The 56,499-nt window shown below is 68.6% G+C and carries 54 protein-coding genes (1 of these 54 cut by a window edge); 37 read left to right on the top strand and 17 right to left on the bottom strand.

The window, feature by feature from the left end; translation table 11 throughout:
* The 3 genes from Ssi02_RS25915 to Ssi02_RS25905 form a co-directional block, all read left to right on the top strand.
* On the top strand, nucleotides 1–671 hold a 671-nt coding region (locus Ssi02_RS25915; protein ID WP_204030164.1), incomplete at its 5' end, for a M16 family metallopeptidase.
* Between the two features lie 100 nt (nucleotides 672–771).
* Nucleotides 772–993 (top strand): sensor histidine kinase, encoded by a 222-nt coding sequence (locus Ssi02_RS25910; protein WP_239129698.1) that lies wholly within the window; start codon nucleotides 772–774, stop codon nucleotides 991–993.
* 225 nt (nucleotides 994–1,218) lie between these two features.
* Nucleotides 1,219–1,431, top strand: a complete 213-nt coding sequence (locus Ssi02_RS25905; RefSeq protein WP_239129687.1) for a PadR family transcriptional regulator — start codon at nucleotides 1,219–1,221, stop codon at nucleotides 1,429–1,431.
* A 1-nt stretch (nucleotide 1,432) separates the two neighbouring features.
* Here Ssi02_RS25905 and Ssi02_RS25900 read toward each other — a convergent pair whose 3' ends face one another.
* Complete coding sequence (locus Ssi02_RS25900) at nucleotides 1,433–1,864, bottom strand: DUF2000 domain-containing protein (protein ID WP_204030162.1); 432 nt, start codon at nucleotides 1,862–1,864, stop codon at nucleotides 1,433–1,435.
* A gap of 49 nt (nucleotides 1,865–1,913) precedes the next feature.
* Between Ssi02_RS25900 and Ssi02_RS25895 the strand changes: the two genes are divergently transcribed.
* On the top strand, nucleotides 1,914–2,846 hold the full coding sequence (locus tag Ssi02_RS25895) for a helix-turn-helix transcriptional regulator (RefSeq protein ID WP_204030161.1): 933 nt from the start codon (nucleotides 1,914–1,916) through the stop codon (nucleotides 2,844–2,846).
* Between the two features lie 316 nt (nucleotides 2,847–3,162).
* A complete protein-coding gene (locus Ssi02_RS25890; RefSeq protein WP_239129683.1) occupies nucleotides 3,163–4,179 on the top strand; it encodes an STM4015 family protein in 1,017 nt (338 codons plus the stop codon).
* Between the two features lie 50 nt (nucleotides 4,180–4,229).
* Here Ssi02_RS25890 and Ssi02_RS25885 read toward each other — a convergent pair whose 3' ends face one another.
* The 6 genes from Ssi02_RS25885 to Ssi02_RS25860 all read right to left on the bottom strand — a co-directional run bounded on the left by Ssi02_RS25885 (nucleotide 4,230) and on the right by Ssi02_RS25860 (nucleotide 10,974).
* A complete protein-coding gene (locus Ssi02_RS25885; RefSeq protein ID WP_204030160.1) occupies nucleotides 4,230–5,105 on the bottom strand; it encodes a hypothetical protein in 876 nt (291 codons plus the stop codon).
* Between the two features lie 395 nt (nucleotides 5,106–5,500).
* On the bottom strand, nucleotides 5,501–5,839 hold the full coding sequence (locus Ssi02_RS25880; RefSeq protein ID WP_204030159.1) for a hypothetical protein: 339 nt from the start codon (nucleotides 5,837–5,839) through the stop codon (nucleotides 5,501–5,503).
* 316 nt (nucleotides 5,840–6,155) lie between these two features.
* The gene (locus Ssi02_RS25875; protein WP_204030157.1) at nucleotides 6,156–7,820 is read right to left on the bottom strand and encodes an FAD-dependent monooxygenase; all 1,665 of its coding nucleotides are present in this window, start codon (nucleotides 7,818–7,820) and stop codon (nucleotides 6,156–6,158) included.
* Nucleotides 7,821–7,835: 15 nt separating this feature from the next.
* Nucleotides 7,836–9,671: an AfsR/SARP family transcriptional regulator gene (locus Ssi02_RS25870; protein WP_204030155.1), complete on the bottom strand. Its 1,836-nt coding sequence runs from the start codon at nucleotides 9,669–9,671 to the stop codon at nucleotides 7,836–7,838.
* 107 nt (nucleotides 9,672–9,778) lie between these two features.
* Entirely contained in the window at nucleotides 9,779–10,186 is a 408-nt protein-coding gene (locus Ssi02_RS25865; RefSeq protein WP_204030153.1) for a SchA/CurD-like domain-containing protein, read from the bottom strand.
* A gap of 50 nt (nucleotides 10,187–10,236) precedes the next feature.
* Nucleotides 10,237–10,974: an SDR family NAD(P)-dependent oxidoreductase gene (locus Ssi02_RS25860; protein WP_204030151.1), complete on the bottom strand. Its 738-nt coding sequence runs from the start codon at nucleotides 10,972–10,974 to the stop codon at nucleotides 10,237–10,239.
* Nucleotides 10,975–11,260: 286 nt separating this feature from the next.
* On the opposite strand from Ssi02_RS25860, the gene Ssi02_RS25855 reads away from it, so the two are divergent.
* From Ssi02_RS25855 to Ssi02_RS25835, 5 genes are read left to right on the top strand one after another with little or no spacing between them, the layout of a single operon-like run.
* On the top strand, nucleotides 11,261–12,412 hold the full coding sequence (locus Ssi02_RS25855) for a cytochrome P450 (protein ID WP_239129682.1): 1,152 nt from the start codon (nucleotides 11,261–11,263) through the stop codon (nucleotides 12,410–12,412).
* Nucleotides 12,396–13,397: a beta-ketoacyl-ACP synthase 3 gene (locus tag Ssi02_RS25850; RefSeq protein WP_204030147.1), complete on the top strand. Its 1,002-nt coding sequence runs from the start codon at nucleotides 12,396–12,398 to the stop codon at nucleotides 13,395–13,397. The genes Ssi02_RS25855 and Ssi02_RS25850 overlap by 17 nt, the downstream gene beginning before the upstream one ends.
* The gene (locus tag Ssi02_RS25845; RefSeq protein ID WP_204030145.1) at nucleotides 13,394–14,596 is read left to right on the top strand and encodes a cytochrome P450; all 1,203 of its coding nucleotides are present in this window, start codon (nucleotides 13,394–13,396) and stop codon (nucleotides 14,594–14,596) included. Before Ssi02_RS25850 ends, Ssi02_RS25845 begins: the two co-directional genes overlap by 4 nt.
* Nucleotides 14,593–16,062, top strand: coding sequence for a peptide MFS transporter (locus Ssi02_RS25840; RefSeq protein WP_204030143.1), 1,470 nt, complete (start codon nucleotides 14,593–14,595; stop codon nucleotides 16,060–16,062). Before Ssi02_RS25845 ends, Ssi02_RS25840 begins: the two co-directional genes overlap by 4 nt.
* A gap of 17 nt (nucleotides 16,063–16,079) precedes the next feature.
* Entirely contained in the window at nucleotides 16,080–17,357 is a 1,278-nt protein-coding gene (locus Ssi02_RS25835) for a bifunctional glycosyltransferase family 2/GtrA family protein (protein WP_204030141.1), read from the top strand.
* Here the strand turns inward: Ssi02_RS25835 and Ssi02_RS25830 are convergent.
* On the bottom strand, nucleotides 17,348–18,034 hold the full coding sequence (locus Ssi02_RS25830; protein WP_204030139.1) for an N-acyl homoserine lactonase family protein: 687 nt from the start codon (nucleotides 18,032–18,034) through the stop codon (nucleotides 17,348–17,350). The two genes, Ssi02_RS25835 and Ssi02_RS25830, sit on opposite strands and share 10 nt — an antisense overlap.
* Nucleotides 18,035–18,042: 8 nt before the next feature.
* The gene (locus tag Ssi02_RS25825) at nucleotides 18,043–19,197 is read right to left on the bottom strand and encodes an FAD-dependent oxidoreductase (RefSeq protein WP_204030137.1); all 1,155 of its coding nucleotides are present in this window, start codon (nucleotides 19,195–19,197) and stop codon (nucleotides 18,043–18,045) included.
* A gap of 161 nt (nucleotides 19,198–19,358) precedes the next feature.
* Between Ssi02_RS25825 and Ssi02_RS25820 the strand changes: the two genes are divergently transcribed.
* From Ssi02_RS25820 to Ssi02_RS25785, 8 genes are all read left to right on the top strand, one after another.
* Nucleotides 19,359–19,679 carry a TcmI family type II polyketide cyclase gene (locus Ssi02_RS25820; protein WP_204030135.1) on the top strand — a complete coding sequence of 107 codons (321 nt, stop codon included), beginning with the start codon at nucleotides 19,359–19,361 and terminating at the stop codon, nucleotides 19,677–19,679.
* Between the two features lie 12 nt (nucleotides 19,680–19,691).
* Nucleotides 19,692–20,135 (top strand): cupin domain-containing protein, encoded by a 444-nt coding sequence (locus tag Ssi02_RS25815; protein ID WP_204030133.1) that lies wholly within the window; start codon nucleotides 19,692–19,694, stop codon nucleotides 20,133–20,135.
* Nucleotides 20,132–21,412, top strand: coding sequence for a beta-ketoacyl-[acyl-carrier-protein] synthase family protein (locus tag Ssi02_RS25810; RefSeq protein WP_204030131.1), 1,281 nt, complete (start codon nucleotides 20,132–20,134; stop codon nucleotides 21,410–21,412). The genes Ssi02_RS25815 and Ssi02_RS25810 overlap by 4 nt, the downstream gene beginning before the upstream one ends.
* Nucleotides 21,409–22,617: a ketosynthase chain-length factor gene (locus Ssi02_RS25805; protein ID WP_204030129.1), complete on the top strand. Its 1,209-nt coding sequence runs from the start codon at nucleotides 21,409–21,411 to the stop codon at nucleotides 22,615–22,617. Before Ssi02_RS25810 ends, Ssi02_RS25805 begins: the two co-directional genes overlap by 4 nt.
* Before the next feature lie 64 nt (nucleotides 22,618–22,681).
* Complete coding sequence (locus Ssi02_RS25800) at nucleotides 22,682–22,936, top strand: acyl carrier protein (protein WP_204030127.1); 255 nt, start codon at nucleotides 22,682–22,684, stop codon at nucleotides 22,934–22,936.
* The gene (locus Ssi02_RS25795; protein WP_204030125.1) at nucleotides 22,937–23,383 is read left to right on the top strand and encodes an SRPBCC family protein; all 447 of its coding nucleotides are present in this window, start codon (nucleotides 22,937–22,939) and stop codon (nucleotides 23,381–23,383) included.
* Between the two features lie 69 nt (nucleotides 23,384–23,452).
* Nucleotides 23,453–23,905 (top strand): anthrone oxygenase family protein, encoded by a 453-nt coding sequence (locus tag Ssi02_RS25790; RefSeq protein WP_239129701.1) that lies wholly within the window; start codon nucleotides 23,453–23,455, stop codon nucleotides 23,903–23,905.
* Nucleotides 23,906–23,922: 17 nt separating this feature from the next.
* A complete protein-coding gene (locus Ssi02_RS25785) occupies nucleotides 23,923–24,135 on the top strand; it encodes a hypothetical protein (protein ID WP_204030122.1) in 213 nt (70 codons plus the stop codon).
* A 68-nt stretch (nucleotides 24,136–24,203) separates the two neighbouring features.
* Here Ssi02_RS25785 and Ssi02_RS25780 read toward each other — a convergent pair whose 3' ends face one another.
* A complete protein-coding gene (locus Ssi02_RS25780; RefSeq protein WP_204030120.1) occupies nucleotides 24,204–24,581 on the bottom strand; it encodes an SCP2 sterol-binding domain-containing protein in 378 nt (125 codons plus the stop codon).
* A 244-nt stretch (nucleotides 24,582–24,825) separates the two neighbouring features.
* On the opposite strand from Ssi02_RS25780, the gene Ssi02_RS25775 reads away from it, so the two are divergent.
* The 15 genes from Ssi02_RS25775 to Ssi02_RS25705 all read left to right on the top strand — a co-directional run bounded on the left by Ssi02_RS25775 (nucleotide 24,826) and on the right by Ssi02_RS25705 (nucleotide 41,661).
* Nucleotides 24,826–26,796: an ArnT family glycosyltransferase gene (locus Ssi02_RS25775; protein ID WP_204030118.1), complete on the top strand. Its 1,971-nt coding sequence runs from the start codon at nucleotides 24,826–24,828 to the stop codon at nucleotides 26,794–26,796.
* Nucleotides 26,780–28,741: an ArnT family glycosyltransferase gene (locus Ssi02_RS25770; protein WP_204030116.1), complete on the top strand. Its 1,962-nt coding sequence runs from the start codon at nucleotides 26,780–26,782 to the stop codon at nucleotides 28,739–28,741. Before Ssi02_RS25775 ends, Ssi02_RS25770 begins: the two co-directional genes overlap by 17 nt.
* Nucleotides 28,742–28,871: 130 nt before the next feature.
* Nucleotides 28,872–30,065, top strand: a complete 1,194-nt coding sequence (locus Ssi02_RS25765) for a sensor histidine kinase (protein ID WP_204030114.1) — start codon at nucleotides 28,872–28,874, stop codon at nucleotides 30,063–30,065.
* On the top strand, nucleotides 30,062–30,730 hold the full coding sequence (locus Ssi02_RS25760) for a response regulator (RefSeq protein WP_204030112.1): 669 nt from the start codon (nucleotides 30,062–30,064) through the stop codon (nucleotides 30,728–30,730). The genes Ssi02_RS25765 and Ssi02_RS25760 overlap by 4 nt, the downstream gene beginning before the upstream one ends.
* An 85-nt stretch (nucleotides 30,731–30,815) precedes the next feature.
* Nucleotides 30,816–32,117 (top strand): cytochrome ubiquinol oxidase subunit I, encoded by a 1,302-nt coding sequence (locus Ssi02_RS25755; RefSeq protein ID WP_239129675.1) that lies wholly within the window; start codon nucleotides 30,816–30,818, stop codon nucleotides 32,115–32,117.
* On the top strand, nucleotides 32,114–33,064 hold the full coding sequence (locus tag Ssi02_RS25750) for a cytochrome d ubiquinol oxidase subunit II (protein ID WP_204030110.1): 951 nt from the start codon (nucleotides 32,114–32,116) through the stop codon (nucleotides 33,062–33,064). Before Ssi02_RS25755 ends, Ssi02_RS25750 begins: the two co-directional genes overlap by 4 nt.
* A gap of 51 nt (nucleotides 33,065–33,115) precedes the next feature.
* Nucleotides 33,116–34,285, top strand: coding sequence for a 5-aminolevulinate synthase (gene hemA, locus Ssi02_RS25745; protein ID WP_204030109.1), 1,170 nt, complete (start codon nucleotides 33,116–33,118; stop codon nucleotides 34,283–34,285).
* Nucleotides 34,286–34,345: 60 nt separating this feature from the next.
* A complete protein-coding gene (asnB, locus tag Ssi02_RS25740) occupies nucleotides 34,346–36,199 on the top strand; it encodes an asparagine synthase (glutamine-hydrolyzing) (RefSeq protein WP_204030108.1) in 1,854 nt (617 codons plus the stop codon).
* 1 nt (nucleotide 36,200) lies between these two features.
* Nucleotides 36,201–37,628 (top strand): MFS transporter, encoded by a 1,428-nt coding sequence (locus tag Ssi02_RS25735; protein WP_204030107.1) that lies wholly within the window; start codon nucleotides 36,201–36,203, stop codon nucleotides 37,626–37,628.
* A 61-nt stretch (nucleotides 37,629–37,689) separates the two neighbouring features.
* Nucleotides 37,690–38,760 carry a methyltransferase gene (locus tag Ssi02_RS25730; RefSeq protein WP_204030106.1) on the top strand — a complete coding sequence of 357 codons (1,071 nt, stop codon included), beginning with the start codon at nucleotides 37,690–37,692 and terminating at the stop codon, nucleotides 38,758–38,760.
* Nucleotides 38,761–38,781: 21 nt separating this feature from the next.
* Nucleotides 38,782–39,534, top strand: a complete 753-nt coding sequence (locus Ssi02_RS25725) for an SDR family NAD(P)-dependent oxidoreductase (protein WP_204030105.1) — start codon at nucleotides 38,782–38,784, stop codon at nucleotides 39,532–39,534.
* Nucleotides 39,534–39,860 (top strand): antibiotic biosynthesis monooxygenase family protein, encoded by a 327-nt coding sequence (locus Ssi02_RS25720; RefSeq protein WP_204030104.1) that lies wholly within the window; start codon nucleotides 39,534–39,536, stop codon nucleotides 39,858–39,860. Before Ssi02_RS25725 ends, Ssi02_RS25720 begins: the two co-directional genes overlap by 1 nt.
* Nucleotides 39,857–40,174: an antibiotic biosynthesis monooxygenase family protein gene (locus tag Ssi02_RS25715; RefSeq protein WP_204030103.1), complete on the top strand. Its 318-nt coding sequence runs from the start codon at nucleotides 39,857–39,859 to the stop codon at nucleotides 40,172–40,174. The genes Ssi02_RS25720 and Ssi02_RS25715 overlap by 4 nt, the downstream gene beginning before the upstream one ends.
* 100 nt (nucleotides 40,175–40,274) lie before the next feature.
* Nucleotides 40,275–40,730 (top strand): anthrone oxygenase family protein, encoded by a 456-nt coding sequence (locus Ssi02_RS25710; RefSeq protein ID WP_204030102.1) that lies wholly within the window; start codon nucleotides 40,275–40,277, stop codon nucleotides 40,728–40,730.
* A gap of 28 nt (nucleotides 40,731–40,758) precedes the next feature.
* Nucleotides 40,759–41,661: a hypothetical protein gene (locus Ssi02_RS25705; RefSeq protein ID WP_204030100.1), complete on the top strand. Its 903-nt coding sequence runs from the start codon at nucleotides 40,759–40,761 to the stop codon at nucleotides 41,659–41,661.
* A gap of 270 nt (nucleotides 41,662–41,931) precedes the next feature.
* Here Ssi02_RS25705 and Ssi02_RS25700 read toward each other — a convergent pair whose 3' ends face one another.
* Complete coding sequence (locus Ssi02_RS25700; protein WP_204030099.1) at nucleotides 41,932–42,090, bottom strand: hypothetical protein; 159 nt, start codon at nucleotides 42,088–42,090, stop codon at nucleotides 41,932–41,934.
* 322 nt (nucleotides 42,091–42,412) lie between these two features.
* Here Ssi02_RS25700 and Ssi02_RS25695 point away from each other — a divergent pair, with 322 nt between their 5' ends.
* The 3 genes from Ssi02_RS25695 to Ssi02_RS25685 all read left to right on the top strand — a co-directional run bounded on the left by Ssi02_RS25695 (nucleotide 42,413) and on the right by Ssi02_RS25685 (nucleotide 44,696).
* Nucleotides 42,413–43,561, top strand: a complete 1,149-nt coding sequence (locus Ssi02_RS25695; protein WP_204030098.1) for an AAA family ATPase — start codon at nucleotides 42,413–42,415, stop codon at nucleotides 43,559–43,561.
* Between the two features lie 405 nt (nucleotides 43,562–43,966).
* Nucleotides 43,967–44,161: a hypothetical protein gene (locus tag Ssi02_RS25690; RefSeq protein WP_204030097.1), complete on the top strand. Its 195-nt coding sequence runs from the start codon at nucleotides 43,967–43,969 to the stop codon at nucleotides 44,159–44,161.
* A 229-nt stretch (nucleotides 44,162–44,390) separates the two neighbouring features.
* Nucleotides 44,391–44,696 carry a YchJ family protein gene (locus tag Ssi02_RS25685; protein WP_307825786.1) on the top strand — a complete coding sequence of 102 codons (306 nt, stop codon included), beginning with the start codon at nucleotides 44,391–44,393 and terminating at the stop codon, nucleotides 44,694–44,696.
* A 5-nt stretch (nucleotides 44,697–44,701) separates the two neighbouring features.
* Here Ssi02_RS25685 and Ssi02_RS25680 read toward each other — a convergent pair whose 3' ends face one another.
* The 4 genes from Ssi02_RS25680 to Ssi02_RS25665 form a co-directional block, all read right to left on the bottom strand.
* Nucleotides 44,702–46,501 carry a vWA domain-containing protein gene (locus Ssi02_RS25680; RefSeq protein WP_239129671.1) on the bottom strand — a complete coding sequence of 600 codons (1,800 nt, stop codon included), beginning with the start codon at nucleotides 46,499–46,501 and terminating at the stop codon, nucleotides 44,702–44,704.
* A 5-nt stretch (nucleotides 46,502–46,506) separates the two neighbouring features.
* Complete coding sequence (locus Ssi02_RS25675; protein ID WP_204030175.1) at nucleotides 46,507–47,580, bottom strand: AAA family ATPase; 1,074 nt, start codon at nucleotides 47,578–47,580, stop codon at nucleotides 46,507–46,509.
* A gap of 105 nt (nucleotides 47,581–47,685) precedes the next feature.
* Nucleotides 47,686–51,207, bottom strand: a complete 3,522-nt coding sequence (locus tag Ssi02_RS25670) for a carboxypeptidase regulatory-like domain-containing protein (RefSeq protein ID WP_204030096.1) — start codon at nucleotides 51,205–51,207, stop codon at nucleotides 47,686–47,688.
* A gap of 86 nt (nucleotides 51,208–51,293) precedes the next feature.
* Complete coding sequence (locus Ssi02_RS25665; RefSeq protein WP_204030095.1) at nucleotides 51,294–54,863, bottom strand: carboxypeptidase regulatory-like domain-containing protein; 3,570 nt, start codon at nucleotides 54,861–54,863, stop codon at nucleotides 51,294–51,296.
* A 196-nt stretch (nucleotides 54,864–55,059) separates the two neighbouring features.
* On the opposite strand from Ssi02_RS25665, the gene Ssi02_RS25660 reads away from it, so the two are divergent.
* The gene (locus tag Ssi02_RS25660) at nucleotides 55,060–55,344 is read left to right on the top strand and encodes a helical backbone metal receptor (RefSeq protein ID WP_204030094.1); all 285 of its coding nucleotides are present in this window, start codon (nucleotides 55,060–55,062) and stop codon (nucleotides 55,342–55,344) included.
* On the opposite strand, the gene Ssi02_RS25655 is transcribed toward Ssi02_RS25660, so the two are convergent.
* The gene (locus Ssi02_RS25655; RefSeq protein WP_204030093.1) at nucleotides 55,293–55,748 is read right to left on the bottom strand and encodes a hypothetical protein; all 456 of its coding nucleotides are present in this window, start codon (nucleotides 55,746–55,748) and stop codon (nucleotides 55,293–55,295) included. The genes Ssi02_RS25660 and Ssi02_RS25655 overlap by 52 nt on opposite strands.
* A gap of 43 nt (nucleotides 55,749–55,791) precedes the next feature.
* On the bottom strand, nucleotides 55,792–56,499 hold the 3' portion of the coding sequence (locus Ssi02_RS25650) for an NAD(P)H-binding protein (protein ID WP_204030091.1). 138 nt of this gene lie beyond the right edge of the window; 708 of the gene's 846 nt are visible here — the last part of the coding sequence; its start codon lies beyond the right edge, outside the window — the gene reads right to left on this strand; it ends in the stop codon at nucleotides 55,792–55,794.

Below are 56,499 nucleotides of genomic sequence, written 5' to 3'. Positions count from 1 at the left end.
TCCCGAACCTCCGGCTGCCGGGGGTGGGCGCGGCCGTGTCCGTGCCGGGGTTCGCTGGCGGGCCGCGGCTCGTGCTCGTGCACCGGGAGGGGGCCGCCCAGACGCATCTGGCCGCTGGATTCGGCGTGGCGCACCGGACCGGGGCCGCGTGGGCGGCGCTCACCGTGGCCTGGCAGGTGCTCGGGGGTGGCCTGTCGTCCCGGCTCAACGCCGTGTTGCGGGAGGACAGGGGCTATACCTACGGTTTCCTGACCGAGCCGGTGCCGGTGGGGGGCGCCGGTCTGCTGGTGGCCGAGGGGGCGGTGCACGCCGAGGTGACCGGCGAGTCGCTCGGCCTCCTGCTGGCCGAGGTGCGGCGCCTGGCCGGCGGGGGGATCACGGCGGACGAGTGTGCTTCCGCCGTACAGGCCCTGACCTTTGGGGCGGCGGCCAGATATGAGACCGCGCAGGCCGTCGCCGACGCCCTGGCGTCGGCCGTCGGCGACGGCCTGCCCGTCGATCATGTCGACGATCTATTTCGTGTTCTCCGTGAACTGGACGCCGGCACTGTCTCCGCGGCGGTCAGCCGCCACATGGCCTCGGCGGCGCCGGTCGTCGTCGCAGTCGGCGACGCACGGGTCGTGCGGGGGACGCTTGAGTCGCTCGGGTTTCCGCTGACCGTGGTCGGCTGAGGACTACCTCCTGCCGTCGGCCGGGGCCCGTCTGCGGACCCGGCCCCAGCTTCACGCGCAGGTGGTCTGCGCCTTTTCCAGTGTCGCCGGGTCCACTTCCGTGACCTCATGGGTGGCGAGCTCGGACGTGCCGCCGGACGCCGTCGAGCGGCTCTACCAGCCGTTCCAGCGCCTCGGCACCGCACGCACCGGGGAGGGCCTGGGGCTGGGGTTGTCCATCGTGCAAGCCGTCGCCGCCGCACACGACGCCACTCTCACCACCGTCCCCGCCCCCTGCGGCGGTCTGACCGTCACCGTCGCCTTCCCAGCAGTTGATCTATAGAAGTTCTAGAAGCAGAGTTCCGCTGCCGGGTTCTTCTAGAACTTCTTTTGACGGGTGGTCAGCCATGCGCAACAAAGAGATCCCTTAAACCGGGCAACCCGCCGCGACCCGGGGCCCTCGCGCCCGTGCTCCCGGGCGCGGAGCCCGCCCTCCCCCCTGGACCTCGCTCAACCTGCCCTCCCCATGGCCATCCGTGCGCCCGGACCTCCCGCCGGGATCATGGCGATGCGTGCGCACAAGCCCAGCCGCGGAGACATCCGTAGGGCGCCCCTGGCCGTGCTGAGTGAGGAGGAGCAGTGGAACGGGCACCAAGTCGTGCAGCGCATCGCCGACCGCAGCCAGGGCTCCTGGCGGCCGAGCCCCGGTGCCGTCTACCCCGCGTTGCAGCACCTGGAGAACGGGGCGGGCGAGGGTGTGCCACGGGGGCCAAACCCTTAAGTCACGGATGAATCCGGGCGCCTTTGAGGATCTTGTCGACACTGTTGCGCGGTCCGTGTATGGCCATGCCGACCAGGTCGAGGTCATCTCGGCCGATCTTGCGTACGGCGGCGCGGTTGTCGGCCTCGTTGCCGGTGGCGAACAGGTCCGACGTGAAGACCGCGAGTGGCACTCTCCGGACGAGGGCCCGCGTGTGGGCGGCCTTCATTGCCTCCTTGGTGCCCTCAAAAACCAGCACCGGCTGCCGAAACATCGGCATATATCGGTTTTCGTCGGCGTCGAAGTAAGGCTCTCCGACTATCCCGGGCTCCTCCGTTCCCAGCCCGCTGACCAGAAAAGCGGTGACGTTCACCCGCTGCCACGTCTGCAAATCCTCACGCAGCAGAACAGCGATCTTCGTGCTGAAACGAACAGGAGTTCCTTCGCTTGTCATGCACTTGAGCATGCTCCGCGGCCGGGAACCCGTCTTGTACGATCCTTGCATGGTTGCCCGCCGCGACGTCGCCGTCTGGCGGCCCCAAGTGGCAGGCGTGACAGAGGTGTTCCACGCCTACTTCACCGACCACGTCTATCCAATGCACTCCCACGAGACGTGGACACTTCTCCTCATCGAGGACGGCGTAGTCCGCTACAACCTCGACCGCCACGAACACAGCGCGCTCAACGACCGTGTGACGCTGCTTCCGCCCCACGTGGCCCACAACGGCACCCCGGTGACCTCCCGAGGTTTCCGCAAACGTGTCATCTACCTGGACTCCGCCCTCCTGGGCGAACAGCACATCGGGACTGCGGTGGACCGCCCCGATATCCAGGACCCTCTACTGCGCCTGCGCATCCGCGAACTCCACAACGTCCTGACCGTCCGCGGCGAGGAACTCGAGAGCGAAAGCCGCCTCACCCTCGTCTGCGACCGCCTCCACCACCACTTGGGGCACCACACGTCCGGCCTCACCCGCCGCGACCAAAGCCGCCTGGCCCACCGCCTCCGCGCCCTCCTGCACGCCCGCCTCCCAGGCGCGCTCTCCCTCCAGCAGGCCGCCGCCACCCTCCACGCCCACCCCGCCCACCTGATCCGCGCCTTCACCAGGGAGTTCGACATCGCTCCCCATCAATATGTGACGGCCTGCCGCATAGACCGCGCCCGCCGCCTCCTCTTGGAAGGCCACCCGCCGTCCGAGGTCGCCACTCTCACCGGCTTCTACGACCAGCCCCACCTCACCCGCAACTTCACAAGAATCCTCGGCGTAGCACCCGGCCGCTACGCCCAATCCATCCACGGTGGGCGGTCCGTGGTCCGCGAAGCAGCCGCGCACCTGCCCTTGGCGTCGATGGAACGCGAACGGAAAAGCCCCGGCGACCTTTCCCTGAAGCGGGCACCTGATGCGAGAAGTCGCCGAACGCCTCACATGAGGTGATGACAAGCCGCCCGATCCGCCCGTGGGTAACCAAAGCGAACGGGCCGCCCCAGTCGTTCACGCCGAGGGCGACGTCATGCAGGACAAGCGCTTCGAGAACTCCGCGACCAGTCCGGCGTTCTCGAGAATGGGCAGATCGGTCCTTTCCCGCATGGGGGTACGGTGACCGCCAAGCGGCAGCGTGGGCACCACTACTTGGAAATCCGGTCTTGCAGGAATCTGTCTGACTTGGATCGGCTGTTTCGCCGCGCATCGTTTCTGTCGTAGGTGCTTGGTAGGACAGGAGTCCCGCAAGCCCGAGGCGAGGATGCTTCCCGTGACTCTCCACGAAGACGACGACCTTGAGACGCCGGCCGACCTGCGTGATCCGGGTGAGATGTTCCTGTCCGGCAACGCGGTCTATCACTGGAGCGCGTCAGACGCGCATTACGAGCGCTTCGCCGGGTTGCCCATCGCCTACCCGTGGGTGCTCGTCGAGCATCCGTCCCCCGACCCCGCGGCTTTCGCCTGGCCGCTCTACGACGTGGACGCCCTTGAGGAGGACGACGGCGGCGCGACGATCGCCCGTGAGCTGGAGGAGCTGCTCGGCCAGGTCGACGGCTCCCGGATCGAGGCGATCGTGGTCGCGGGGACCAACACCTGCAACGTTCCCGCCGCGCTGGCCGCCAACGCCCACCGGCTGCCGCGCCTGCGCTCGTTGTTCCTCGGGCTCGTCGAGCAGGAGGCCTGTGAGATCTCCTGGATCCGGCAGGGCGACATCACCCCGCTCCTCGAGGCCTTCCCGCGCTTAGAAAGACTTGACGTGCGCGGGAGCGACGGCCTCACCCTCCGTCCCGTGCGCCATGAGGCCCTCAAGGTCCTGCGCTTCGAGTGCGGCGGCCTGCCCGGCGGGGTGGTCCGCGCGGTCGGCGGGAGCGAGCTGCCCGCGCTGGAGCACCTGGAGCTGTGGCTCGGCGTCGAGAATTACGGCGGCGACACCACCGTGGGCGACCTCGGCGGCATCCTGTCGGGCGCCGGCCTCCCCGCGCTGCGGCGGCTGGGCCTGCGCAACAGCGAGATCCAGGACGAGGTGGCAGCCGCGATCGCCGCGGCCCCCGTCGTCGCCCGCCTGGAGGTGCTCAGCCTGGGCATGGGCACCCTGTCCGACACCGGAGCGGAGGCCCTCCTCAGCGGCCAGCCCCTCACCCACCTCCGCCACCTCGACCTGCACCACCACTTCCTCAGCAAGGGCATGGCCGAGCGAGTCCGCCACGCCCTCCCAGACATCGAGGTCGACCTCTCCGAGCCCCAGCCACAGCAGGAGGAGTGGCGCTACGTGGCGGTCTCGGAATAACCCGCACCCGATGCATGGAAGGGAGCCGGCCAATGACGTATGCGGTCACACTAACCACTCCCCAGCCCCTCGTGATATTCGTGCGGGTCTGCGCTCTCCCAACCTTCGCTTTTGTGGGGCACAGGCTTCGCTATTCCGCTGACATACAACACCGGATAGCGCGAGAAGTCGATCCCTGGATAATCGCCTGACTCGCGCATGTGGAGGGCGCTTACCTTGAACGGCTTAATGTTGTCGTCAACGGTATGCTTGATCACACGGCCGCGATCGAGAACCTCGAAGACGATTGAGAAATCACAATAGTGCTTCTCCGTCATCGCCTTGACCATAAACACAGCATCCTCATCGACACCCTCATCCGGTTTCAGTGAGATTGTGTGTTCTTGGAAGAAGTCGTTCCCCAATTGGTCACCGATATCGAGCGTCCTGGCGCGCGGGCCGGGGGCATCAAGATCGAAGCCGACCCGCACGATGTCATCCATCCAAGCAGAGGGCCTTTCAAAGTATGTGCCTTGAAGCGGGGGGCCACACTCCTTGTCTACAGCCATACCGATAATCCGGACGGGCCGGTCCCTGTTACCGCGAACGACGATTTTTATTTCCACGGCCCCCAGGTCCACGGCTCCACGCCGCCGGAACCACTGTTCGGCCTCCTTGGAATACGGATCGAACTTATTGATTTGGGCCAGCTCATCAACTGTGAGCCTCATTGGCTGCGGGAAGATCCAACTGCCGTGCTCCGCGACGCGCTCCACCCGAACGAGATCGATAGCGATGGGCGGTTCGGTAGGGTTTTGGCTGGGCGTCGACGTGGAAGGCGAAGGCACCGTGATGGGCTGTGCGGGCGAAGCGAACGGCTGTTGAAGCGCCCAGATCAGAACACCGACAAGCACCGGTGTTGCCACGGTGCCGCCGATCCATTTCATGATCGGCCGCTTCCACCATCACTGAGGTTCTTTCGGGCGATGGCTTCGTGCAGGCTTCGATCGGTTCACCACGATAAGCCGGTCCTTTGACATCGCGACATGCCCATTATCCTCGCATGAGGCGGGCTTTATTGCCACGACGTGACGACTCCACCCCCGGAGACTCGCTCAAGAAATTCGGACGAGCGCCTCAAGTAGCAGCTCACAGCGAATACTCCTGCGATCGCCACTCACGCTGATCGATATGAGGCAGGCAGCGGCGGCTAGACTTCTTCCGGCACCGCTGCCACAGCAACGGCCTTTTGAGTGTCCTAATCCAGAGATTTTGGACAGCGCGTAGAGCAGGAAAGTCATGAGGCAGTTGATGCGGCGGAAGAATCCCTGATCCCGTGAGTTCAAGAATGAAACGGTCCGCAACACCAACTGAGCGGATGCCGACCGGACCTGGCCGGGCCGGCGGGCGGCACGAAATCCAGCGGAGCGACCGCCCATTCCGGCCCCTCCGCGGGCGACGTGAACGCGTCGCGGAGCCACGGCAGGATGTCGAAGGCGGACGTCGCGCACAGTGATGTGCCCGGCGATGCCCTCGTCGTCGCCGTTGCGAGCGGGAATGCCGCGGCGAGTTGCCGCTTCCAATGCAGACGCTCGGGGGCCACCGACTCCTCGCGCACCGGCAACTCGGGGATGTCCAGTTGCTCGACGTCTTTTAGCTCCGCGCCGGCGTGTGTCGTCATCCGCCTAAACCTCCGGTGTCGCACGTCACGTGAGGTCGAGGACGAGCCTCCACATCGGCAACGACGGCGAGGGCACACTGACCGTGCTCATCGTGTCCACCACGGTCGCGGTGCCCACCCACCATCCGCTCCCGACGGTCCCCAGACGAGAGCGCTAGGCGGCACACAGCAGGAGCGGCTCGTCACGGCCCTGTCCAAAGATGCCGCCTGGCCGAATGCGGTCGGCAAGGGCCCACATGTGGCCAACAGGCGACTCGGCCATCCTGCATGACGTGTGGGACCGAGGAGCGCGGCGCCGGGAATCGAAGCCCTCGTGTCAGCCGGGCGACCGGCGGAACATGGTTCGGAGGGTCTTCGCGAGTTCCTCTTCCGCCCGCGGCCCCGGCGGGCCCGCCGATCGCCAGGTCACGTAGCCGTCCGGCCGTACAAGCACCGCGCCGTCGGCTCCGACCCCGTGGGCGTCGGCCCATTCCGCGCCGAGGGTGCTGAGCGGGCCCACGCCCACCTGGTGGCAGGTGAAGGGCACGTTCAGCCGGGCATGGGCTCGTGCCCCCACGCTCCGCCATGCCGTCCCGGCGGGGCCCACCACCAGCACCATGGTTTTCCGGTAGAGGTCCAGCAGCGAGCCGCCGGCCGGGAGCCGGAGATGTGGAGCGCGGGTGCCGGGGAGCCCGCCGAGTTCGTGCTCCCAGACCTCACCCAAAGACGTCTCACTCGAAGATGTCTCACTCAAAGAGGCCGCATCCGGGGACGGCGCGGCTGCGACCAGTGAGCCTGGGGACGGTGAAGGGTAGCGCCCGCCGAACATCACGACCGAGTCCGGCATGATCGCCGGATTGGGCTTGGGGCGGGCCTCCTGGGTGAGCCGAGGGCGGTCTTTGGAGCGGAGCACCGCCTGGTGGACGGTGGCGGCGGCGATGGGACGGCGTTCGGCGTCGTAGTCGGCGAGCATCTGCTCTCCGCCCCATCCATGGATGATCGCCGCGAGTCTCCACGCCAGGCTGTGGGCGTCCTGTATGCCGACGTTGGAGCCGAAGGCCCCGCTTGGCGGCATCACGTGCGCGGCGTCCCCTACGAGGAGACACCTTCCCGCGTGAAAGGTGCCCGCCGTGCGCCCGGCGGCCTCCCACGGGACCACGCCCAGGATCTTGACGTCGAGATCGTCACACCCGGCAGCCGCCCTGACGAGCTCCGTGCATCGCTCGTCGTCGAAGTCCGACATCGTGTTGTGTGACGGGCTGTACGGCACGTGCAAGAGCCAGCGCCGGGCGTTGTCGATCGGCAGCAGTGCCCCCCGGACCCGAGGGTTGATCGTGTAGCAGAGGACGAAGCGGCGGTCCCCCAGTTCGGCGCGTAGGTCGGCGTAAAAGTGGATGTTGGCGTAGTTCGCCAGCGATCCGACACCCTCGAATGGGATGCCGAGGGAGGTGCGGATCGGACTTGAGGCTCCGTCGGCGGCGACCAGGTAACGCGCCCGCACCTGCGAGGTCTGGTCAGGCCCGTGCAGGACGGCCTTGACCTCGTCGTCGGTGCACTGAATGTCGCTCACGCGCGTGCCGTAGGCGGTTTTGGCGCCGAGTTCCTCGGCCCGCGCCCGGAGAACGACCTCGAACTCGTCCTGATGGCACAGGCACCACGGCGTCGGGGTCAGCGCGCTGAAGTCGGCTCCGGGATCCATGTGGTAGGCCTGCTGGAGCCGGCCGAGCTCTTTGCCCACCAGGCTCTCCACCGCGAGAACACCGGCGTTGCCGGCGAGTGCCCTGGCCGACTCGGTGGCCCGCAGGCGGTCCTCGAGTCCGACGGAGCGCATGAGCTCCATCGTGCGCGGGTTGATGCCGCGTGCCCTCGGGTGGATGGAGGTGCCGCCGTGTTTCTCCACCATCAGGCAGTCGACCCCGTGCCAGGCGAGGAACACCGCCGTGGCGAGACCCGCGAGGCCCCCGCCGACGATGAGCACGTCTGTTGATTCATAGCCTTTCACTGAGAAACCCTCCGGTCAGACGGCCGAGCGCACATCGTCCTTCGCGGCGTAGGCGAGTTCGACGGCGTAGCTGCGCATCAGCGGATGGAAATGCCATAGGGGCTCGCCACCGGTGTTCTCCCCCAGAAGCTGGACCACACTGGCCTCGTGCAGCCGGTCCAGCAGGCGCTCGGTGTCGCGCACGCCTGCCATCAGTTCGCACGCCGCGTACGTGGTGGTGAACGTGTCGGCCCGCATGGTGCCGAGCTGCTGAAACGCGCTGATCTCCCGGCGGGTGAGCGACGCGAGGCCCGTCGCGAGGTCGCGGCGCATGTCCAGTCCGTCGGTGCACAGTTCGTTGAGGCGCTCGGCGTGGTCGGCCAGCCGGGCGAGCATTTGGCTGAGCGACCAGCTTCGCCTGGTGACCCGGGCGGCGCAGATGCGGATGGCCAGCGGCAGTCCACCGCAGATCTGCGAGATGGCGGCGGCCGCCTCCGGTTCCGCCGCCACTTTGCGCTTCCCCGCCAAAAGCGCGAGGAGTTGCGTCGCCTCGCCGGTGCCGAGGGGTGAGAGCCTCACCGTCTCGGCACCGGGGAGACCGCCGATGGCGCTCTGGCTCGTGATGATCGCGGCGCTTCGGATGCCGGCCGGGAGAAGTGGTTCGACCTGGTTGGCGCTCACGGCGTCGTCGATCAGGACCAGGAGTTTCCTGTCCGCCGCCCACGACCGGAAGAGGTGGCTGCGTTCCTCCAGGTTGGCGGGGATGGCAGTCGGTGGGAAGCCGACGGCCTGCAACATGCCGCCAAGCGCGTCCGAGGGGGAGATCGTGTGCCCGGCTCGCCGAAGCCGGACGTAGAGCTGCCCATCCGGATAGTGCGCGCGCAGTCCGTGGGCCGCGTGAACGGCGAGTGCGCTCTTCCCCACCCCCGTCATCCCGGTGATGACGATCTGTGAGGGGGGACGGCCGGTGTGGTCGTCACGCTGCGGGCCGAGCGCGGAGGTGATGTGGGCCAGCTCCCTCGTCCGGCAGATGAAATCGGGGATGTCCGCCGGCAGCTGGGCGGGTCTCACCCGGCTCTGGAGATGCACAGCGGAGGAGGGGCCCTGGGGGTGGAAGTCGATGGAGGCGTCGTTCTTCAGAATCGCTTCATGTAGCTTGCGGATTTTGGGAGAGGGGTCGATGCCGAGCTCTTCGATGAACAGCCGGTGGAGCCGCCGATAGACCTCCAGGGCTTCGCTGCGCCGCTCGCTGCGGTACAAAGCGATCATCAGCTGGGAGGCCAGGCCCTCGCGGTACGGCTCAGCGGCGGTGAGCATTCGCAGCTCACCTACGGCCTCCCGATGGAGTCCGATCGCGAGGCTCGCTTCAATGCGCATCTCCAACGTGCGCGCCCGCAGCTCCTCAAGGCCGGTGGCACGCGCCTGGAGTTGAGGTCCGAGCTCCAAGCCGGCCAGAGCCTGTCCCCGCCAGAGGCCGAGCGCCTCGGTCAAGCTGCTTCTCGCCTTGTCGTGCTCTCCCCGCGTCTGCTCGCGCTGCCCGCGGTTCATCGCGTCGGTGAACCGGTCGAGATCGAAAAACCCCGCCGCCAGTTGAAGCCGGTAGCCGGCGCTGTGGGTCTGCAGCGCGTGGGCGCCGTGGGAACAAGATGAGGAAAGGAGTTTGCGGAGCTGATAAATGTAGGTCTGCAAGGTGGTCGACGAGCTGACCGGCGGATTGTCGCCCCACAGTTCTTCCATCAGGGTGCGGGTCGCGACCACCTGGCCGTGATTGAGCAGCAGAAGGGATAGAACCCGGCTCGGTTTCGCCGCCGACAGAGCCAGTTTTCGATTATCGTCGTGGATTTCCAACGGGCCTAGGATTAGGAATCTCATGCGTCCGTCCCCCCCCGGGTGTCAAGACGATGTTCTCGATCAACCGCATGGATGTCAAGGAGATCGTTTTGCCGATTCCCCCGCGATCGGCTTATTCTTCAGACCCCTTACCGGGCGTCGTTAATTTTAGACTCTTTGTGCAGGAATTCGGTTGGAATATAAAGCGCGGATACGCATGTCATGGTGCTCTCGCTGAAGTAGGCCATGAACCCTTCGGCCGTCTGGGTGTCCCTGGACTCGGCCAGATAGGGGGCCATCCGCCTCTCGGCCTCACGAACCCCCTGCTGGGAGGACATGTGCCTGGCCACGTCCTCGACGGTTCCTCCTTCGTAGTGGATGACCCGGACGACGGTGTCGTCCTTGACGAAGAGCGCGGTGCCGAGCAGGATGCCGACCTGCCGGCCCTCCGCGTCGCGCAGGAACGGTGAACCGGGGCGTCGATAGTCCGCGAAGATCTCGGTGATCTCCCGCTCGCACCCGGGCTTGACCTTGTAGGTGATTGCCGCATAGGCCATGGCGTCTCCCCTGATTGAAAGCGTCCCGTGCGTGGAAACCCGGCTCGCGGCTAAAAGCCCGAGTCGATGGTGAGCGTGGCGCCGCTGATCGAACGCGAGAGGTCGGCGGCGAAGAACAGCGCCGCCGCGGTGACATCCGCCTCGCAGGTCAGGCGGCCGAGGCTCGTGAGCGAGGCCAGCCTGTCCCTGAAGGAGGCGGGGAGCCTCGGCCTGTCCTCTCTTTCGATCACCCCGGGTTCGAGGGTGTTGACCCTGATCCCGCGCCCGCCGACCTCCCTGGCCAGCGAGCGCGCGAGCCCGAGCAGCCCGGCTTTGGCCGCGGTGTAGCCGCTGCCGCCGGGAAGGCCCCGGGTGGCGACGGCGCCCCCGATGTTCACGACGGAGCCTCCGTCGGACAGCAGCGGCAGCAGGTCGCGCAGGACCAGGAACACCGACGTGAGATTGGAGTCCACTATCGCGTGCCAGGCGGCGAGATCGAGGTCGGCGACCGGCTTCAACCGGAACCCGCCGACGGAGTTGACGATGACATCCAATCCCGCAAGCCTTTCCTCGCAATGGCGCCGCAGTGCGGCGGTGTCCCGCTCCGAGGTGACGTCGGCACGCACGACCGAATGGCCGGGGCCGATTTCCGCGAGGGCCTTGGCGGTCGTCGCCGCTGATTCTCCGTCGTTGCGGTGGCAGGCTACTATCGTCGCGCCGGCCTCGGCGAAGGCGAAAGCGATGGCCCGGCCCGCGCCTCTGGTCCCCCCTGTGATCAGCGCGCGCTTCCCGTCGAGGCGAATGTCCACCGTTATCCCTTCCTGTGTTTACGGTGTGGGTTCGAAGCGTTGGCGCGCCTGCTAGAACTCCGCTGGAGAACCACTCAAGGACGTTAGGCCGCATTTCACTTTCGAGTGGCTTTCGATCGCCGCTCAAGCCCTGCTTGCCAGCGTCGAGTCGGTCGTGATGCCGTTGCACGCTAGGAGCACGCCGATGGCGGCCGATCAGGCACAAGCGGATATCGCATTTCCCTTCGAGGCACCTTCACTCTTCGAACCGCCACCGCAGTTCGCCCGATTGCGAGAGAACTGCCCGGTGACAGGAGTGCGCCTGCCGAGCGGCGACACCGCCTGGCTCGTCACCGGATATGCGCAGGTGCGGCAGGTGCTGGCCGATCCGCGCTTCAGCCGGGCGGCAGCGGCGGCACCGGGCGCGCCCCGGCTCGGGCCCGCCGCCCCGGAGCGCTCGGCGATCACCACGATGGACCCTCCCGATCACACCCGGCTGCGCCGTCTCATCGCGCCGGCCTTCAGCGCCAGGCGAATCGGGGCTTTGCAGCCGCACGTCGAGCGGTTGGTCGCCGGCGTGCTCGACGCGATGGCCGCCGCCGGGCCACCGTACGATCTCGTCGAGGGGCTCGCCCGCCCCCTGCCGGTCAAGGTGATCTGCAAGCTCCTCGGCGTCCCTCAGGCGGACCGGACGGTGTTCGAACGCTGGGTCGAGGCGGCGTTGAGCGTCACGCCGGGTAATCGCGCGAAGGTCGAGCAGGCCAGAGCGGAGCTGCGGAGTTACTTCCGCGAGCTGGTGGCGCGGAAGCGCGCCGAATCCGCCTCGGACGACGTGCTCGCCTACTTGATCAATGCGCACGACGAGGACGACCGGCTCAGTGAGGACGAACTCCTCGCCCTGGCCTCGACGCTGCTGACAGCCGGCTGCCAGACCGTCACCACCGCGCTGGCCAACGGCGCCGCCATCCTGCTGCGCCACCCGGGCCAGGTAGCGCTGATCCGGCGGCGGCCGCAGCTGCTGCCTGCCGCGATCGACGAGGTGCTGCGTTACACGCCGGGACCGGTCAGCGGCGGCACGATCAGGGTGGCCGTGCAGACGGTGGAGCTGGGCGGGGTCACCATCAGCCCCGGTGAGGCGGTCATCCCTTCGACCACGTCCGCCAACCGCGACGCCTCCGTCTTCCCGCAGGCGGACACCTTCGACGTGACCAGGCCCGGCAACCCCCATGTCGCCTTCGGCCCCGGCATCCACCACTGCCTGGGCCGCGGGCTCGCCCAGATGGAGCTGGTCACCGCGTTCGGCGGGTTGATCGAACGGTTTCCCGGACTACGCATCGCCGTACCCGAGGAGGAGCTGCGCTGGAGCAGCGGCGGCATCCTGCGCGCACTGACAGCTCTCCCCGTCGCGTGGGGGGAGATCGACGACAGAGGAGACGATAAGCATGCGGATGCGAAATAGCGCGGAGCCCCGCTACAGCCGGATCATGGGGCTGGGCGTCTACCGCCCGGCGCGGTCGGTGCCCAACTCGGAGATCGCCGAGGGGCTGGGGCTGACGGAGGAGTGGATCGAGCGTCGCTCCGGTGTGCGGTCCCGCCGCTACGCGGGGGCGGAGGAGACGCTGACCGCCATGTCGGTCGCCGCCGCGGAGAAGGCGCTCGCCCAGGCCGGGGTCGACGCCGACCGGATCGGGTTCGTGCTGGTCGCCACGACGACGCACCTGACCCAGATGCCCTCGCTCGCCAGTGAGGTCGCCCTGCGCGTCGGCGCGACCGAGGCAGGCGCGCTGGACATCCTGGCGGCCTGCGCCGGATTCTCCTACGGTCTCGCGATGGGCAGCGACATGGTGCGGGCCGGGACGGCCGACCACGTCCTGATCGTCGCGGCGGAGCGGGTCACCGACATCCTCGATCACAGCGACCCCTCAACCGCGTTCCTCTTCGCCGACGGCGCGGGGGCGGTCGTGGTGGGGCCGTCGGCGACGCCGGGCATCGGTCCCGTGATCTGGGGCTCCGACGCCGGCCGCGCGGACGCGGTCGGCATGACCGGGTTCTGGCACCCCAGCCTCCGCACCGACCCGGAAACCCCCTGGCCGGTCCTCGGGATGATCGGGTGGAAGGTCTACCGGTGGGCCGTCGAGAACCTCGCCACCGCCGGTTCGCGGGCGCTTGAGGCGGCGGGTGTCACCGTGAACGAACTCTCGGCCTTCATCCCGCACCAGGCCAACCGGTTGATCACCGAGGAGATGGCGGCCAGGCTCAAGCTGCCGCCCGGGGTCGTGGTCGCCCAGGACGTCCGCGAGAGCGGAAACACCTCGTCGGCGTCCATCCCCCTCGCCATGGACACCCTGCTGAGCAAGGGCGAGGTGGTGTCCGGGGAGCTGGCGCTGCTGATCGGATTCGGCTCGGGCGTCGTCTATGCCAGCCAGGTGGTGCGGCTGCCGTGACCAGGACGTTTCCGTTTCCCGCCGAGGATCCGGTGGAGCCGCCCGCGGAGTTTCTGGACCTCGCCTCGACGCAGCCGGTGAGCCTGGTCGTCCTTCCCACGGGGGACACCGCCTGGCTGGTCACCGGCTACGCGGAGGTGCGCGCCGCGCTGTCGGACCGCAGGCTCAGCCGGCGGCTGGCGAACGCTCCGGAGGCGCCGCGGCTCCGGCCGGCCAGACCCGACTCCGGCACCTCGCTGTTCTCCCTGGATCCTCCCGCCCACACCCGGTTGCGGCGGCTGGTGGCCAAGGCCTTCACCGCACGCCATATGGAGCTGCTGAGGCCACGCGTGGAGAGCGTGACCGAGGGACTGCTCGACGGGATCGAACAGGCCGGTCCGCCCGCGGACCTCGTGGCGGGACTGACCCAGCCGCTCCCCATGGTCATCATCTGCGACCTGCTGGGTGTGCCGTACAAGGACCGGGCGCTGTTCCGGAGCTGGACCGAGCGCATCCTCACGCTGACCGCCCACAGCCGGGAGCAGGCCCGGCAGGCCAGTATCGACCTCAGCGCCTACCTCGCCGACCTGGTCGCGCGTAAGCGTGTCGCGCCGGCCGACGACCTGCTCAGTGCGTTGATCAAGGTTCAGGAGCGGGACGACGCGCTGAGCGACGCGGAGCTGATCACCTTCGGCAACACGCTCCTCACCGCGGGCCACCACACCACCGCGGGCCAGATGGCGGCGAGCCTGCTCACGCTGCTGCGGCATCCGAGCCAGGCCCGGGCGCTGCGCGAACACCCCGAACGGATCGGCGTCTCGGTCGAGGAACTGCTGCGCTATGCCGTACCCGCGGTCAACGGGGGCCTGATGCGCATCGCGACGGAGGATCTCGACCTCGGCGGTGTGCGGATCCGGGCGGGAGAGGGCGTGCTCCCGGCCATCGTGGCGGCCAACCGCGACAGCCGTGTCTATGAGTCCCCCGGCACTCTGCGGCTGGACCGGGAGTGCCCCGGCAGCCCGCATCTCACCTTCGGGCACGGAATCCACTACTGCCTGGGGGCGCCGCTCGCGCGCCTGGAACTCGGCGTGGCCGTCGGCGCCGTCCTGCGCCGGCTGCCCGGCCTGCGTCTCGCGGTCCCTGAGTCGGACCTGACGTGGGCCGACGGCCACACCCACCGCACGCTGGACGCGCTTCCGGTCGTCTGGGATCGGCGATGAGCACGCGTACGGTTGCCGAGCCCGATTCACCGGGTGAGAAGACGTTCTTCGGCTACCCGCGCTGGTTCGCCACGCTCTTCCTCACCGACATGTGGGAGCGTTTCAGCTTCTACGGCATGCAGGCGCTGCTCGCGCTCTATGCGGCGTCGCCCCGCTCCGAGGGCGGGCTCGGCCTGGACACCGGTACGGCGGGAGCGCTCTTCGGCATCTATATGGCGGTCGCCTTCGTCCTCCCGCTGCCCGGCGGATGGCTCGGCGACAGGGTCCTCGGCGCCCAGCGGGCGACGCTCTGGGGTGCCGTCGTCATCGCGCTCGGGCATTACTGCCTGATGGTGCCGTTCGATGCGGTGTCCTATCTCGGCCTGCTTCTCGTCGCCGCCGGGACCGGGCTGCTGAAGCCCAACATGGCGGCGGTCCTCGGCCGTTTCTACGGTCCGGGAGAGGATGCCCGCCGGGAGTCGGCCTTCTCCATCTTCTATATGAGTGTGCAGGTCAGCGCGCTGATCGCGCCGTTGGTCACGGGATTTCTGGGCGAGCGGGTCCACTGGCACGCCGGGTTCGGCGCCGCGGCGTTCGGCATGACCGCCGGCGTGCTGCAATATGTGCTCGGCCGGCGTCGCTTCGGCGAGCTCGGCCGCCTCCCCGAGGCCCCCGCTCCCCCGCACCTCGTGCGCTCCTTGCGCCGCCGGGCCGTCGTGGTGGCGGCGGTGGCGGGGTCCCTGCTCACCGTGGACGTCATGGCCGGGTGGTTCACGATCGAGCATGTTCTGGCGGTCGTGGGCCTCACCGTGATCGTCGTGCCGATCCTCTATTTCCGGTCAGTGCTGCGGCAGAAAGGCCTGACCGCTGCGGACCTGACCCGGCTGCGGGCGTATCGCTGGCTGTTTGCCGCCTCTGCCCTCTTTTGGATGTGCTTCGCGCAGTCGGGTGCGGTCTTCAGCTTCTTCGCCGAACGTTACACCGACCGCGATCTCCTTGGAATGATCATCCCGGCGAGTTGGTTCCAATCGTTGAGCCCGCTGTTCATCCTGGCGCTCGCACCGGGTGCGGCGTGGCTGTGGTTGCGGGCAGGAGACCGTTTGGACGTCCCGCGGAAATACGCGCTCGGGCTGGCGGCGATGGGCGCGTCTCTGACGGTCATGGCGGTGGCCTCGGCCAACTCACCGCCGGTCTCGCCGCTCTGGCTGGTCCTCGCGTTCTTCCTGCTGGCCTGCGGCGAGGTCGTCCTCGGCCCGGTGGGATTGAGTGCGAGCGCGCAGATCGCTCCGGAACGGGCAGCCGGCCGCATGATGGGCTTGTTCTGGCTTTCTGCCGCCCTAGGTGCCGCGCTCGGCGCGCAGTTCGCCCGACTTTGGCCGATAGTTCCGGGGCCCGCCTTCTTTGGCTTCCTCCTGGTGCCGGCCTTTCTCGCCGCTGTATGCCTCGTTGTCGGAGGCGACCGTCTCCGACGATCACTCACCTCCTGACATCGCTGGAGACTCCCATGTTCGACAGCCCCGCCGAGTTGCCCGCGGAGACAGGCGGTGGAGCCGCGCTGACGCTGCAGCGGGCCTCTCGGGTCGAGATCGTCATCCCGGTCTACAACGAAGAACGGGCATTGGCCGGATGTATCCGTACCCTTCATGCCTATCTCGCGGCCACCCTGCCCTACGAATGGAACCTCGCGGTCGTCGACAACGCGAGCACCGACCGCACCTGCGACGTGGCGCGTGAACTCGCCGCCGAGCTACCCGGCCTGCGCGTCGTACGACTGGAGGAGAAAGGCCGCGGCAGAGCCCTGCGCACCGCGTGGTCGTCCAGCGACGCCGAGATCGTCGCCTACATGGACGTCGATCTGTCGACGGGCCTGGACGCCATACTCCCGATGCTCGCCCCTCTCATCAGCGATCACTCCGACATCGCGATCGGCTCGCGTCTCGCGTCCGGATCCCGCACGATCCGCGGTTTCAAGCGCGAGTTCATCTCCCGCGGCTACAACATGCTCGTACGGTTGGTCCACGGTGTGCCCCACACCGATATGCAGTGCGGATTCAAGGCGGCACGGCGCGAGTCCATCGCGACGCTGCTGGAGCGCGTCGAGGACGACGGGTGGTTCTTCGACACCGAGTTGCTGCTGCTCGCCCATCACAACGGACTGCGGCTTTACGAGGTGCCCGTCGACTGGGTGGAGGACGTCGACAGCCGGGTCGCCATCGCGGGTACGGCATGGGCCGACATCAAGGGCCTCGTCCGGGTGGCCCGCGCCCGGCTCAACCGCACGGCGGACATCCCGGTGCGCCGGCGCGCAGACCCAGCGCCATTCCACCCCGACGCGCGCACGGGGAACGGCAACCGGGTCGAACGCATCTGGCAGGTGCTGCTTTTCTGCGCGGTGGGGGCGGTCTCCACCGTCGCTCACGGTCTTCTCTACATGATGCTGCGGGAATGGTGGCCGGTGATGGGGGCCAATCTGGCGGCCCTGATTCTGTGCACCCTGCTGAACACCGAGGCGAACAGGCGTCTCACCTTCCGCCGATCGGCGGGGGCCCATAAGAAGTTGCAGGCCCACCTCAAGGGTCTAGGGGTTTTCACGCTCTATTTCCTGTTCACCTCGCTGTGCACCCTGCTGTGGCAGCGCATGAATCCCGGCGCCGGGCTTGTCTACGAAACACTCGTGCTTCTCACCTCGGCCTTGGTGGGCACGGTGGCGAGATTCCTCCTCATGCGCGACTGGGTCTTCGCCGGGAAACGCGCCGGCCGGAAGAGCGGCGCTCAGCGGTAAAAGTCCGGAGCGGTGCGCAGTCCGGCCCACTGCGCACCGTCGTGCCCGCAGACGACAAGCGCGTTCTCCCGCCGCGCGATATCCGTCAGCCGGGCCGTCGACGATCTGGTCGCGGCTGCGTCCATGTCGAAGGGGAAGATCGGCCGCCGTTCGGGATTGAGCGCGATCTCCATCGGTATGGCGTCGCCGGCGAGGAGCACAGGCCCGGTCTCGGGAAGCCGGACCAGGACCGACTGGTGGCCGGGCACATGGCCGCCGGAGGCGATCAGCTCGATCCCGGGCCGGAATTCGGTGTCCCCCTCGACGGGCAGGTAGCGGTCGGCCGGCAGGTCCCATTGCGCACGGCACTCCGCGATCCGGGGCGGAGCGTCGTCGCGGACCAGGTCGAGGTGGGTTCGCTGAACGACGAACCGGGCGGAGGTGAAGGCCCGGTGGCTGCCGCAGTGATCGGGGTCGAGATGCGTGCAGATCACATATCTGACATCCTCCGGCGCGACCTTGAGCGCGGCCAGTTGAGGCAGCAGATGCTGCTCGGGCGCGACGACGATGCCCCCCTGCGCGCCGGGGGCGCACCCCGAGTCCACGAGCATGTCGCCGTCGTCGGTGCGGATCAGGTAGACCGGGACGGGGGCGCGGATCGCGGCGATCGTTCCGGTGCTGAGCAGATAGAGCTTCATGTGAGACCTCATCGGGGTTTGGCCAGCCACTGTTCGGGATCCGGAGTGGTCGCGTAATCGACCATCCGCCAGGCCTCGGAGATCAGCCGCTCGGCTGCCCTGCCATGCCGCACGGCATGAGCCTCCAAGGCGTGGTGGGGACGCCTGCCGTGCACCACGCCGGCCAGCTCATCGGCGAGGTGGACCGCCTCCTCGATCGCGGCGTTCAGGCACTGCACCGGCAGCGGCAGCCGGCGGCGCGCCGCACCGAGGGTGAGGACCCTGCCGCGGCGCGCCGCCGGCGCCCGGCCCGACCCGGGGCGTGTTCGCCATAGGTCGCCGACCTCGGACAACGTCGCGGGGAGGCCGGTGATGCGGCGCACGAACGCCTCGAACTCCCCCGCGTCGCGGGGTGGCCGAGCCTGGTCGGCGGCGACCGAGAAGAGCCGGTGACCACCGGTGGGGAGAGGCAGCAGGCCCAGGTTGGCATGGGGGCCGTGGAAGATGTGCTCCTCCTCAGGACCCAGGCCGGGCACCCCGGTGACCACGGCGTTCACCCCCAGCCAGCGCACCGGGCGGGGGTGCGAAGGCATCCAGTCGAGCCCCATGGCGCGGGTCAGGGTGTCGTCGGTGCCTGTGCAGACGACCACCCACCGGGCGCGACGGATGTCGGCGCGGCCGGATCGCGGCTCGGTTGAGTGAGCCCCGTTTGAGTCACCCAAGGTTGGATGGTCCCGGGAGTGAACCCGCACTTGGACGTGCCCGTCCCCGTGGAGGCCGCCCACCTGGTGGACGCCGACCACGTCGGCGCCTGTCTCGACGGCTGCGCCATACCGCAGTGCGGCGGCCGAAAGGAGCTGCGTCATGCCGTCGTGGCCGACGACGAGGGAGGGGGCGGAGAGCGGGCGGGTCTCGGTGTGCCGGGAGACGTGGAAGACCCGCCGGCGCAGGGGGGCGCTCGAAGGTATGGCCGCGACATCGACGCCGACGGTCGTGAGGGCGGCAGCGGAGGCCGCCTGCACTACCAGGCAGTGAGCGCCGGCCGGTGGGTGCTCGCCGCGCTCCACGACCAGGCAGGAGACGCCGTGGCGGGCGAGCCCGGCGGCCACGGTCAGGCCGGCGGGCCCCGCTCCCACGACGAGCACGTCATACATTTCACCGGCCCGGGTGCGCTGAGTTTTCATATGAACCGCCTGAGGGAACCGGAAAACAGCAGAAACAGCTCGTATAGTATTTCCGAACCCTCGAATTCGGACAGGCTTTTCCGGTCCAGCGTTTCTCAAGGCGTTCTTGAGGTCTCCCGGGCAGGCTCCGACATAAGCGAGTTCGAGCCTGTGGAGACGATATGCATAGAACTCTGATCGTCGCACGATTGAATCCCGAGGACGCGCCTGCGGTCGCCGACATTTTCGCGGAGTCCGATAAGACCGAGCTGCCGAAGATGATCGGTGTGACCAGGCGGACGCTCTTTCTCTTCCACGGCCTTTACTTTCACCTGGTGGAGGCAGAGGAGGAGATCACACCACGTCTGTATTCCGCGCGCGACCACGAACTCTATGACGACATCAACAGGAAACTCGCGCGCTACATGACCCCCTACGACCCGCAGTGGCGCGAGCCGAAGGACTCGATGGCCACTCCCTTCTACACCTGGCAGCCCGAGTAGGAGAGCAGCCGCATGTCACAGCACCCGATCACCCCTTCCGGTCCGATCAAGAAGATCTCGTTCGCCTCCGTTCGGTCCAACCGGAAGCGGGGTGGTGACATCCGGGTCGTGCTGAGCCCGAATACGGTGGAGGCGACCTCCGGGTTCGGCGGGGTGGGAACGCTCGCTCCAGGGGAGCGGGTGATCGAGCACTACCACCCCTACTCGGAGGAGTTCGTCTACGTCATCGAGGGCGAGTTGACGCTGAACGTCGCCGGCCGGGAAACGGTCATCGGCGGTGGGGAGGCGTGCATGATTCCCAAGGGCGCCGCCCACCGGTTGGTCAACAACGGCGACGTGCCCGTCCGCGTCGTGTTCCACAGCAGCCCCCTCGCCCCCCTGCCCGAGCTCGGCCACGTCGACCTGGAGACGCCGCTGACCGACGAGGCCGACCCGCAGGTGGGGGGTGCGCCATGAGCGGAAGGCGGGCGCGGATACCCGTCGTCACGGGGATGGGGGTGGTGGCACCCGGCGGACTCGGAATCGGTCCCTTCTGGGATCTCATGTCCAACGGCCGCACCGCCACCCGGCGCGTGACGCTGTTCGATCCCGAGGGGTTCCGCTGCCAGGTGGCGGCGGAGTGCGACTTCGACCCGGTCGCTCTCGGGCTCACGCCGCAAGAGGTGCGGCGCATGGACCGGGTGGCGCAGATGGCCGTGGTCGCCTCCCGGGAGGCCCTCGCCGACAGCGGGCTGGTCCTGGACGACGTGCCCCCCGACCGCGTCGCGGTCGCGATCGGCAACGCCGTCGGAAACACGATCATGATGGAGCAGGAGTACGCCGTGGTGAGCGACGGCGGCCGCAAGTGGCTGACCGACTGGGAATACGCGGTGCCGTACAGCTACAACTACATGGTCCCGAGCTCGCTGGCCGCCGAGATCGCGGTCGGCGTGGGGGCGGAGGGACCGGTGTCGGTCGTCTCCACAGGGTGCACGTCGGGGCTGGACGCGGTGGGATACGCGGCCAGGCTCATCGAGGAGGGCTCCGCCGACGTGGTGGTCTGCGGAGCCGCCGACGCGCCCATCTCGCCGATCACCATGGCCTGCTTCGACGCGCTCCGCGCCACGACGCCGAACAACAGCGATCCCGGGCACGCCTGCCGCCCCTTCGACCGTCAGCGGGACGGCATCGTCCTCGGCGAGGGGGCGGCGGTCTTCGTGATGGAGGAGCGGGAGCACGCGCGGCGCCGCATGGCCGCGGAACGGGCGGTGCTCCTCGGCTACGCCGGCCGGGCCAACGCCTATCACATGACCGGGTTGAAGGAGGACGGCAGGGAGCTGTCCGTCGCCATCGACACCGCCCTGGCCGACGCCGGGGTCGATGTCTCTCAGGTCGACTACATCAACGCGCACGGCTCCGGCACCCGCCAGAACGACCGGCACGAGACCGCCGCGGTGAAGCGCAGTTTCCGGCATCGTGCCCGTGAGGTGCCGATGAGCTCGGTGAAGTCCATGATCGGGCATTCGCTGGGCGCGATCGGCGCGATCGAGGTGGCCGCGAGCATCCTCGCCATCGAGCACGACCTGGTGCCGCCGACAGCCAACCTTGAGCACGCCGACCCCGAATGCGATCTGGACTACGTGCCGAACACGGCCAGGGAGACGCCTGTGGACGTGGTCCTCAGCGTCGGCAGCGGGTTCGGCGGGTTCCAGACCGCGGTGGTGCTTGGGGCCGGCGAGGCGGTGCCGGCATGAGCCGCGTGGTGGTGACCGGCCTCGGTGTGCTCGCGCCGAACGGAAACGGCACCGACGACTACTGGTCGAACACCCTCGCCGGCAAGAGCGGGATCGCGCCGATCTCGCTCTACGACGCCTCCCGCTATCCCTGCACGCTCGCCGGTGAGGTGCCCGGCTTCGACGCCGAGGTCCGCGTTCCCGGGAAACTGCGCGCGCAGACCGACCACATGACCCATCTGGCCCTGGCCGCCACCGAGGCCGCGCTCGCCGACGCCCAGGCCGATCCGGCGGCGTTCGGGGAATACGAGATGGGGGTTGTCACGGCCAACTCCTCAGGCGGGACCGTCTTCGGGCAGCGTGAGCTGGAGAAGTTGTGGAGCAAGGGGCCCGAGCACGTGGGCGCCTACATGGCCGTGGCGTGGTTCTACGCGGCCACCACGGGCCAGATCTCCATCCGGCACAAGATGCGCGGCCCGTGCGGTGTGCTGGTGGCCGAGCAGGCGGGCGGGCTGGACGCGATCGGGCACGCGGTGCGCCAAGTGCGGCGTGAGGGGCTGCGCCTGATCGTGACCGGCGGCACGGACGCGTCGTTGTCGCCCGCCGGGCTCACCGCGCAGCTCACCACGGGCCTGCTGAGCCATCGGAGCGATCCGCACCGCGCTTACCTGCCGTTCGACCGGGCCGCCGCCGGATATGTTCCGGGCCAGGGCGGAGCCGTCCTTCTCCTGGAGGACTACGGGTCGGCGGTGAAGCGGGGCGCGCCGAGGCTCTACGGCGAGATCGCCGGCTACGCCGCCGGCTTCGACCCCGGCTCGCGACACGTCCTGCCGCGTGTCATCGTCAAGGCCCTCACCGCCGCCGGAGCCGGGCCGGACGACGTCGACGTGGTGTTCGCCGACGCGCTCGGCGACTTCGCCGCCGACCGGCAGGAGGCACGGGCGTTGCGCGAGCTGTTCGGGCCGCGCGGCGTGCCGGTGACGGCGCCCAAGACGATGACGGGCCGGCTCTACGCGGGTGGAGGCCCGCTCGACGTCGCCTCCGCGCTGCTGGCCATTCGCGACCAGGTGATCCCGCCGACGGTCAACGTGGCCGACCCCGTTCCCGGCGACGAGCTCGATCTCGTGCTCGGCGAACCCAGGCCGGCGCCCGTGCGCACCGCGCTCGTCGTGGCGCGCGGATTCGGAGGTTTCTGCACGGCGATCGTCGTCCGCGCCCTGCCGTAACGCCATCCCCTAAAACGCACCGCCACAACGCACACCATCCGAAATCTCATCGAAAGGCGATCCCATGAGCACGTTCACCCTGGAGAACCTCAAAGAGATCATGCAGAGCTGCGCCGACCAGGACAGCAACCCCGTCGACCTGTCGCGGAACTTCCTCGACGTGCCGTTCAAGGAACTCGACTTCGACTCCCTGGCCGTCCTGGAGATCGCCACTCGGGTGCAGCAGGAGATCGGCGTGCGCATCTCGGACGACGCGGTGGCCGAGATGACCACGCCCCAGGCCGTGCTGGACTACGTGAACCGCGAGTCGGTGGCCTGAGTGGCCGGCCGTACCGATAACTCGGTGGTCATCGAGGCGCCTCTCGAAGCCGTCTGGGGGATCACCAACGACATCGAGAGCTGGCCCCGGCTGTTCACTGAGTACGCCGCGGCCGAGGTGCTCAAGCGCGAGGGATCCGTCGTGCGATTCCGGCTGACCACGCATCCGGATGAAGAGGGCAGGGTGTGGAGCTGGGTCTCTGAGCGCACCCTCGACCCCGCGGCCGGTGTCGTGACAGCCAGGCGCATAGAGACCGGGCCCTTTCTTGAGTACATGAACCTCAGGTGGGAGTACGAGGAGGTTCCCGATGGCACTCGCCTGCGCTGGATTCAGGAGTTCCAGGTGCGCCCCGACGCGCCCGTGGACGATCACGGTGCCGAGGATCACCTGAACGAGCAGACGCAGAAGGAGATGATCCACATCAAGGCGGTCATCGAAAAACGGTAGGAGTGTCCCGCCCCTCCCGCGGCGCGGTGGGAGGGGCGGGCTCCGGAGGGGGAGGACAAATTGATCACGGTGTTGGTGCCCCTGGCCCTGCTCTGCTCGGGGCTCGCGGCGGGCGGACTGGTGATATCCGCGCTCGGCGGGGCGCCGCTCCTGCTCGCGCTGTCGACCGAGAACTATGTGCCGGTACACCAGTTTCTCGTTCGGCGTTTCGATCCGTTTATGCCGCTCTGCCTGTGCGGTGCCCTGGTCGTGGACGTCGTGCTCGCCGTCGTGACGCCCTCGCTCACGGCATCGATACTTTTCGGCTCGGCGGTCGCCGTTTACCTGGCGACCGTGGCGGTCTCCCTGCTGCGGAACGTCCCGATCAACAAGTGGGTCTACAGCCTGGACCCACACAATCTGCCCGAAGACTGGGAGCGACTGGACCCCCGGGTCCGGTGGCGCAACTGGAATCTGGTGCGTACGTCGCTGGCGGCCACCGGCCTGCTCCTCAACGCGACCGCGGTCGGATTCCTGCTGTAGGCCAAGGAGGCCGTGGGATGACATCGGGACGCCGGGGAACCCGGAGATTCTTCGTGCACGTCACGTCGCGGGCGTGGAGGTCACTCGCATGGATGGCCGTCTGGGGCTATCCCTGCCTCCCGCCCGACGTGGCCCAGTGGCTTTGCCAAGAGGAATTGGCGGCCGAGGAACGCCGCCAGGCCGACGCGCTCGACCGGCCGGAGTCGCGGCAGATGCCGGAGCGCGGCTGACCTCTCCGTCGAAGGTCAGCCGCAAAGGCAGGCCGGCGCAGACAACGTCTGCGCCGGCCTGCCGGGCTTCACCGGGCGCCGAACCAGTCGCCCCACCTCATGGCGAGGAACAGGTCTCCGCCGACCGTCAGCCGCCCCGATATGAAGGCGTCGGGGCCGCTGAGCTCGCCGGTCGCGAGGGCGACGAAGTCGTCCAGCGACAACGAGAGCGTGACACCCGGCTCTTGCTCCGGCTCGGCCGTCACACGGCACTGTTCGTCTTCGACGATCACGAACCGGGAGACCTCCCCCTCCGGGGTCGCTATCAAGAACCTGAACACCCCGCGCTCGCCCCGGAAACGTTCCGGCTCGGCGCCTTCACGCAGACGGACGAAGACCTCGTCGATCAACATCCGCGGGTCGGAGATCTCCCTGAGATCCGCCTGACTCCGATCGCCGTCGCTCATGCGTCCTCCTTCACCGTAGGTCAACCACATCGTGGTGGCGCGTGCTCAAGGACCTCTCGACCCACGCTGGTGGTCTCCTCGAGCCGTTTTCGAGCCTCCGTTGAGGGTTCGGCCCCACGTTGGCGAAACGCATCCCGTGTCGGAACCGGCCCGCGCCGTTTCCCGGCCGGCGGCACATGACACGCCCACGTCAGAGCGAGCCGTCTCAGCACGAGCCGCGTGAGTACGAGAGAGAGGACCGGCCATGAGCGCGACCATGGACACCAGTGCGGCGCTCGCCCTCCCGCCTCCGGAAACACCTGAGGAGAGCCGGAAAGGCCACCGCCTTCACACCGTCGCGGTGGCCGCCATGACGGTGCTCGCCGCCGTGACCTATCTCTGGGGCATCGAGCGACGGCCGAGTGGAATCCAGGCCTACTACGCGGCAGCCGTGCGGACCATGTCGGAGAGCTGGTCCGCCTTCTGGTGGGGAGGGTTTGACCCGGCCGGATTTCTCAGCGTGGACAAGGTTCCGGGCGGGCTGTGGCCGCAGGCGTTGTCGGTGCGGCTGTTCGGTTACAGCGACATGGCGCAGCTCCTGCCTCAGGCGCTGGTGATGGCCGGGTGTGTGCCGCTGCTCTATGCGGCGGTCCGGCGGTGGGCGGGCCCCGCCGCGGGGCTCGCGGGCGCTGCGGTGCTGGTCACGACACCCGTGTGGACGGTCATCGCGAGGATCAACGCCCCCGATGTCTACCTCATGTTCTGCCTGTTGGCGGTGGTCTATTGCGCGACGCGGGGGCTCAAGGAGGGCAGGGCCGGAAGCATGGCCTGGGCCGGGTTGTGGCTCGCCTTGGGGTTCCAGGCGAAGATGCTTCAGGCGGTCATCCTGTGGGGTGTGGTGGCGGCGGTCTACCTGTGCTGCGCGCCGCCGCCGTGGCGTCGCCGTACTCTGCATGTCGCCGCCTCTTCCGCGCTCGCCCTGGCCGTCTCCCTGTTCTGGCCGCTGACCGCCGCGCTGATGCCCGCGGCGGCGCGGCCTTACATGGACGGGAGCGCCGGCGACTCCGTCTGGGAGATGCTCTTCCTCTACAACGGCCTGAGCCGGGTCCTCGACGCCGGGCAGGAGGGCCTCGGTCCCGCGCCGTTGACCGCGGGTGGCGCGGCCGGGCCGCTGCGGCTCCTCGGCCCCGAGCACGCGGCCCAGATCGGCTGGCTCCTGCCCGCCGCGCTCATCTCCCTGGCCGTGGCGCTTCTCTCGGCGCGGCGTGCGCCACGCACCGACCTCCTCAGATCCGGCTGGCTGCTCTGGGGCGGCTGGCTCCTCGCCTACGGCCTCGCCACCAGCTTCGCCGAGGGTGTCCATCCCTATTACACGAGCTCTTTCGCGCCGGCGGTGGCGGCACTGGCCGGTGCGGGTGCGGTGGCCGCCGCGCGCCTCTGGAACGGCCCCTGGCCGGGTCCTGTGCTGCTTCCCCTGCTGATCGTGGTCACGACGGTGTGGGCGGTGGTCATCCTCGGCGACGTGCCGTACGCGCCGCCGTGGTCGGCCACGGCGGTCGCCGCGGCGGGGGGTGTCGCGCTGTTCCTGCTGGTGGTCTCGAAGATCAGCGAGTTCGGCGGCAGGCCGGTCGGTCTGCTCGGAGCGGGGGTCGCCGCGGCGGGAGCGCTCCTCGGCCCCGCGGTCTGGTCGGCCGCCACCCTCGACCGCCCCACCTCGACGGTGGGGGCCTTCTTCGCGATGATCGAACCGGTCGCGGGCCCGTCGGACTACGAGGCGAAGGCCGCCGCGATGCTCAAAGTGCGGCGGCCCCTGCGCGCGGAGGAGCTGAAAGCGGCCGAGGCGGCGCTGATTTCCGCCATCCCCCACGCCGACCAGGGCCTTCACAACTATCTGCGCCGGCGTCAAGGGCAGGCGCGTTACCTGATGGCCACGACCGGGGCCGAGCTGGCGGCGCCGTACATCGCGCGGTTCGGGAGCGCGGTGCTGCCCATGGGCGGCTTCACCGGCGGCGGCCCCCGGCCCTCGGCGCAGGAACTCGCCTCCCTGGTGGAGCAGGGGCAGGTGCGCTATGTCCTCACAGGCGGCTATGGGGTGCAGAACCGCGCCAACCGCGACCGGACCTCGTGGGTCCACACGTCCTGCCGGCCTGTCGCCCCCTCCGCATATGGCGCTCGACGCGTGCAGCGGGCGCCTGTCCTCTACGACTGCAAGGAGAGTCATGAGCTTGGTCGTTGAGCCGGCACAGTCACCTGTGAGGGCGGCCGAAACCCTTCCTGCATGGCGCCGGACACAGATCGCGCTGGCGGTCGTTACCTTATCGGCCTTCGCGCTTTATGCCTTTGGGCTGCCCGCCAATGTAGTCAACACTTATTACGCGGCGGCGGCGATAAGCATGACGGAGAGCTGGAGTAATTTCCTCTTCGGCGCCTTCGATCCGAGTGGCTTCATCACCATCGACAAACCACCGGGCGGGATATGGCCACAGGCTCTCTCGGTCATGCTGTTCGGCCCGCACACGTGGGCGCTTCTCCTTCCGCAGGTGCTGGCGGCCACCGCCACCGTGCCGCTGCTGTTCGCCGTCGTCCGGCGCTTCGCGGGTGATTCGGCCGGGCTCATCGCCGCCGCGGTCATGGCGGGCACACCCTCCGTCGTGGTGTCCACGCGCCTCAATCTGCCCGACGCCTTCCTGGTGCTCACCCTGGTGGCCGCGGCGTGGACCGCTACGCGCATGCGCCGCGACGACAGATGGCGGTGGCCGCTGCTCACCGGGCTCCTGGTCGGATATGCGTTCAACATCAAACTCGTCCAGGGCCTTGTGGTGCTGGCGCCGCTGCTCGCCGTGCATCTCGCGTTCGGGAGCGGGACGTTGCGGCGGCGGCTGGTCAAGGTCACCGCGACCGGAGCCATGGCGCTGGCCGTGTCCTCGGCCTGGCTGGTGCTCGTGGCGTTCGTGTCCGGCCGGCCGTACATCGACGGGAGCACCGGTGACTCCGGCTTCGAGATGGCCTTCGTCTACAACCTGTGGGGCCGCGTCAGCGAGGTCGCCCACGGCGTCTTTCCCCCGGTGCTGCCGGACGGCATGCCGGTCCCGCTCGACCACGGGGGGCCGGCCGGGGTGGCCAGGCTCTTCAACGCGGAGGTGGGGGACCAGGTCTCGTGGCTTCTGCCGTTCGCTCTGATCGGTCTTTTGGCAGGGGTGATCGCGGCCTGGCGGCGGCGGTCTCGCGCGGACGCGCCCGGCACCCACACCACAGACGCCGACGCCTTGAAGGCCGGATGGCTGCTGTGGGGTGGGTGGCTGGTTGTGTACGGCGCAGCCGTGAGCTCGGCGCAGAGCATCCACCCCTACTACACCTCGGTCCTCGGCCCGGCCGTCGGCGCGCTCGCCGGAGGCGGTGCGGTCGCCATGCGGGGGGCGTGGCGCTCCCGCGCCCCCCTGGGGTGGACGCTGCCGGCGGCGGTCGCCGCGACGGGGGCGCTCGCCGCCGTTCTCGTGGGGAGGGCGGGCTCGTTCCTCCCCGGCCTGGCCGCCGTGCCCGTCGTGGGGGCGGTGGTCTACTGTGCCGCCCTGCTCGCGGGGAGGTACACCGGCAGGGGAAGGGGTGTGCGCCGTGTGGTGATGGGGACCGGGGCGGTGCTGACGCTCGCGCCTTTGGCGCTGTGGTCCCTGTCCGCGCTCTACACGCCGCCCAACGCGCTGGCCGCCTTCTTCATGACCTTCGACCCCGCGGCGGGCCCGCCGCCCGCGCGTGAGGAACGTGCCGAACCGGATCGCACTCAGGAGCCGGAAGGCCTGCCCGCGACCGTGGACCAGTGGATGACCGTGGGGGCCGATCCGAAACTCGTGGCCTACATCAAAGAGAGGTCGTCGGGCGAGGAATACGACCTGGCCACGACGGCCACCACCGCGGCGGCGCCGTACATCTGGACACATCGCATGCGGGTCATCCCCATGGGTGGTTTCGCGGGCACCGCACCCGCCCTCACCGCCGACGGACTGGCCGAACTGGTCGGCGCGGGCAGGCTCCGCTTCGTCTTGATCGGTGGTTTCGCCTACAACAGCGACACCGCCTTGGAACGCAAGGCGTGGGTGGTGGCCAATTGCCGGCGAATTCCGGCGGCGCAATATACCGATAATGCCCTGACCGCACGCTCTTCCGCCCTGTTCGACTGCCGGTGAACCTCCCCGGGTATGGGGGCAGAATACGTACATGGGCGAACCGCTCCCCTCCCAATCCGCGCCAGGTTGCGTAGTTCCTGTCGGCCAGGAGGGGACGCGCGAAGAGATTCCTCCAACCTATGGTCACGCTATGCCCATTCGAGCTCTCCGAGCGCTACTGGAGCGCGTCCCGCCTCGAGTGCTAGATGGCCTTATCGCCCTCCTCATCGCCGCGGCGGTCATCGCGATGATCGCCGGCTCAGAAGGTGAGGCCGGGGCCAAGCCTCCGAACGCACTGGCCTACGCCATGGGCCTGGCCATGGGCGCGGTCCTGATCTTCCGCCGCGAGTGGCCGCTACCGGTCCTGGTGGCGAGCTGCGGACTGGTGCTGGCCTACCATTCGCTGGCCTATCCCAGTCTGGCCATCGCGATCATCCTCGGTGTGGCCACCTACACCGCCGCAGAACGTGGTCACTTCGGATGGGCGGCTGCCGTGGTCGGCGCCTTGACGCTTTACAGCATGGGATACCGCGCGTTCGTCGTGCGGGATTCCATGCTCACGCTGATCCTGGAGAAGGCGACGCTGCAGGCGGCGCTCCTGGCGGCGGCGCTGTTCCTCGGGGAGACGACGCGGAGCCGGCGCGCGCTGGCCGAGGAGGTGCGTGAGCGTCTGCGCCGGGCCCGCGAGGATCGGGAGGCCGAGGCCGAACGCCGCATAGAGGCCGAGCGCCTGCGCATCGCCAGGGAACTGCACGATGTGATCGCGCACACCATCACGGTGATCCAGGTCCAGGCCAAGGTGGCCGTCGAGCTGTTCGACGAGAAACCCGAGCAAAGCCGACATGCCATGGGCGTGATCGGCAGTGCGAGCAGCGAGGCCATGAGCGAGCTGCGTTCGACCATCAATCTGCTGCGCCAGGTCGACATGGGCCAGGAACTGCGTGCTCCCGTATCCCGTCTGTCGAACGTCGATGACCTCGTCGGCATGGCTCAGAAGGCCGGGCTCACCGTGGGGTGGGGCACCTCCGGAGAGGTTTACGATCTTCCTGCGGCGGTCGACGCGAGCGCCTACCGCATCATTCAGGAGTCGATGACCAACGTGATCCGCCATTCAGGGGCCACCACCGCCAAAGTGACCATGGTTTACGAACCGCAGGGCATAGCCATCGAGATCGTCGACAATGGCAGAGGTTCGGGTGTGCCGGACGGAGGCACCCCCGGGCATGGTCTGACCGGAATGCGCGAGCGGGTGGCCGCTCTCGGCGGCCACCTCGCCGCCGGCCCCGCCCCCGACGGAGGGTTTCGCGTGCACGCGTGGTTGCCAACGGAGGGGAGAGGCCAGTGAGCACCCGCATCGTCCTCGCGGACGACCAGACACTGGTGCGAGCCGGTTTCCGCGCGCTGCTCGAACGCGCCGACGACCTCCTCGTGGTCGGGGAGGCGGCGAACGGCGCCGAGGCCGTCGAGCTCGCCCGTGCGGAGCACCCCGACGTCATCCTCATGGATATCCGCATGCCGGTCATGGACGGCATCGAGGCCACCCGGACCATCGTCGGCGACGCCGCGCTGCAGAGCACACGGATCGTGGTGCTCACCACGTTCGAGGTCGACGATTACGTCTTCGACGCGCTGCGGGCCGGCGCCAGTGGATTCCTGCTGAAGGACATCGACCCAGACGATCTGCGCCGTGCCGTACGCCTGGTGGCCAGGGGGGAGTCGCTGTTATCCCCCAGCATCACGCGCCGCCTGATCGAGACTTTCGTCTCCGGCGACCCCACAGTACGACTCGACGATAAGCCTCTGGGCGTATTGACAGAGCGTGAACGTGAGATCGTCGGACTCGTCGGTGAGGGCCTGTCGAACGAGGAGATCGCGCAGCGTGTCTTTGTGAGCCCCGCCACAGTGAAGACGCATGTCGGCCGGGCTCTTCTCAAGCTCCGGGCACGCGACCGGGCGCAGCTCGTCGTCATCGCCTACGAGACCGGACTCGTCGTCCCCGGCTCACGCTAGTCCGGGCGGCCGGAATACACCGAAAGGCTGCCGGTGGCCGCTCCTCCTGGCTGACGACTCAGGCGGCCACCTGGATCTAGCGTCCATGGCCATGGAGCCACTCGACCTCGCCAGGCTTGAGTTCGCCCTGACGACGAGCCTGCACTTCATGTTTGTCGCGCTGACGCTCGGCCTGGCCCCGCTGATCTTATACATGCAGGCCAGATGGGTGTTCGGCAAGAACCGCGTCTACGAGCGGATGACACGGTTCTGGGGACAGATCTACCTGGTGAACTACGGGCTCGGCATCGTCACGGGCATCGTGATGGAGTTCCAGTTCGGGCTCAACTGGAGTGGGCTGGCGAAGCTGACCGGCGACGTCTTCGGCGCGTCCATCGCTCTGGAAACCCTCATCGCGTTCTTCATCGAGTCGACGTTTCTCGGGCTGTGGATCTTCGGCTGGCACAGGCTTCCGCGCCTGCTACACCTGGCGACGTTCGCCGTCGTCACCCTGACGGCTTACGCCTCGGCGTTCTTCATCATGGTGTCGAACTCCTTCATGCAGAACCCCGTCGGATACGAAAAGCACGGGGAGGGCATACGCCTGACGGAGTTCGGCGACCTGGTGAGCAACCCCGCTCTGCAGGCGGCCCTGCCGCACCTGACCGCCGCCGCGCTCAGCGTCGGCGCCTTCTTCGTGGCCGGTGTCAGCGCCTACCACTTCCTCAAGCGCACCAAGGACGTCGATCTCTTTCGCCGCTCCATGCGCATGGGCCTCGTGGTGGCCGCGGTCGCCGCGCCCGTCGTCATGTTCAGCGGCATCTCCAGCTTCCCTGTCATCGGTGGCTACCAGCCGGCCAAGACCTCGCTGACCAGTGGCAGCGCGGAGGAGCTGGCCAAGGCCGAACAGGCGCTCGCGGCGAGATTCGGACCCGGCGACTTCACCCCGCCGGCCTGGGTCCACGACGCCAGTCAGGTCATGGTCTACATCGGCCAGGCGCTGGTGCTGGCGGCGCTGCTCCTGCTCCCCTTGATGTTGTGGCGCTGGAGCACCCGCCTGCGGCCCCTGCTCTACCTCATGGTGTTCCTCATCCCGCTGCCTTTCGCGGCGGCCCTGTGCGGATGGCTGGTGCGTGAAGTCGGCCGGCAGCCCTGGGCCGTCTACGGCCTCCTGCGTGTGGAAGACGCGCTGAGCGACATCGGGCCGGTCGCGATCGGCGGGTCGCTGATCGCCTTCACCGCGGTTCTGTTCCTGCTCGCCGCCGTCGACTATTCGCTCATCGTGCGTTTCGTACGGCGGGGTGCCGACGAGGCCGCGTTGAAACTGGGCGCCGACGTCACACCGGAGGAAAACCCCGGCGTCGCCCCGGCCACTCATCTGTCCGTCGAAAGCAGGGGCGCCTCATGAATGTCGTCTGGTTGCTGATTCTCGGCTTCATTCTTGTCGGCTACTTCGTGCTTGAGGGGTTCGTGCTCGGGGCCGGCGTGCTCCTCGGGAGGTACGGCACGCGTGAGGACAACGACGTCTCCGTGGCGGCCTTCGCACCGTTCGTGCTGGCAAACGAGGTGTGGCTGGTCGCGGTCGCGGGTGTCCTCATGGGCGCGTTCCCCGTCGTGGAGGGTGAGATCATTTCCGGCCTTTACCCGTTCGTCGTCGCCGGCCTCATCGGATGGGTCGTCCGCGACGCCGGACTGTGGTTCCGGCTCCGTGACAGCAGCCCGGCGTGGCGCAGGCTGTGGGCGAGAGCCATAACCGCGGGCAGCGGCCTGCTGATCGTGGCGTGGGGGTTCGCCCTGGGCAACCTGCTTCTGGGCATGCCGACGTTCCCCCTGTCCGCGGGAGCGCTGTTCGACCCCTACGCCGTCATCTGGGGGGTGACACTGCCCGCGCTGATCGTCGTCCACGGCGCGGTGTTCCTCACGCGCCGCCTGCCTGAGCGTCTCAGCGTGGAGGTGCGGCGCCTCGGTGTCAGGGCCGTGGGCATCGCCCTGGTCCTTGTCGGCGCGGCGACGGCGATCGGTGTGGTGGCGGGCTACGCGTCACGGGGCTGGGCGGGAGTGCTGGGGATGTTCCCCCTCTTCGGCGCCGTGGCGGCGATGTGGCTGATCCGCCAGAGGCCCTTCGACGGGAGCACCGGGCTCTTCGTGCTCAGCGCCGCGGCGGTCTGCGCACCGGTCCTCGCGGTCGGGCTCGGCACGGCTCCCGAGCTGGTGAGCCACGCGGCGGGCGGGCGGACCCTCACGGTGCTGGCCCTTTACGGCATCGCCGCGCTCGTCTTCGTCGTCGCGGTGCAGGTGTGGGCGTGGCGCAAGTTCGACCGGCGGGTCAAAGAAGGGAGCGTCTCCTTCTTCTGACGGCATTTCACAGCAGCGGAATCTGCTCTAGGGGCACACGTGATCGATTGCATGTCAAACACGACCGTCGAGCGATTAATCCGAGACCGCAGTCATACGACCTTCTCGTTCGAGGACATCGAGCGGGCCGCTCGGAATTTCCCCAAGAAGCTCTACAGCGACGGAATCCAAAACCGCGCGTTCACCATCTGGCACGGCGAGGACTATCTGGCGATGGCCCACCACCCCGTCGTGCTCACGGCCATCAAGAAAGTGCTGTCCGCGGAAGGGCACCCGGGGACGGGTGACCACAGCCGCCTCGAATACGAGGTGGCGCGCCTCCACGGCAAGGAGTCGGCGCTGATCTTCTCCTCGCGTTCCAGCGCCAACGACGTCGCGCTCTGCATGCTCGGCAGGGCGCACCCCGGGACCGTCTTCTTCTCCGACGAGCTCAACCACGAGTCGATCGCTCACGGAATCCACCACAGCGGTGCGGAGCGGATCGTTTTCCGGCACGCCCACCTCCCTCACCTGGAGACGCTGCTGGCGAGTGCGGATCCGGAACGTGCCAAAGTCGTGGTGATGGAGTCGATCTCCTCCCGGGGGGACGTCGCCCCGGTCGCGGAGGTCTGTGCCCTGGCCGCGAGGTACGGCGCGATGGTCTACCTGGACGAGTCACGCGCGGTGGGGGCATACGGTGACCAGGGAGGCGGCGTGGCCTCCGCCTTGGGGTTGTCCGATCGGATCGACCTGGTCGTGGGCTCCTTCGAGCACGGGTTCGGCGCCGTCGGAAGCTACATCGCGGGCCGGGCGGCCTTCGTGGACGCCGTCCGGGTCTTCGCCTCCCCCATGATCTTCACCAACTCCATCTCTCCCGCGGTTTTCGCGGGCGCGCTCGCCGGCGTCCGCCACCTGCGGGCCTCCAATGTCGAGCGGGAACTGCTCACCGAACGAGCGAACTATCTCAAGCACCTGCTGCGTCAGGCCGCCATTCCCACCGCCCCCTCCGACAGCCACATCGTCTCCATCACCGTCGGCGAGGGCGGCAATCCCCGACGGATCGCCGGGGAACTGTTCGAGCGCCATGCCGTATCGGTGTGCCCGGAGCCGGAAACACTCCGGGTGACCGCCACCCCCCGGCATACGCTGGGCGAGGTCGAGCACTTGGTGGAGGCCCTCGACGAGGTATGGCAGCGGCACGCTCTTCCACGAGCAGCCGATCTCTCTCCAGTGGTGTTTTAGCGCCGTTCGAGTGCCACCAGCGAACGTCATCTTCAGGCATACAAGGCTTGAGAGGGTGACATGTCTGGACTCACCGGATGGGTGGACTACGAGCGCGACCTGCGCGCTCACGGTGCCGACATCACATGGGCGGTGGGCACCCTGGCCTGCCGGGGACCCGACGGCGAAGGGACCTGGGCGGGACGGCACGCCGCACTCGGACGGCGTGCGCTGCACACACTCCAAGGAGCCCGCACCGGCCCGGTCAAGGTCATCGAGGACGGCAGGCTGCTCACAGTGGTCTCTCACACCGGAACGGTGCTGAACCACGCCGAGCTGCGCCGGGAGCTCATCGCCCGCGGGCACCGCTTCGTGACCACGGGCGACGGGGAAGTGCTGGCCAGGGCCTACCTCCAGTGGGGGGCCGGCTTCTGCGAACACGTCCTCGGGCCGTTCGCGGCGGCGGTCTGGGACGAGCGCGAGGAGACACTCCTGCTGGCCCGCGACCGCATGGGGGTGCAGCCGCTTTTCTACGCCACCACACCGGCGGGTGTCGTGTTCGGGTCGACGATGACCTCGGTGCTCACCCATTCGCAGGTCTCGTCCACGGTCGACGCGGAGGGGCTCTGCGAGGTGCTGTCCTACGCGGGCACACCGGGCCTCACCCCGTTTCGCGATCTGCGCAAGGTCCGGGCCGGCCATGTGCTGCGCTTCACCCGTAAAGGCACGGAGAGCATCCGATACTGGGGCCTCACCACCAAGCCCCACGACGACGATCTCAAGGAGACCGTCGGGCGGGTGCGCGACCTGCTGCAAGAGGGCGTCCGCCTGCACCTGACCGGTGACGCGCCGCTGTCCGCGATGCTCTCCGGCGGGCTGGACTCCAGCGCGATCAGCGCTCTGGCCTCCGCCGAGCTCCGCCACAAAGGTGAGGGCCGGCTCAGGACCTTCGCCGTGAGCTTCGCCGGCCACGACCACGGGTTCCGGCCGGACGATCAGAGATCCGCACCCGACGCTCCCTATGTGGCCGCGATGGTCGCCTCCCTGGACGCCGACCACACCGAGGTCGTGGTGGACTCCGCCGACCTGATCGACCCCGTCGTCCGCGCCGCCGTACTCCGGGTCAAAGAGCTGCCCACGCCCTTCGGCGACATGAACACCTCCGCCTACCTCCTGGCGCGGGCCGCGAGCGAGCACACCCGCATCACGATGGTCGGCGAGGGCGCGGATCTGATCTTCCAGGGCACCTCCTGGCAGCACGAGCCGGAGATCGCCAGGTCGGGCACCTTCCCCTGGATCGCGGTGGGGCAGCAGCGCGGGCACGCCGCCGGCCTGGGCTGCGGCCTGCTCGACCCGGGACTCCTGCACCGCCTCGACCCCGCGGGCTACGCCCGCAGGCGATTCGCGGAAAGCGGCGCCGAGGTCGAGCACCTCCCGGGCGCGAGCGCCGACGAGCGGCTGATGCGGGAACTCTGCTACGCGAACATGACGCGTTTCGCCGAGAACCAGAACAACCACGTCGAGGCCCTCGGGCAGTCGCTCGGCATGGAGGTGCGGATCCCCTACTGGCATCACCGTCTCGTGGAATACGTCTACAACGCACCGTGGTCCATGCAGACCCACGACGGCAGGGAGAAAAGCCTGCTGCGGTCCGCGGTCGCCGACCTTCTCCCCGACTCCGTGCTCCACCGCCGCAAGTCCCCCTTCCCCGTCATTCAGGACCCCGCCTACGACAAGGGCCTGCGCGCCGAACTCTCCGAACTTCTCGCCGACCAAGCGGCACCGGTCAGGCCGCTGATGGATGTGAAGGCGGTGAAACGGCTCCTCGCCGATCCGGGGAGCCTGGCGGGTGGCTGGCTCAGCAGGACCAACGTCGAACTGCTCCTCCAGCTCGACGCGTGGCTGCGCGGGCACAGCGTGCAATTGGCCGTCTGACATGAATCAGACGGCCCCCGACCCCCGCCGCTGGCTCGCCTTGATCGTGGCCTCGATGGCGGTCTTTATGGACTTCCTCGACGTGACCATCGTCGGCGTCGCCCTCTCGGCCATCCGCGCCGAACTGGGTGCGAGCGACACCGAACTGCAATGGATCCTGGCGGCCTACGCCCTGGCCTTCGCCGCCCTTCTGATCACCGGTGGCAGGCTCGGCGACCTTTACGGCAGACGCCGGGTCTTCGTGGCCGGCGTCTGCGGCTTCACCCTCGCCTCCCTGCTCTGCGCCGTCGCGGGCACCGGCCTGCTGCTGATCCTCGGCCGGGCCTTCCAGGGCGCGATGGCCGCCGCCATGGTGCCGCAGGTGCTGTCGATGGCGCAGGTGCTCTTCAAACCCCAGGAGCGCGCGCTCGCCATCGGCGTATACGGCAGCGTCATCAGCCTGGCCACGGTCAGCGGACCTCTCCTCGGCGGCTTCCTCGTGGACTTCTCGTGGCGTTTGATCTTCTGGATCAACCTGCCCATCGGCGTCCTCACCTGCGCCGGAGCCCTGATCCTGCTCCGCGAGTCCAAGTCGGAGCGTCCCCCGAGGCTCGACCTCGCGGGTGTGGCGATCGTGTCCACGGGGCTGGTGGCGCTGATGTACCCCCTGGTGCAGGGCGGCTCCCTCGGGGGCTCGGTGCTCGCCGGCGTGCTGCTCGGGGTGGGGGGAGCGGCCCTGCTGGCCGGCTTCTTCCTCCACCAGCAGCGCGTCGCCGCCGCGGGAGGCGCCCCGCTGGTGCCGCCCGACCTGTTCGCACTGCGCACCTTCCGCCTCGGTCTCGGCGTCAACACGCTGCTCTATTGCGGCGTCAGTGCCTTCTTCATGACCTTCATGATCCACCTCCAGCAGGGGCTGAACATGTCCGCGCTGGAGTCGGGCCTGATCGCCTTGCCCTGGCCGGTGGGCATTCTCTTGTCCCGGCCGATGATGCGCTACGAACGCAGATTCGGCCCGGCGCTCCTCCGCGCAGGCCCACTGCTGCTGTCGGCCGGCATGGCTTTGCAGTACGCCGCACTGGCCTTCGGGACGCCCGTGTGGTGGCTGCTGCCGGGCCTGCTGATCGGCGGCTTCGGCATGGGCCTGATGGGGCCCATGCTGCTGCACACGGCTCTCGACGGCGTGCCGAGGAGCGTCGCAGGAGCCGCCTCCGGCCTCCTCAACACCGTCGCCCAGATCGGAACCGCACTGGGCGTGGCGCTGCTCGGCGGGCTCTTCTTCACCCTGCTGTCCGGCGGCCCGGCGGCGGGTACGGCGGAAGCCATGGCGGCCGCCTACTGGTATGAGATCGCCCTCTACCTCGTGACGGCGCTGCTGGTGTGGCGCATCCCCCGTCCCACCGTCATGAGCGCGCCCCAGCGGGCGGGCGTCACCTCCTCCAGCGCTTCTTGAGCAGCCGTCGAGATCACGAACACACACTCACCATGCAACGTGCCTAGGAAGGAACGAACTCATGACGACCGCGTACGACACATGGGCCGCGGCGGGCCCGACCCGCAAGTACGAGCAGTGGGTGGGGCACGACAGGCTGCTCTACCTGACCTTCGGCGGGCGGATCACCCAGGTGGTCTACACGCTCGCGAAACTCAACGTCGCCGACACACTGCGGGAGGGCCCTCGAAGCGCGGCCGAGATCGCCGAGATCACAGGCAGCGACCCCGACGCGCTCCTCCAGGTGCTGCGGGCCTCGGCCGCCGTCGGCCTGTTCGAGGAGACACCCGATGAGAAGTTCAGGTTGACCACGGTGTCGCACACACTGCGCACCGACGTGGAGGACAGCCTCCGCGACCTCATCCTCTTCCAGGGCGACGAGCTCCTGTGGCAGCCGCTCGGCCACCTCGACCACACGGTCCGCACGGGCCGCCCCTCCTTCGAGCACGTCTACGGCAGGCCGTTCTACGAGCACCTGACCGCCGACTCCCACGCGGCCGGGCGCTTCGAGAAGGCGATGGTCCAGCGCAGCGAGCTGATGAAGGACCTCTACTCAGACCTCGACTTCACCCCCTTCCACACGATCGCCGACCTCGGCGGCGGACGCGGGCACTTCCTCGCCCGGGTGCTGCAGCGGACCCCCGCCGCCAAGGGCATCCTCTTCGACCGCGCCGCCGTGGCCGCGGAGGCCGTCGCGCTCCTCGCGGAGTACGGCGTGGCCGACCGGACCGAGGTCGTCAGCGGCAGCTTCTTCACCGGCGTCCCGGAAGGCGCCGACGCCTACATCCTGGAGGCGGTGCTGCACGAGTGGCGCGACGACGACGCCGTCGCCATCCTGCGGCAGGTGCGCGCGGCGATCGGCGACCGCCCCGGCGCCCGGGTGTTCATCCTCGACAAGCTCCTCAACGGCCGGCTAAACGCCTTCGACTACGGCAAGCTGCTCTGCCTCGACATGCTGGTCCACACCGGCGGCAGGGACCGGGCCCTCGCCGACTGGCTGCGCCTGATCGACGCGGGCGGCTTCGAGCTCGACGGCGAGCCGCCCTCCCCCGAGCGGTCCCCGTGGGTGGCCTTCGTCTGCAGGCCCAAGTAGACGCCATCTCAAGGAGACGACATGGATCTCGAACTGCAAGGGAAGACCGCCATTGTCACCGGGGGCACCCGGGGCATCGGCAAAGGCATCGTGCTCGCCCTGGCCAGAGCCGGCGTGCATGTCGCCACCTGCTATCGCACCGAAGGCGAGGCGGTGGACAACCTCGCCGCGGAGCTGAAGGAGATCGGCACCCCTTTCCTGCTCGCCAGGGCCGACGTCTCGGTGGAGGCGGAGGTGCGGGACTTCGTCGAGGCGTGCGGGCGCGAGTTCGGCGGCTCGCTCGACCTGCTGGTGCACAACGCCGGCACCATCTCGCACGTGCCTTTCGGTGAGCTGACGCTCGACGAGTGGCATTCCGTGCTCAACACCAGCCTCACCGCGGCCTACCTGCTGGTCAAATTGAGCCTTCCCCTCCTGTCCTCCGGCTCCTCCGTCGTCACGATCGGGTCCAGGGTCGCGACCGTCGGCATCCCGCAGCGCGCGCACTACACCGCGGCGAAGTCCGGCCTCATCGGCCTCAACCGGTCGCTCGCCAAGGAACTCGGGCCGCGGGGCATCCGCTGCAACGTCATAGCGCCCGGCCTGATCGAGACCGAGGCGGCGGCGAAGTTCAGCCCGGAGGAGCGCAAGGTCTACGAGCAGCGCTACCGCGCTCTCATCTCGCTGGGGAAGTTCGGCCGCCCGGCGGACATCGCCAGAGTCGTCCTGTTCCTCGCCAGCGACCTGTCCGCCTATGTGCACGGCGAAACCATCAACGTCGACGGGGGGATCTGATGGCGGCCAGGCAGCCGTTCCGCGTCATGCTCAGACTGCAGATCAAAGGCGGCATGGAGAAGGGGTTCGAGAAGACCTGGCTCGGCGTCGGCGATGTGATCGTCGGCCACCCGGCGAACCTCGGCCAGTGGCTGCTGCGCAGCCACGACGACGACGGTGTCTACTACATCGTCAGCGACTGGACCGACGAGGCGTCGTTCCGGGAGTTCGAGCGGAGCGACGAGCACGTCAAGCACCGCGAGAAACTCCACCCCTACCGCACCGGCGGCTCCATGACCACGATGCGGATCGTGCACCACGTGAAGAAGGCGGTGGCAGCGGCATGAGCGATCGCGGCACCGCCCGGGTGCTGATCTACTATCGGGCCCCCGGCGGCGACTCCGAGGTCATCGAGAAGGCATATCACGAGATCAGCGCTGAAATGGCGGGCACCGCCGGCCTGCTGCGCAACGAACTGATCCGCGACGCCGACGAGCCCGACAGTTTCCTGGTGCTGAGCGAGTGGCAGGACCTCGACGCCTTCCGCCTCTGGGAACGCGGGCCGCAGCATCGCGGCACCACGTCCCCCCTCAGGCAATATCAGGACCGGGACCGGGGCCGTCGGCACTACGGGATCTACCAGGTCGTGGCCGCGTACTAGCAGAGCCGGCCACGGAGCGGCCCGCCGGCCCCCGACGGCCTCCCGGGTGAGGAGGGCCGCTCCACCCCGTCGTTCGCAGCCCAGCATCCAGGGAATCCCCATGGTGACCGAACTACTCGCACTTCTCATCACCGTTGAAAGCGGAATCGTGGCCGGCGTCTTCTTCGCCGTCGCGGTGAGCGTCATCCCGGCGCTGGCGACTATGCCGCCGGGGCGCTACATCGAGGCACACCGGGCGCTGGGAGAGGGCTACCACCCCGTTATGCCGATCATCGTCAACTCCGCGACGCTCGCGGCCGCGGCCTTGATCTTCCTCGCGCCCTCCACCGCCACCCGCTGGATCTTCGCCGTGGTGACGGTCCTGCTCCTCGGCGTGCAGGGCGTCTCACACCTGTGCAACGTGCCGATCAACCGCCGTGCGAAGGCCGTCGATCCCGACAACGTCCCCGACGGCTGGGACGACCCGCGCACGCTGTGGCGCAACTGGCACCTTCTTCGTACGGCACTGGCCTTCCTGCTTCTCGTCGTGAGCACCGTGGCCCTTATCTCTCTGTGATCTTTCCGATGTGCTCGTAGGAGCCGATATGCATTTCCTCTCGCGTCGCCATCTGCTCGGCACCGGAACCCTGGCCGCGGCGGCCCTGCTGTCCCCACCCTCCACGAGCACGCCCGGTCGCGAGGAACCCGATGTGGATCTCATCGTGGACGACGTATCCGGCATCGCCTTCCAGGGACCGGCCGAGGCCAGGCCCGGATACGTGACGTTCAGGGCGTCCACCCCGCCGTCGGGAGTGCGGCGGCTGCGAGACGTGACCCTGCTGCGCATGCGCGAGGGCACGACCATCGAAAGATACGTCGAGCACATCCGCATGGCCTTCGACAGCGACCCCGCCACGCGCAAGGCGGGCCTCACCGGCGTCTTCACACTCGCCCACGCGTACGGCGGAGCCGTCATCAGCGGCACCTCGCGGATGACGTTCACCACCCGGCTGCGCCCCGGGGTGCACTATCTGCTGGACTTCGAAGACGCCGCACACCCCGAGTTCCTCAGCAGAATCCGCACTCTCACCGTCGCCGGACGCCCCCGCCGACGCGAGCACGACCGGGAGGGCGACACCGTGGTGATCTACGAGCGGGACGGAGCCGGCAGGTTCCTCAGCCGTCCGCGGCTGAGGAAAGGCGGACGCATCGTCGTCGTCAACCGCGCCCCGCAGCCCCAGGAAATGGTGCTGGTGCCGGTCCGGCCCGGTACGACCGCACAGGACCTCGCCGCCTATTACGAGGCCCTGAAACGGGGGGAGAGACCGGAGTCCCTGTACATCCGGGGGCCTATGGGCACCGCGCCCCTGTCCCCCGGGGAGACGGTGGAGATCGACCTGGGAGTGTCGCCGGGTGAATACGCACTCGCGTCGTTCCTCAGCGACGCCGACACGATGCGCCCCAGCGCCTGGGAGGGCACCTGGAAACTGGTCCGCGTGGGCCGGTGAACGTGCCTTCAGCTCGCGTGCCCGTCGAAGCGAAGCCGTAGCCAGCACGTAGCATCCGAAATGACCTCATTCCCCTTCGAGAGGAACGGTTCAATGGCTAGTGCTTTCGGCGATCCCGGCTATGTGCACCTGCCCGACCGGCGCCGACTGCACTACGTGAGCCTGGGCGAAGGAAGCCCTGTCGTCGTGCTCGAAAGCCGGACTCGGCGCGAGCCGTACCGAATGGGGCCTCGTGATGCCCGCCCTCGCGGAACACACCCGGGTCGTCGCCTACGACCGGGCCGGACTCGGCCGCAGCGAGCCCAGCCCCACGGCCGCCACGTCCTCGCCGAACACTCCGGCCACATGGTCCCGCAAGATTAACCCGACCTGGTCGTCGCCGAGATCCTCCGGCTCGTCGACGAACCACCCGCCTAACGACGCTAGCAACACTCAAGGGACAGACCAAGATCGCGATATTTGGGGATCAGGAGGTAGTTCGGCACCGGGGAGACGACCAGGGAGCAGGCCACAACAGCAGGCGGTTGACGTTCAAGCTATTTTTTGTCCATAGGTGCCGGGCGCATCCGCGCAACCTGCGATTCTTGCCCTCTGCAAGCCGATCAAAATTGCTGATCTTGTATGGTTGCCCAGTGGTCACTCACCGAGGGCGTTCCACCTCGATGTCGGAGTCGCCCATGCAGCCGACGATTCAACCGACGTTGCACCGGCGCCGACCCGGCGGATCGACACCTCGACAAGGAGAGCGACAGTGACACAGGCGGTGCCGTTTTTGAGCCGTGTCAAAGTGGCGAATTATAGGAGCATTGCCTCGTGTGACGTTTCCTTCATACCTCTAGTGGTGCTGCTCGGCCCGAACGGAGCCGGGAAAAGCAATTTCATCGACGCTCTCCGCTTCGTCGCCGACGCATTGGAAACGACACCCGCCACTGCCGTGACACAGCGCGGTGGACTCACGGAGATCCTCCGCCAGGTTCCCGAGCCGACCGATCATTTCAGTATCGACCTGGAATTCACGATTTCCACTCCGGGCGGAGCCAAGCACGGGGAATACGGCTTCGTGCTTGGCCACGACAGCGGCGCACGCCGCCCCTTCGTGGTCAAATCTGAACGATGCGTTGTCCGCCAGGGCCAGGAGGAAACACGCTTCGACGTCCAGGCCGGGCTCATCGTCGGCGGCGGCGGAATCGAGCGTGACCGCCTGTACTTGCCGGTCGCCGCAGCTCAAGGCTCGTTCACAGAGATTTTTTATGGCTTGCGGGGAATGCTCTTCCATCACTTGGACACTGAAAAGATGAGGGCGTTCCAGTCCGACCAACGAACGGGGCGAATCGGTCCTTCCGGCGAGGACATCGGCACTGTTCTGGGAGAACTCGCCTTCCGGCATCCGGTGTTCAAGTCACGTATCGACGACTACCTCAAAGCGATCGTGCCCGGTGTCGAGGGGATGGACCAACGGGTCTACGGCACCCGCTCGACAGTGGAATTGCGCACGCGACAACGGCGTGAGCCTTTCGGGCCGGACGCCATCTCCGAGGGCACATTGCACGCCGCTGGAGTGCTGGCCGCCCTGTTCCAGCCTGCCGTGTTGGATGCTGAAGCATCACTCATCGCCATCGAGGAACCGGAAACCGCTCTCCATCCCGCCGCGACCGGAGCGATGTTCGACGCCCTTACCGAGGCCAGTGAACGGGTACAGGTCGTCATCACGACCCAGAGCCCTGATCTGCTCGACCACGATGACTTCGACCCTGGCTGGGTGCGGGTGGTGACGATGGAGAACGGTGTCACGTTGATCGGTGACATCGATGACGCCGGCCGCAAGGTCGTGGAGGAAAGGCTTGCCACGTTGGGCGAGCTGATGCGAGGCCGCCAGCTTCGGCCCAGGGGCGCCGAATGAGCCTCCAGATCACGCTCGCATCCGTCGTCTAGGGTTACGGCGAGGTCAGCGCCCTACCCGTGCTGCTTCGACGGATCGCCCAGGCGTCGGAGATCTGGAACCTCCGAATTCTAGAGCCCCATTGTGTGCCCCGCGGCACATTGGTCGCCCCCGGCGGTGTGGAAAACGCTGTGCGGAAGGTCGCTGCCCTCCACGCCATCAGTGCGGGAGGCATCCTCGTGCTCGCCGACTCCGACGACGACTGTCCTGCAGCACTCGGGCCCGAACTTCTGGCGCGCGCACGCCAGGCCCGCGCCGACAAGGCGATCTCTGTGGTGCTCGCACATCGAGAGTTCGAGGCGGTTCTTGGCCGCCGCCGCCTCGATATCAGGATGCCGAGGGCTTGCCGACCCATTGGAACCACCAGTGAACCCAGAAGCCATCCGAGGAGCCAAGGCGTGGCTCGCCGCACGGAAGATCGACGGCACGTCGTATAAAGAGACTGCGGATCAGGCTGCGCTGGCCGGACTTTTCGACCTTGAGCAGGCTCGCAAAACCGCGCCGTCCTTCGAAAAGTTCTGCCGAGACGTGGAGCAATTGCTGCACGCAGGCGGAAGGTGACCATTCCCTGGCCCGCGCCGCCCCTCCGGCCGCTGTTCGCGATGTCGTGTGTGCCTCAATGCCGCGGCATCGTGCAGATCACCGGCGGCGCCGATCGTGTCCATGGGGAACCGGATAGCCTCGGGGGGTGAACAGCGCCGGGCGGTCGAAGGGTGGGGCGGCGGGGTGTCCTTGTGGGCTTTCCGCTGTCTATGACGAGTGCTGCGGCCGGTTTCACCGGGGGCAGGCGGTGCCGACGGCCGAGGCGCTGATGCGGTCCCGGTTCGCGGCGTTCGCGAGGCAGGACGAGGCATATCTCCTGCGCACCTGGCACCCTGCCACGCGCCCCAAGCGGGTCGAGTTCGAGCGGGGCATGCGGTGGGTCACGCTGGAGGTCGAAGAGGTCACCGGTGGGAGCACGTTTCACACCGAGGGCACCGTCACCTTCCGCGCCCACTACGCCTTTCGCGGGCGGCGCGGGAGCATGCACGAACGCAGCCGGTTCACCCGGGACGGGGGCGCCTGGGTCTATGTCGACGGTGACACGCTGAACTGACCGGCTCACTTCATGGCGAAGACCGGCCCCTTCGCCCGGAACGGCAGATGTCCCCCTTGCGGGAGCAGGAACGCGTGCTCACGCCTGATGCGCAGCACGTCGCACTCGCCGTCGGTGATCAGCAGGATCGGCCCGTCCGGCGGAAAGTCGCGCGCCCGCTCCAGCAGGTCGACGCCGGGTTGCAGCACCGTGCCGCCCCGGCCGCGCACGCGCACACGCGACGCGATCTCCTCCACGGGCAGGTAGCCCGCGTCGTAGGCGGTCGCGTCGCAGAAGACGACCCGGGCTCGCGGCACGTCCCTGGCGGCGGCGTAGGAGGCGATCGCGCCCAGCGCCTTGCCCAGCGTCCTCGTGTCCATCGACCCGGACGTGTCGAGCACGACGCCGAAGGTGGCCTGCCGTACCGTCTCCTCCGGACGGACCCACCCAGGGCGTGGAATATCGGGTGTGGCGGCCTGGCGTCGGGAGGCGCGGGCGTAGGAGCGGCGCCTTTCCACCGCCGGCACGTGCTCGTCGAACCAGCGGGCGAGCCGGGCGTCCCAGGGCAGCGGCGGCTGGTCGAGTGCGCGGATCTCCTCCTCCAGCGCGGCGGGCACGTAGCCGCGCCCACCGGCACGGTGGTAGACGAGTCCTTGCGAGAGCGCGTTGCGGTAATAGTCGTCGAGATCGACATAACCCTTGACGTCGCGGGCCGGCCGGTCGAGCATGTCGCCCCGGCCCTGCCCGCGCAGGGTGGCGAGCTTCCGCATCCGCCGCAGGTCCATGACGATCTGGTCATAGACCGCTTCGGCCGACATGCCCGCCAATGACGGATCGTGCAGGAGTCCCTCCGGCATCTCCCCCACCCCCATCTCGACCAGCCACCCGTTGATCACATAGTCACAGGCGACATTCCACACGTACGCCTCACGCCCGCCTACCCGGTCGCCGTGCCGCAGAGCGGCGTGCAGCATCTCGTGAGCGAGCACGAAACGCCACTCATCGGTGCTGAGGTAGATGAGCGGGTTGATGTAGATCTCCGCGGCGTCGGCGCTGACCGCGGCGATCGAGATCTCGAAGGAGCGGGCCAGGTCGGCGTCGGCGACGACGGTCATCCCTGCCGCCAAAGCGCCGAGCAGGGGGTAGGAGGAGACGAACCACCGCAGCGCGACGTCCCACGGCCCGTCGGAGCGCGCGCCGGCGGCGGTGCGCGGTGTGCCCGCGGCCTCCAGCGCCGACGTGGCGGTCTTGGCCACCCCCAGGGCGAAGGAGTGCTCATGGTTGTAGTGCTTGACCACCTCCTCGGCGCTGACGACGAAGTCGGGCGGGCCGAGGGGCGTGAACTCCGAGGGCGGGCCGGACGCGCGCCAGCGCTCGGCGAGCACGGCCTCGGCCTCGGCGGGCAGCTGAGGAGGCAGCGGCGCGGGACTCCGGCCCACCTTCAAGGTGCGCAGGAAACGCTCCACGGCGACACAGCAGGCGGCGTGGTAGGCCGGGGACGGCAGGTTGCCGCGCGTCCAGGCGTCCGCCACCTCGGGGCCGAGGTCGGCGGGTGTGCAGTTGCGCGGGTCGCCGTGCCCGAAGCCGAGGTGAAGCAGCAGGTGGGCGAAGACCCACGCCCACTCGTCGGCCTCCGCCCTGCGGCTCGGGTGGTGTTTGACGTAGCCGTCTCCGCCGACCACGGCCCACGTCTCAGCCGGCAACTCGCCGTCTCCGGCGGCTTCGAGGGCGGTGCCGTACCCCCTGAACAACGAGTGCGTGGAGACCATCGCCCAGCCCTTGCGCACCTCCTGCCGCCACGGATCGGCCTTCTGATTTCTCTTCACGGCGCTCACGACCTGTGGCCGGCGCGTGCCGCCGCCAGGCGCGGCAGGTCGCGGCCGACCTCGACGAGGAACCACGTCGGCAGCACGGGCGCCCCGTGCTCGTCCTCTGCGATGACGAGCTGCGCGCACTCCAGGGAGATCTCGGCCAGCTCCACCAGCAGCGCCTTCGCGCGGAAGGCCAGATCCCGCCCGTGTCTCCCGCCGCCGCGCTTGTCGGCGGGAAGCTCCTTCACGAGCCGCGCCCGGAAGGTCTCCGACAGGAAGTAGAGCAGGTCGCGCTCCTCAGGCCGGCGCGGCCAGGGCGCGTCGCCCTTGATGACCGCGTCGAGGTCGTACGCGTGGCGCACGGTCTTGACGTAGGCCCGGAAAGCCGACGCGTGGGTGGCGGTGAGCGTGCCGAACGCCAGTATGGCGAGGGTCTCGTCGTCGATGCCCTCGCCGTACGAGGTGATGACGTCGGACAGCATGTGCCAGGCACGCGGCGAGGAGAACGCCTCCTCGGTCTTGGGCGGCGCGCTCCACAGGTGGTCGGGCCGCTGTACGAGGTAATCGACGATCCACGGGTGGATGCCATGATCGACCGCCCATTTCAGCCAGTCGTCGACGCTTGCCCGCATGTGCACATGAACAAGGCGGTTGATGAGCGCCGAGGCCATCGGCCGGGCGAGCGCGTTGTCGGTGGCACGGTTACCGGCCCCGATCACGACCGAGCCCTCGGGGAGTTCGTAGGTGCCGATCCTGCGGTCCAGAATCAGCGAGTAGAACGCCTTCTGCACCTCGGGCGACGAGGCGTTGAGCTCGTCGAGGAACAGACAATACGGCTCGTCGCGGGCGATGGACTCCGGCGGGGCGAATCTGCTGCGGCCGTCGCGGAGCTCCGGCACCCCGATGAGGTCCTCGGGGGCGAGTTGGGTGCCGAGGAGGGTGACACACTCAAGTCCCAGCGAGCCGGCGAAGTCCCGCACGAGCGAACTCTTGCCGATGCCGGGCGCCCCCCACAGAAAGACGGGCCGCACCACGGCCACGTGCAGGAGCAACTCGGGAAGCCGCGCCGGGGTGACCGTCATGTTCGCCTGCATGCCCCCAAGGATGACGAAGGGGGCAGATCTCGGCACCTCAATATCGCGGTACGGCGAAGCCGGAAGGGCCCGCGCACCGGGGGCGGTGCGCGGGCCGGTGAGCGGTTAGGGAGTGGTCTTGTCGGGGCGTTCGGTGACCCGGATGCTGTTGACGATGGGGGCGCCGACGCGGGCGGGGAAGCGCAGGTTGAGCTGGCCGTCGGTCACCCGCACCGTGTAGCCGCGGGTGGTGGCGGTGTAGGTGCCGACCTCGTGGGCCAGGTCGAGGAGCGGAACGGCGAGAGCGCCCTCGGCGAGGACGTCGAAGACGCGGCGTCCCGGCCGGGTGTTGCGGAGGTCGGCGAAGCCGAGTTCGACGGTGTAGACACCGTTCGGCACGTTGTCGAAGCGGTATTCGAGCATCGACTCGCGTGCCCGCTTGAACAGGGCCTGCTCGTCGGTGTCCTTGACGGTCCTGGTGGTGCTCCGTACCCGGCTCCGGGGGCCGATGTAGCCGTGGCCGCCGGCGGTGTAGGCCCGGTCGGGGCTCCACCGTTCGCCGAGGGAGTCGACGACCTCGCGGGTGCCGCCGACGTCGACGGCGATCCGGTGCTTGGGCACCGCCAGGGTCACCGGGATCTCCGTGCGGGGTGTCTGGCCGCCGTTCAGCCAGAGTCGCAGTTTCCCGGTGCGGAACTCGCCTTCCGGCACTCCCGCGCTGTCCCCGGTGACGGTCACGGTGGCCGCCGCGCCGGGGGCGAGTTCGCCGGTGTCGGGGGTCACCTTCAGCCAGGTCGCGTCCAGGTCGGTCTTCAGCGCGAAGGTGGCTGCCGCCGTACCGAGGTTGCGGAGGGTGACCTTGCGGCTCTTGGCGGAGCCGGCGGGGGTCACGAACTCGATCTCACTGACGGATGTGCTCACACTGCCGGTGACCAGGGTGGCGTCGGCGCGGGTCCAGGCGCCGGTAGTGACGGTGACGTTCTGGGTGACCGTGCCGTAGTCCTGCTTCTCGATCGTCACCTGGTGGTCGCCCGGCGGCACCTGGCCGACGAAGGTGCCGTCGGCGCCGGTGGTGAAGGTCCCGGCGGTGCCGGCCTTCACGGTGGCCCCGGCGAGGGGTTTGCCGTCGGCGGCGTCGGTGACCTTGCCGGTCAGCAGTCCGTGCCGGCTCGGGGTGAAGGTGATGCTCTGACCGCCGGCTATCGAGTCGGGCCGGTCTTGGGCGAAGACGAAGGCGTCGGTGCCGTCACCGTTCTCCAGGGCCGTGGTGCCGCTGAACTGCACGTCGCCCTTGTAACCGAAGGTGATGGAGCCGTTCTCGTGCAGTGCGATGGAGAAGGAGAAGAACGTCTCCTGCCCTGGCACGGCGGGCATGTGCGCGTCACGCCATTCGATGATGAAGGCGCGGTGGGGCGCCGTGCCGATCGTCGCGGTGTAGGCCCCGGTGTTGGGGTCCATCCTCTGCATGCCCCAGGACGGATAGATCCCCGCGTTGGGCTGCTCCGGCGCGGGCAGGACGGGAAGAAACTGCGGCACGGCGTCGCTCAGGAAACTCAGGCCACCCCTGGAGGTGATCCATCCGCTGCGGTAGACCTTTCCGTAGAACGGGAAGTCGAACGGCAGGCCGATCGGAAGCGACGACGACAGTCCCGGGAACGTGTGCCGTTCGGTGCCCGAGGCGAAGCCGCCCTTCCTGACCACGCAAGTGTGGCCGAAGTCGTCCGTGCGGTTGGGCAGCACGATGTCCTTGGTCACGTCCGCGTTCACGGTGACCGGCAGGTCGGCCGGCCCCACGCAGCGGCCGGGCTGCGGCTTCGCCGTCAGCTTGTAGTCGCCGCCCGGCACGGTCAGCCGGTAGCGTCCCGTCGCGTCGGTGATCACGTTCTCGAAGTGGCCGACCGCCACCTCCACTCCGGCCGCGGGCTCGCCGCCGGCGGTGACGGTGCCGGAGAGGGAGTGTACGGCTTGCGCCGTCATCGCCACGTCCCGCACCGCGGTCTGGCCGGCTTCCACGGCGGCCTCGGCGGTGGCGTCGCCGTACCCGAGTTTGCGCATGGTGACCTGGTAGGTGCCGGTCGCCAGGCGCGGCACGGTGTAGGCACCGTCCCGCCCGGTGTAGACCTTCCTGGCGAGGGGGCCGGTGAGGGTGACGCTCGCGCCGGCGACGGGGGTGCCGCCGGAGGTGACGGTGCCCTTGAGCCCGCCGGTGGGGACGGCGGGGGCGTTGCGGACGGCCTCGTAGGCGTCGAGGCGGCCTTCGCCCCAGACGTTGTTCTCGGCCGCGGTGCCGCCGCAGCTCACGTCGTCGACGTCGGCCGCCGTGCGGTCGAGGAGGGCGCGGGTGGCGGCGACGTCGCCCCGCAGGGCCGGGGAGGCCGACCACAGGAGCGCCACGGCGCCCGAGACGTGGGGCGCCGCCGTCCAGGTGCCGGAGGCCCTGGCGTAGTCCACCTCGAGGTTGTCGATCGCCGAGTAGATGTTCACCCCTGGGGCGGCGATGTCCGGCTTGGTCTCACCGTTCGCGCCGGGACCCCGCCCGGAAACGGGAGCGATCGCGCCGGCCTCGTCGAACGCGCCCACGACGTAGGCGTTGGGGCCGAGACCGGGGGATGCGCCGGTGTTGCACGCCGGCCCCTTGCTGCCCCCGGCGAAGACGGGGAAGATGCCGGCCGCGACCCAGGCGTCGACCACCGGGGCGAAGTACGGGTCGATGTCACGCCAGGACCACGAGTTGTTGACGATGTCGGGAGCGAGATCGGGGCGGGGGTTCTGCCCGTTGTAGTCGGTGGGGGCGAGCATCCACTGCCCGGCGGCGAGCAGCGAGGACAGCGGGCAGCCGTAGGGGCCGCACGCCTTGGCCGCGATCCACTTGGCACCGGGGGCGACGCCGACTTCGCGCCACCTGTCCTGGCCGACCATGATGCCCATGCTGAAGGTGCCGTAGCTGTTGTAGTCGCACGGCGTATGGCAGTCGTCCAGAGGGGCGAACCAGTTGTAGTCGTGAGGATTCGCCGTCTGAGACCACCCTTCCCCGCGGTATTGATTGGTGAGGCCGTAGTGGCTCCCCTTCACACCGGCGTCGATCGAGCCCACGACGATGCCCTCACCGCGGGTGCCGAACTCGCTCCACACCCTTCGGGCGCCTATGCGATCGAGGTTCCAGTCGATCGCGTTGGGCGTCGGCTGTGTCTTCGCCTCCGGAGTGAAGGTTATGGGGGGCAGGGTGTAGACCGTGTCCGGCCTGACCCGCTCGACCTGCGGCAGTTCGGCGATCTCGGCGGCGAGACCGGCGTCGCCGGTCACCTTGACCGCGTTGGCGATCCAGTAGGGAGTGAAATCCGCCTTGCGTGAGGTGAGCAGGCTACGGAGATCGGCCTGACTCTTGGCGGCATGAGCGGACTTGGTCTTCAGGACACGGGCGCCCTTGTCGGCCTTGGTCGTGGCCGTGGCGGCGGTCTTGAGGTCGGCGCCCTCCTTCAGGTGCACGATGAAGGAAGTGGCGGGCTTCTTGGCGAACTCCGCGAGAAGCGCCTTGTCCACCTTGTCGGGGGTCGGTGCGGCCTGGGCCACACTCTGGGGCAGCAGGAACGCGAGGGCTGTGGCGGCGCCGAGCAGAGCCCTCCGCCAACGCCTGGACGAACGAGACATGCGGTCTCCTTCAAACCGGGGAGATGTCCACCGGGAAATCCGGGCCCCGTCCCGCGGCATGCGCGGGATCGGGGGCCCCGGTTTGTCTACGGAATGGTCTTGTCGGGGCGCTCTGAGATGCGGATGGCGTTGACGAGCGTGTTTCCGCGTTGCCCTACGAAGCGGAGGTTGAGCTGGCCGTCGGTCACCTTGACCGTGTAGACGCGGGTGGTCGCGGTGTAGGCGCCGACGTCCCCGGCCAGGTCGAGCAGCGGAACGGCCAGTTGACCCTCGGCCATGACGTCGAAGACGCGCTGCCCGGGACGCGTGTTCCGGGTCTCGGCGAAGCCGAGTTCGACGGTGTAGACGCCGTTCGGGACCTGGTCGAAGCGATATTCCAGCATCGACTCACGTGCCGTCTTGAACAATGTCTGCTCGGAGGTGCCGCCGATCGCCCTGGTCGCGGTGTGGGTGCGGGTCCTCGTGCCCATATAGCCCCAGCCTCCCGGGGTGTAGGCCCGGTCGGCGCTCCAGCGCTCACCGGAGCCGTCCGTGACGTCGGCGGTGCCGCCCACGTCGACGGCGACCTGGTGCCGGGGCACGGCGACGGTGATCGGGACGTCGATCTGGGGCCGCGCGCCGCTTACGGACCGCACGGTCACCGTTCCGGTACGGAAGGATCCCGGTCGCACACCCGCGCTGCCGCCGGTGACCGTGACCGTGACGGACTGGCCGGGGGCGAGCTCGCCACTGGACGGGGTCACGCTGAGCCACCCCTGCACGGGGTCGGTCCGTACGGTGTAGGCGGTGGCGCCGCCCAGGTTGGTGAGTGTGATCGTGCCGGTCTTGGTGGTGTCCGCCGGCATGACCAGGTCGATCTGGTCGACGGAGGCGCTCACCTTGCCGGTGACCAGCGGGAAGTCGGCGGTCGCCCGGGCGCCGATCGCGGCGGTGACCTGACGGGTGAACGTGCCGTAGTGCTCCTTGGACACGGTGACGGGATAGTCGCCTGGCGGCACGAACCCGCTGAAGGCGCCGTCGGCCGACGTGACCGTCGTCGCCACATCGCCGATCTTCACGGCCGCCCCGGCGAGGGGCTTGCCGTCGTTGGCGTCGGTGACCCTGCCGCTGACCTGCCCGTGCCTGAGGTTGGTGAAGGTCACACTGTGCCCCTCGGTGAGCACGGGGGTCCTGTAGGAGTAGGAGAAGCCCATGGCGTTGTCGGCGGCGCCCTCCAGGCCGATGGAGGCGTTGCCCCCGGCGGTGAGAGCGTCGGAGACACCCCGGTAGCGGAAGCTGATCGACCCGTCCTCACCGAGCACGGTGGACACGGAGACGCGTTTGCTCTGGTCCTCGTAGATCGCCACGTTGCGCCATTCGATGACGAACGCGCGGTTGGGGGCGGTGCCGATGGTGCGGGTGTACACGCCCGATTGGGCGTCGTGAAAGAGGTTGGTCCCGAACGGATAGATCCCATAGCCGATGGAATCGGAGTTCGGCGGCGGCCCGATGAATCCTCCGCTTGGGCTGTCGAGGCCTATGAAGCCGTGCTGGCTGGGCCAGATCCTGGTGAAGGTGCGGTCGTAGAAGGGGAAGGGGAACGGCGGCCTGGCCGCCTCCGGGAAGCTGCTGAGCGGGAAGTCATACCGCTCGGTGCCCTCGATGTACGGCTCGGCCCCGGTGACGCAGGCATAGCCGAAGTCGTCCATGCGGCGTGGCAGAGCGATGTCCTTGACGAGGTCGGCGCTCACCGTGATCGGCACGGTGGTCTTGCCCGCGCAGCCGGTGCGGGGCGGGGTGACCTTCAGCTCGAACGTGCCGTCGGCCATCGGCAGCCGGTATCGTCCCTCGGCGTCGGTGGCGGTGCTCGCCGTGAGGCCGGCTACCGATACCGTCGTGTCCTTCACGGGGGTGCCGTCGACGGTGACCCGGCCCGACACCGCGCGTGTCGTCACGGCGGTCAGTTCGATGGGGCTCACGGCGGTCTGGCCGGCTGTGACCTCGGCCGTGACGGTGGCTTCGCCGTACCCCAGCTTCTTGACGGTGACGCGGCGGGAGCCGGTGGTCAGGCGGGGGATCTCGAAGGTGCCGTCCGCCGCGGTGACGACGGTGCGGCTGCCCGGGGCGGCGACGGTGACGGTCGCCTGGGCGATCGGCGAGCCGCCGGGTTCTGTGACCGTGCCGCGCAGGCCGCCGATCTGCTCGGCGGGGGCGGCGCGCACGAGGGCGTGGGTGTCGAGGCGGCCCTCACCCCAGACGTTGTTCTTGGTGGCGGTGCCGCCGCACGTGGTGTCGTCGACGTCGAGGGCGGTGCGGTCGAGAAGCGCGCGGGTGGCGGGGATGTCCCGGTAGAGGCTGGGGACGGCCGACCACAGGAGCGCCACACTGCCGGCGACGTGGGCGGCGCCGAGCCAGCTCGCACTCCACTGCCGGTAGCCGCCGCGGCGCGTGGCGACGCGGATGTCGACGCCGGGCGCGGCGATGTTGGGCTTGACCTCGCCGTTCTCACCGGGGCCGCGGCCGGAGAAGCCGGCGATCGCGTTGTTGACGTCGAAGACGCCCGCGCTGTAGCCGTTAACGTATTGCCCGGGGGAATATGCATCGTTGCAGCGGCCGGAGAGCCAGAGAAGCCCGTTGTCGAGGGCGGGGAAGATGCCCGCCGCCACCCAGGCGTCGACGATCTCCTTGTACCAGCGGTGATAGCCGTTGAAGCCGGGATCGATGAAGCTCCTGGGGAATCCCCACGTGTTGACGATGATGTCGGGGGCGAGGTCGGGGCGGGGGTTTCGACCGGAAAGGTCTGTCGGGGCGAGCATCCACTGGCCGGCCAGGAGCAGCGTGCTGGCCATGCACCTGGTCGTACAGCCCCGGGCGGCGATCCACTTCGCGCTGGGCGCGACGCCGATCTCGTCGGCCGCGACGCCGCCGACGGCGGCGCCGGTGCTCATGGTGCCGTAGTCCTGGGTGTCGCACGGGTTCGTGGCGGCACACGCGCCTGTGGCGTCATACCAGTTGTAGTTGTTATCGACGGTGCCGTCGGCTTTGCTGCCGCGATATTGCGCGGCGAGCGCGGGATGGCTGAACTGCACACCGCTGCCGACGTTGCCCACGACGATGCCCTCGCCGCGGGTGCCGGACTCGCTCCAGACCTTGGGGGCGCCGATCCGGTCGAGGTTCCAGCCGACGCCGTTGACCTCCGCCTGTGGTTTGGCGGGTTGCGGCGGGGCCACGTCGATCACCAGGTCGGGAACGACGCGTTCCACTTCGGGCAGCTTGGCGATCTCGGCCGCGAGCGCGGCGTCACCGGTCACCTTGGCCGCGTTGACCGCCCAGAGCGGGGTGAAGTCCGCCTTCCTCGCGGTGAGGAGGGAGCGCAGGCTCGCCTGCGCGGTGGCGGCGTGCGTGCTTTTGGCCTGATAGACGCGGGTGGCCTTGTCGGCCTTGGTGGTGGCGCTCCGGGCGGCGGCGAGGTCGGCGCTGCCTTTCAGGCTTACCAGGAAACTGGTTTTACGTCCTTTGCCGAGGTCGGCGAGGAGAGCTTTATCGATCTTGTCGGGGGTCGGGGACGAAGCGGCTTCAGCCCTTTCCGGCGGGGCGGTCAGGCATAAAGGCGCGAAGGTGAGGGCGGCGGCTGTGCCCACGAGGAGGGTTCGCCACCGCCTTGACTTGTACGGCACGCGATCTCCTTAGGTCAGGCGGCGCCGACGAGGCGCCGGGAAATAACGTCCACATGCCATACGGAGAATCATGGTTTGGGCGCGTTCGGTTATCAAATAATGGACCGCTGAAAATAGTTAAGATGGTGATGGGAGCGCTCTAACAGATGGATTTCCAATTTGTCGGGGGATGTGTCGTCGGGTGACGGAGTGGATTGTGAAACGGGTGCGACGCACACCGTCCATGGAACGCTCCACGCACCTCGACCGGGAAACACCGGCATACGCCGCGTCGCTCTCCCAAGCCGAGGCCAACTGGGCCGGATCGGGCGAAGACGTCGTTGGAACGTTGCGCGGCTCGGCCTGGCTCATCACCAGCCCGCAAACCCCCGCGGCCCACCTCTACCGCACCCTCGGCTGGCGCGAAGCCGGTCCCCTGGCCCCCGACGTCTACCCGGGCCTTCCTCTCTCGGTCTTCGCCCGGGAGTCTCCATCCGTCTGAGGGGCTCTCACCCCGAGCACTTGGAGCACCTGGACCAGCACCTCCGCCTGCCCGGTCAGGGACCTGTCCAGGCAATGCCGGGTTCTACCGGTCACGCTGTAGCGGATGGGGGTGCCGGGGAGGAAACGTGCGGCGGCGTCCGCGAGATCCTCACGGACCCAAGGGCGCTTCACCGGACCTTCTTCCGCAGGCAGTTCGTGTTTGGCGCCGATCCTCCACAAAAGCAGGAACACGTCATCTGTGCGGGGGTCGCGCAGCAGCTCCACCCTGAAGTCCGGCCGGTCGAAGAGAAACGCACCGGCGTCCTCCTCCGGGCCGAGGAATCCGAACTCGGCGCGGAGAAAGCCGAAGTGCTCCTCGACCTTCTCCGCGAAGGTCCGGTGCCGGCGGATGTCCGACGGCATTAGTTCATCGCCGGCTTTGCCGTACACGTGACACGGGGATGGGTCAGCCGCCGAAGGTGGCCTTGTGGTCGTTTACCCAGTCGGCGTAGGAGTGGGCGGGGTGACCGGTGACGCGCTGCACCGTGTCGGTCACCACGGCGGGAGCGGGGTCCTGCATCAAGGCGAACAGAGTGTCGACGAGCTCCGGCGGGCCATAGCCGCCGAACTGCTCCACCACCAGCGCACGCGCCTTGTCCCCGGTGAGGCTGTCGACCTGCACCGCGCGGCCGATCGCGGCGCCGATCAGCTCGGCCTGCCGTCGCTGGCTGATCGCCTCAGGGCCGGTGATCTCGTATTTCGCGCTGGCGTGCCCCTCGTCCAGCAGCGCGCGCACGGCGACCTCCGCGATGTCACGCTCATGGATCGGCGACCCCGCGCTGTCGGCGTAGGGGATGCGCACAGGCTCGCCGGCCCGGATGGACGGCGCCCATTGGAGGGTGTTCGCCGCGAACGCCCCGGGGCGCACGAAGGTCCAGTCAAGACCGGAGTGCTCCAACGCCTGCTCGACGACCAGGTGCATCATGGCGATCGGGTTGGACTGAGGGTCGGGCATGCTCGCCGCCAGGGAGGACAACAACACCACTCGCTCGACGCCGGCGTTCTTCGCGACCTCGATGAATCCCGCCACGCCGGAGGGTTCGGGGAAGAGGAACACCTTATCGACCCCCTTCAGGGCGTCGGCGAACGTCTCCGGGTGGGCCAGGTCACCGCC

This window comes from Sinosporangium siamense, from assembly GCF_016863435.1.
GTDB classification, from domain to species: Bacteria; Actinomycetota; Actinomycetes; order Streptosporangiales; family Streptosporangiaceae; genus Sinosporangium; species Sinosporangium siamense.
Note: the sequence above shows the minus strand (reverse complement) of the source record. Positions and strands in the feature narration are given on the sequence as shown.

Coding starts and splice junctions, on each gene's coding strand:
- Ssi02_RS25905 (WP_239129687.1), top strand. CDS start 1,219: ATGCGTGCGCACAAGCCCAGCCGCGGAGACATCCGTAGGGCGCCCCTG.
- Ssi02_RS25900 (WP_204030162.1), bottom strand. CDS start 1,864: ATGACAAGCGAAGGAACTCCTGTTCGTTTCAGCACGAAGATCGCTGTT.
- Ssi02_RS25895 (WP_204030161.1), top strand. CDS start 1,914: ATGGTTGCCCGCCGCGACGTCGCCGTCTGGCGGCCCCAAGTGGCAGGC.
- Ssi02_RS25885 (WP_204030160.1), bottom strand. CDS start 5,105: ATGAAATGGATCGGCGGCACCGTGGCAACACCGGTGCTTGTCGGTGTT.
- Ssi02_RS25880 (WP_204030159.1), bottom strand. CDS start 5,839: ATGACGACACACGCCGGCGCGGAGCTAAAAGACGTCGAGCAACTGGAC.
- Ssi02_RS25870 (WP_204030155.1), bottom strand. CDS start 9,671: ATGAGATTCCTAATCCTAGGCCCGTTGGAAATCCACGACGATAATCGA.
- Ssi02_RS25865 (WP_204030153.1), bottom strand. CDS start 10,186: ATGGCCTATGCGGCAATCACCTACAAGGTCAAGCCCGGGTGCGAGCGG.
- Ssi02_RS25850 (WP_204030147.1), top strand. CDS start 12,396: ATGCGGATGCGAAATAGCGCGGAGCCCCGCTACAGCCGGATCATGGGG.
- Ssi02_RS25840 (WP_204030143.1), top strand. CDS start 14,593: ATGAGCACGCGTACGGTTGCCGAGCCCGATTCACCGGGTGAGAAGACG.
- Ssi02_RS25835 (WP_204030141.1), top strand. CDS start 16,080: ATGTTCGACAGCCCCGCCGAGTTGCCCGCGGAGACAGGCGGTGGAGCC.
- Ssi02_RS25830 (WP_204030139.1), bottom strand. CDS start 18,034: ATGAAGCTCTATCTGCTCAGCACCGGAACGATCGCCGCGATCCGCGCC.
- Ssi02_RS25825 (WP_204030137.1), bottom strand. CDS start 19,197: ATGAAAACTCAGCGCACCCGGGCCGGTGAAATGTATGACGTGCTCGTC.
- Ssi02_RS25820 (WP_204030135.1), top strand. CDS start 19,359: ATGCATAGAACTCTGATCGTCGCACGATTGAATCCCGAGGACGCGCCT.
- Ssi02_RS25815 (WP_204030133.1), top strand. CDS start 19,692: ATGTCACAGCACCCGATCACCCCTTCCGGTCCGATCAAGAAGATCTCG.
- Ssi02_RS25810 (WP_204030131.1), top strand. CDS start 20,132: ATGAGCGGAAGGCGGGCGCGGATACCCGTCGTCACGGGGATGGGGGTG.
- Ssi02_RS25805 (WP_204030129.1), top strand. CDS start 21,409: ATGAGCCGCGTGGTGGTGACCGGCCTCGGTGTGCTCGCGCCGAACGGA.
- Ssi02_RS25800 (WP_204030127.1), top strand. CDS start 22,682: ATGAGCACGTTCACCCTGGAGAACCTCAAAGAGATCATGCAGAGCTGC.
- Ssi02_RS25785 (WP_204030122.1), top strand. CDS start 23,923: ATGACATCGGGACGCCGGGGAACCCGGAGATTCTTCGTGCACGTCACG.
- Ssi02_RS25780 (WP_204030120.1), bottom strand. CDS start 24,581: ATGAGCGACGGCGATCGGAGTCAGGCGGATCTCAGGGAGATCTCCGAC.
- Ssi02_RS25775 (WP_204030118.1), top strand. CDS start 24,826: ATGAGCGCGACCATGGACACCAGTGCGGCGCTCGCCCTCCCGCCTCCG.
- Ssi02_RS25770 (WP_204030116.1), top strand. CDS start 26,780: ATGAGCTTGGTCGTTGAGCCGGCACAGTCACCTGTGAGGGCGGCCGAA.
- Ssi02_RS25765 (WP_204030114.1), top strand. CDS start 28,872: ATGCCCATTCGAGCTCTCCGAGCGCTACTGGAGCGCGTCCCGCCTCGA.
- Ssi02_RS25755 (WP_239129675.1), top strand. CDS start 30,816: ATGGCCATGGAGCCACTCGACCTCGCCAGGCTTGAGTTCGCCCTGACG.
- Ssi02_RS25750 (WP_204030110.1), top strand. CDS start 32,114: ATGAATGTCGTCTGGTTGCTGATTCTCGGCTTCATTCTTGTCGGCTAC.
- hemA (WP_204030109.1), top strand. CDS start 33,116: ATGTCAAACACGACCGTCGAGCGATTAATCCGAGACCGCAGTCATACG.
- asnB (WP_204030108.1), top strand. CDS start 34,346: ATGTCTGGACTCACCGGATGGGTGGACTACGAGCGCGACCTGCGCGCT.
- Ssi02_RS25735 (WP_204030107.1), top strand. CDS start 36,201: ATGAATCAGACGGCCCCCGACCCCCGCCGCTGGCTCGCCTTGATCGTG.
- Ssi02_RS25730 (WP_204030106.1), top strand. CDS start 37,690: ATGACGACCGCGTACGACACATGGGCCGCGGCGGGCCCGACCCGCAAG.
- Ssi02_RS25725 (WP_204030105.1), top strand. CDS start 38,782: ATGGATCTCGAACTGCAAGGGAAGACCGCCATTGTCACCGGGGGCACC.
- Ssi02_RS25720 (WP_204030104.1), top strand. CDS start 39,534: ATGGCGGCCAGGCAGCCGTTCCGCGTCATGCTCAGACTGCAGATCAAA.
- Ssi02_RS25715 (WP_204030103.1), top strand. CDS start 39,857: ATGAGCGATCGCGGCACCGCCCGGGTGCTGATCTACTATCGGGCCCCC.
- Ssi02_RS25710 (WP_204030102.1), top strand. CDS start 40,275: ATGGTGACCGAACTACTCGCACTTCTCATCACCGTTGAAAGCGGAATC.
- Ssi02_RS25705 (WP_204030100.1), top strand. CDS start 40,759: ATGCATTTCCTCTCGCGTCGCCATCTGCTCGGCACCGGAACCCTGGCC.
- Ssi02_RS25675 (WP_204030175.1), bottom strand. CDS start 47,580: ATGCAGGCGAACATGACGGTCACCCCGGCGCGGCTTCCCGAGTTGCTC.
- Ssi02_RS25670 (WP_204030096.1), bottom strand. CDS start 51,207: ATGTCTCGTTCGTCCAGGCGTTGGCGGAGGGCTCTGCTCGGCGCCGCC.
- Ssi02_RS25655 (WP_204030093.1), bottom strand. CDS start 55,748: ATGCCGTCGGACATCCGCCGGCACCGGACCTTCGCGGAGAAGGTCGAG.